Genomic DNA, 57,671 nt, shown 5'->3' with positions numbered 1-57,671 from the left:
CATCACAATATAAATAGGCTGCATCAAGCCCATATTCCATGATGTCATCCTGTAATTTTTGAGCCGCTTCCACAGCTTGCAGAAAATCTTCTAATCTTTGTTCACGGTCAGTTAATTTCTCTTTAACCATGATTAATCACCTTGTTAAAAAATGTTGCTATACAAACCCAGTAAATCAATATTACCGATGACTATAAATTTAATTTTAGATAAATGCCTGTTTGGATATGATCGCTGCTATCTAGTGCTAAATTGACTATCTGATTTACATAATCAGTCGTACCAGGATTGTAACTTAAAAATAATCCTCTTTCCATTCCCCAAAAAAGCAGCGTATTTTCCCACTTAATAGATTTTTCTAAATAAATTTCTTGAGAAAGGCTAGTGAGTTGAACGCAAAGCGGCTGCTCTTGAGTACTACTGACAATTATATCAGTTGCCATAGACAGGTCAACAATATAGCGTTGCACAACAGTACCGCCACTTTGTTTAATAATATTGATAATAGAGTTAATTAGCGTTGCATCTTCCTGGTTGAACTCCCCCGCCATTAATTCTCGTCTCCAAATATAAAATTTGGGGTCGTTTTCACTCCACCATTTGGGGAATAAGTAACCATACCAATATTTTAACGCTGGTTTCAGTGCGTCTAAAGCTGATTGTTGCTCTTCTTCAGAAGCTAGAGACTTGAGTTTTAGCCAAACGTCAGCATCGCTGATTACTTGGCGCAAAAACAACATTAGATAAGGTTTAGCTTTTAGAGAACCAGGCTTTACACCTTTAACCCAGCGGCGTATGTCGTCTAACCTTTTCGCTAAATTGGGGTCTATAGTAACAGCTTTATCAATCAGTGATTTTATTGTTGATTCAATATTCTCTGCTTGCAAAAAATAATTCCTGAAAAATTTAGTTTATCTCAGGTATTTTACGATTAATTACTAGCTTTTTTAAGTAAAATATTGTGAATAAATTTAGCTTTTAAAGCATTTATGCTAAAACAGCGTAACCATTTGTTTCTTTGTAAACCTACAATAATTTATATGTATTTAGTCCGCGCAGGCGGACTTTGTTTTTGTAGCCGCGACTTCCAGTCGTTAGGGCAAAGAGAATTATATATCCCTGCCTTAATGAATCACAAATCGAGATGAAACTGCTTTCAATTTCAAGTTAGTAAATTGCATGATTGATTTTATCAAATCTCGCTGCTCTGGTTTTAAATCCAGTGCTTCCAAAGCTTGATAATAGTTTTTACCCGCCTTCAAATTATGGGCAAAATTACTACGTTGCAATGATGTTAAAACCGCCTGAATTTCTTTGTCTCTTCTGTGACGTACAGCCTGGAGTTGTTGGCGATGTTGAGGAGTTAAATTAAGCTCAGAAGCTGAAGCAGATTTGTTGGTAGATTGGGCAATAATCATCCCAGCGTTAGCATGGATTTGGACTGGTGCAGCTAAAGCAATTCCTGGTAACAAGATAAAAAAAGCCAGAATACTCAGTAACACAGAGAAGCACTTTGTCAAGTTAATTTTCATTTTTAATAAATCCCTAAATTTAGATGCAAGGCTGAGATATAGTCAAGCAATTCTTGATTTCAGAAAGTGCTAACCCACCTAAGAGAATGTCTGATTCGTATCAACATTGATCGAGATCCCCCTAAATCCCCCTTTCCAAGGGGGACTTTGAGAAGTTTTTGCCCCCTTTTTAAGGGGGGTTGGGGGGATCTACGAGTGTTTGATTTATCACAAATAACTTTTCAAACATCCTCTAAAAAGTATTATCCAGGCTGAGGTAATACTAAAAAGTAAATTATGCACTGTTTTCTGCCTGGTAACACAAAAAAATTCCCTCTCGTTTGCAAAGAGAGGTTGGGTGTGAGATCAACATGATTGGGTTGTCTCTATGGTTACCTTAAGTTATTGATAATAAAGAAAAATATATAACTCCTATTAGAATTACAATCTTTTATATTTCTGGACTCACAGCTATCATCAAAATCATTACTAGCGGTGATGAACATGAGTACTCAAGAATTGGAAACCGTAGTTATTGAAACTGGATCAGAAGATGCCGTAATTGATTTAGAGGCGGCTTTTCAGGAATCCCATGTACAGGAAATTTTGGATCAGTTAGACCAAGAGTTAGTCGGCTTGAAGTCAGTTAAAAACAAGATTAAAGAAATGGCTGCCTTGTTGTTGGTTGACCGCATCCGCAAAAGTCTTGGTTTGACTGCGGGGCCCCCTAGCTTGCACATGACATTTTTAGGCAACCCTGGCATGGGTAAAACTACGGTGGCGATGCGGATGGCAGAAATTCTCTATCGTCTGGAATATATCCGCAAAGAAAACGTCATGTTAGTGACGCGAGATGATTTAGTTGGGCAAGGGATTGGTCAAACAGCACCCAAAACTAGGGAAGTATTAAAAAATGCGATGGGTGGCGTGTTGTTGGTTGATGAGGCTTATACGTTGTTTCGCCCAGATAATCCAGGGGATTTTGGTCTGGAGGCGATAGAAATTTTAATGCAGCTGATGGAAAACCAGCGCGATGATTTAGTTGTGATTCTGGCAGGTTACAAAGACCAGATGGAGCGTTTTTTCCACAGTAATCCTGGCATGAATTCCCGCATCGGTTTACACATTGAATTTAACGATTATTCTGTGGAAAATTTGATGATTATCGCCCAAGGGATATTAAAGGCGCAGCATTATAGTTTTAGCCCCAATGCAGAAAAAGCCTTCGGTGAGTATCTAATTAGACGGAAGACTATGCCCCATTTTGCTAATGCTCGCAGTGTTCGTAATGCGATAGATAGGGCGCGATTGCGTCAGGCTAATCGGTTATTAGGCAGTGGTAAACGTTTAACAAAGCAAGATTTAATTACGATTGAGGCTGAAGATATTCTCGCTAGTCGAGTTTTCCAAGAAGGTGTTCCCGATTGCGAAACGGAAAGTTGAAAGAACCTCACCCTGGTTCTGCTATCGCTTTACTTTTCCCTCTCCTTGGTAAGGAGAGGGATGTTTGTTAGGACAGGGTGAGGTTGTGGAGGAATTTGGGTAATCGTATAACTTGTGTGTACACGGTAACGTCGTTTACGAGGAGGTTTGGGGGATTTACCCTGATCTTTTCATTCTGTTAATTTCTTGTTGCAATTCTTCAACTTGACGGCGCAAATTCTCTGCTTCACTGGCGGCGGTTTCAACTGATACATTTACTGATCCGGAAGCAGGCGATCGCTGATAATTTCCCCGGCGAATTTGCTGATACTCTTCTGATACTGCCCATTCTCGTAGATAATGCAAGCGCTCTACAGGGAAAGGATGACTGAGCATCATGCCTTGAGCGCCGTTGTACATCAGGAATTTATATACTTGATTGAGTCCATCTTCATCCAGTGCCTGATAATTCTCTGACTGGCGGATAAATTCCTGTAAACTGCATTCGTTGGCATATTTGATACTACCGCCAGAGAGTTTCATCATTGTTAACATCACTGGGTTTAAGTCATCCATTACCAGTAATGCGGCGCGATCTGCGGTTAACTCGGCTTTTCGTCGCCATTCAAAAAAGGCATATATCAGGGCTTGACTAACAAAATTGCCGATACCAAAGGTCAATTCTCCTAGGGCGGAAGCAGCACTCATGGCCCACATCGCCATTTGAATTAAAATAGTATGACCACATTTAATATGCCCCAGTTCATGGGCTAGCACAGTCCGAATCTCGGCTTCGTCTAGTAAGTCTATTAACCCTGTATTGATGACTATGTAAGGATTCTCTTGGCCCAGTGCATAGCTGTTCGCTTGGGGATTTTGTGAGACAAACAGCGCAGGTTCTGGGTAAATGTCCAAATCCCGCATACATTCCCGAAATATCTGGTAAATAGTGGAGTATTGGCGCGGCCCGACTTGGATGGTGTTGCCCATTAGATAGACTAACTGAGGGCGTTCGTAGACAAATTCCACGAATTTACGGGCGATTAAATCAAATCCTGGTAAGTTTCGTAAAGCTTGCTCGGCTTGGCGATCCAGTGGATGCCTGAAGGCTTCGCTGGAAATTCCTGTGTAAGTTGGCATAATTTAGGGTAATTGGTTAGTGGCCAGTGATTAGGGGTTAGCGGTCGTCAGTAGTCAGCAAAAAATAACTGGCAACTAACAACTAGCAACAGACAACATAATAGAAATGGGGCTTTGTACGTAAAAATCACTTTGTATGGGATTAAAAGCGTGTGATTGAGGCAGAAGTTCATTTGTCGTTACATAACTTTTTGCGATCGCAGGCGGGGTTCCCTTCCTGGCCCCATCATTTGACGATGGCACGGTTGGTAGCACGCGCTTTGCGGCTAGGACGTAGCGCCTTAATTCAAGTGGGGGCGGTTTGTGGCTATCAAGGTCGGTATCGTACTAGTTTTGTCGCATCAGCGTTAATGTGGCACGGCCCTGTAACTATTGTGGCCCCAGAAGCGGTGCAGCAACGCTTGCTGCGAGTGGAAATTCCTCGGCTACAGCAGTGGTTACCAGCCAACAAACCGATCAGAACAGGTGACGCTTGGCCCGGTTCTGAGTTCCGAGGATTACTGTTGACCTCTCCGGAAGCTTGGTTAAAAGGGCTACTGGCTGGCAACGATAGTTTTCCCCAAGGCATTCCGACAATTATTGATGGGGTCGATGATTTGGAAGATTGGGTGCGTGATCAGCTTACCCAAGAGATTCGACCCTATGATTGGGAGCAACTGATGCTAGCTTGTCCCCACCAAGCTGAGGTTATTCGCGAAGCACGGGTGCAACTGACACGGGAAATGTTTCAGCATCCGGCGAATCCCTACGAGTGCTATTTGATTACCCAGCCGGAAACGGAGATTTTAAACCGTCTGTATTTGGATTTAGATCAAACTGGCCTCCCAGATTCCTGGAAGCAGTTTTGGCAGCAATTCCATCACAGCTATGAAAATTCTGCTCCCCATAGACCCATTCCTACCTCCCCTCCTCTCTTTTGGGCGACTATTGACCGTCGTCAAGGTTTATTTTCTTTGCACTACGCTCCTATTGAATTAGGGAAAATTCTCTCCCCGATCTGGCAGCGCCAACCGGTGGTGTTAATTGGTAGTGCTTTAGAACCGGAAACAGAGGCTTCCCTATTCCGTCAGCGTCTGGGTGTGGAGGACGTAACTTGTCTGAGGTTCTCTGCTGATAGTCAAGGGGAAGCTATTCAACTTTACTTGCCTCATAAGTTACCTCTACCGAATACGCCAGAATTTCAAGCGGCATTTATTCACAAAGTCCGCACTCTGCTGTGTCTGAGTGCTACCGCATCAGGATTGACGGTGGTGTTGGTGGGGGATGTACCACTTAAGTCTCGAGTAGGGGCAATTCTGGCCTCGGAGTTTGGTTCGCGGGTGCAGGTAGAAAAAACTTGTTTGGATGAAAATGGTATTTTGATTAGCGGTTGGGAATATTGGCGAGATCATCAAACAGTCTTGCCGGCGCCCCAGTTGTTAATCATTGCCACCCTGCCTCTGCCATCTCTGGAAAATCCGCTGGTGGCTGGTAGGGTAGCTCACTATAAGCGATCGCATCAAGATTGGTTTCGTTTATATTTATTGCCAGCAGCTTTGAATGAATTACAACGTGCGATCGCACCCGTGCGCGAAAGTCAAGGAATCGTCGCTTTGCTCGATAGTCGTGTGGTTAACCGCAGCTACGGCGCTCAAATTCTCGCAGCTCTGAGTCCTCTAGCACGCATTAACTATCTCGATCCCAGTCTATTTTCTCAAACTAATCAGGAAGATGCTGCTAATGACTAATGACTAATGACTAATGACTAATGACTAATGACTAATGACTAATGACTAATGACTAATGACTAATGACTAATGACTAATGACTAATGACTAATGACTAATGACTAATGACTAATGACTAATGACTAATGACTAATGACTGTAGCCATGATGTCTGTCAATATAAAATGAGAGCCTAAATTAAATTTTGAATTTCTGATTATGGGTGAAGCAAAGCGTCGTCAAACCACACTAGGACAAGAACAAGGTCAAGATACCCGGATCTTATCCTGGGTTCCGATCACCAAAACTCAAGCTGAACAATTTGTCGACTGGACTACGCGCGGTGCTTGGATAGGCATTGGCATAATGGTTGCAGTGTGGATAACCATCCGGTTTATCGGCCCAGCTTTCGGTTGGTGGCAAGTAGTAGCTTGACCGACTCCCACCGCAAAAGGTCTTACCTTGACTGCGGGGGGTTAAAAATCTCACTCTTTGGGTATTCTCTTTCCACGGCTCAACTTGTTTGGAACAGTTCCTCCACCCAAATTGAGAACGATTTCTTCAGAGACGTCAGTACCGACATGCCACGTCGCTATGCATCCGCACTTTTTTACCTTTCCCTCAAATTCAGATTTTTTCTATCCGATGCAACTGGTTCTGACAAATAAGCAGTAAATTTTTTGGATCTTAACAAAACTTTTTCTAGTTAATTCGGGAAAAGTCAAAAATGTTGCCAATTCGGCAACACCACAGTCCCGCGTTTAGTTATTCTCAGTATGAAGTTTCCTGCTTTTTGGTTTTACATTGTCCCTGGTTGATCAAGTACATATACTGTTTAAGCAGTCACAATCTACCCAGTTATCAGTTCTTCTTGGCTCTTTTGATCTGCCAAAACCCGGATATCCTGGAGAATTTCGCCTAGTGTACCCTCTGCTTGGGCGATCGCGAATCTATCTTAGATCAGGCAAAATTTAACTAAAGTTGCAGGAGACTCTAAAACCTCATGAAGTCGCGTTAGCGTCTCTAAACACAATGGTTTCGGCTGCACATTACCAATAATGGTTCAGTATGTAGCTTTTCTGTATTTGACTAGTGCTAAATTTGAGTTACGCTGAAAGCTAATCGCTGCCAGCCAGAACCTACCCTGACAGAAATGTCTAAAGACAATGTTAAATTTAGTAATTCTGTCTGATATTTTGAATTTGTAAATTGAATACTTTGATACGGCAAATAAATCCGTTATCTACTACCCTAAGCAAGGTAGTCAATGAATGACTCCATGACCGTCTGACAATTGTAATGAATAGTTTACAATACCAGTGGATGCAAAAATCTAAAGAAAATATAAAAGAGACTAAAATGACTGTGGTGTCTGGAGGACAAAAGTGTTTCTGCGACTAGCACATCAACATCGGCAATTTGTCCAAGACTTGGTGATGAACCTGCAAGCCTTGGCAGTTGTATTAGAGCGGCGTGGTTATCCTGCTTCCTGTTATACCTGTGGCGACCAAATGAATAGTGCTTCGTTTATGGTTAGCTTGGGAGACAATCACCTGATTCGGTTTTTAGTATCCGATTATGGAATTACTTGGACCGAGATGCGGGATGACCGCGAATTAATGAAGTTAGAGGGAGCGGAGGCAATTAATCAGTTACAGGAACTGGCTAATCTGATCAAGCAATCTATGCAACCCTCTACAGGTAATAAAACCCTTGCCAAGAAATACTAAGGTTTAAAGGTCGATGGCTAAGAGGCAAGTGATGGTCGGTAATTGGTCATGGGCAATAGTAGCTTGATTTTTGCTAGCTCTTTGCCTATTCACCATTACCGTTATTAGCTCTTACCGCGCTGTCACGGATTTTTCAGACCCAGCCAAAACCTGATGGCAAGGAATAAAATTAATTGCCCATAAAAATCGAGTGTGTTTATAGCGATTAATGTTGCTATTAACAAGTTTTCTGCTACTAGCTCAAGCTTGTCGCTCAGATTAAAATGCTTGTGAAAATTAGAAATTTTACAACGTACCTAGATTTTGTGGTATTCCAGATATAGAAAATTCATAGCTGCTGCTAAGAAAATTTAAGATGTCTGAAGAAAAACCAAGCCAACCAAAACTACCATCAACCAGCGCCTTAGACAGTCCGTCAAATCGTTTGTTTGAGAACTGGTTTGAATATCCTATCAGAGTGCAACCCCACCACACCGACTATGCAGGAATTGTTTGGCATGGTTCCTATATAGCTTGGATGGAAGAAGCACGGGTAGAATGCTTGAGATCAATAGGTATTGAATTTGCTGATTTAGTAGCCTTAGGCTGTGATTTACCAGTTGTAGAATTATCAGTACGCTATCATCGGTCAATTCAATTAGGTAAGGCAGTGGTGGTAAGAACACGCATGACTGAGGCGACTGGTGTCCGCATTAATTGGGACTATACGATTGTCTCAAATGATGGACAAGAATTATATGTTACCGCCCTGGTGACTTTAGTTGCAGTAGATCGGGAAAGAGGCAAGATTATGCGCCAGCTACCTGCGAGTTTTCAGGATGCATTGGCAAAGATTTCAGCATCAATCACCTAATAGATGAAGCGGTGAAATTTTTGCCACTTCACATTTGAGTTTTCTCAGTTGCTCACACGTATCTGCGACAATGTTTGAGCAAACTGAGTTATCTTCTGCACAATATCTTGTGGTGTAATTCCAAAACCAACATTTAATAAAATTAGAATAGCGGCAACAGTCAATGCATTGCTTATGGTCGTTTTCAGCACTTTCCACATTATTGTGAAAACGATCCAAGCTACAATCAAGGTAATAATCATATATCAATTACTTGAGAATCGCTCTTGAAAAAAAGTAACCTTTTATTTTGGTAACAATTACTGCTGCAAAAGCTATGCACCCAATTGATCTTTACTACTACTGTTGAGATTTTTCAATAGAAGCTTTTTTTGTAATCGCCCTCCCCCATTATAACTAATAATTCACGATAATTCGTTATATTGATAACTTTTTCAGAAATAACTGATTTACTTAATGTATAATTATTGACTTTTTTATTTACTCGCACTTGCTATTAAGGAAAATTAATCATTGTATGCAGTTCCATCTCCCTCTTGTAATAATTTGTTTTGACATTAAGCTGAAACAGTATTACATAAGTAGGTAGACAGAATTAAATATTAAATAAAAATCCTGTTTGTAGTGAGTGATTTATCGCTCAAATAAGCATTTTAAGGACTGAAGTCCTTACTACAAACTTTATTTTAATTTAATTCTCCAACATATTCCTACACTGTATCCGATGGGATAAGTGTAGGGATATATCACTATTGTCCTGTTCTGCAATTACGCTGATTTTTAGTGCAAAGAGATGAGTTGTGAGGAAGTTGCTAACTTTTCAGTTGCTGTCAAAACTTCTTGTCTTGCCCATATATCTGCTGCCAAAATGTCATCTAAAGAGGGATTGGTGCGGTTATCATTTTGATGGCGATCGCATACCCATTCGATACAGCGAGGAATATCTAAAAATTGAATTTTCTCTTCTAAAAATAATGCCACAGCTTGTTCATTAGCGGCATTTAACACGGCTGGCATCGAACCACCAGCCCTACCCACAGCATAAGCCAACTGCATACAAGGATATTTTTGGTGATCTGGTTCGCGGAAGGTTAAATTTCCAGCTTTTACCAAATCTAATCGTTCCCAGTTGGTGTAGATGCGATCAGGCCAAGACATCGCATAAAGTAGGGGTAAGCGCATATCTGGCCAACCGAGTTGGGCTAAAACGGAGGTATCTTGCAACTCAATCAGCGAGTGAATAATGCTTTGGGGATGAATGACAATATCGATATTGTCATAATCTAAGCCAAACAGGTAGTGAGCCTCAATCACTTCCAGTCCTTTATTCATTAAAGTTGCAGAGTCTACTGTGATTTTCCGCCCCATTGACCAATTAGGATGTTTGATAGCGTCGGCAACTGTCACTTCTGCTAATTTTTCTACATCCCAATCTCGGAAAGCGCCACCGGAGGCAGTGAGCAAAATCCGCCGTAAGCCGCCTTTAGGAACACCTTGGAGACATTGAAATATAGCAGAATGCTCGGAATCAGCAGGTAATAGTTTGACTCCATGTTTGGCGACTAGGGGTAGAACCACTGGACCCCCAGCGATCAGGGTTTCTTTGTTCGCTAAGGCAATATCTTTACCAGCTTCAATAGCGGCGATTGTGGGTAGCAACCCAGCACAACCAACGATACCCGTAACAACGGTTTCCGCATCGCCGTAGCGGGCAACTTCTATGACTCCAGTAACACCAGCCAATAAAATTGGTTGGGGGTCGAGGTCAATGATTGCTTCTTTGAGTGCTGGTAATTTATCTGCGGCAAAAATCGCGGCTATTTGCGGTCGAAACTGCCGAATTTGAGATGCGAACATCTCCACATTGCTCCCAGCTGCCAATCCGACTATCCGAAACTGATCTGGGTAGTGAGCGACAATATCTAAAGTCTGAGTACCGATTGAGCCAGTGGAACCAACAAGAGTAATAGCTTTCACAATTTCTTAAGGATTTACAGATAATTCCAACTATAAATTGCTTGGGACTCATTCATCACAGCAATCACCATAATCACTACGGTCTTATAAGCGGTAAACAGCTATTATCCAAGAAATATTGCATCTTGTGATCCATCAAGTGCAAATCGCCGGGTGCTAGAAACCAGATTTCTCAGACTCATCAAATTCACTCGCTACGACTACCAGGCATGATGTAATTGCGTTGGTCTATTTGCTTGGAGTACAGAGAAAAATGTATATATGTACTATGTTTTTAGTTATAAATGCTTAAATATTTAGCGATAAAGGCGGAGGAATGACTACTAAATAGTTATTTTTAACTAGATTATGAGTGCTTCATCTGCTTACTCATTTTAGTATATTTGCCGTAAAATTGGATTTGCGGGATATTACTGACACACCCTTGTGGCGTAAGAATAAGTAAGAGGATGCATAAAGGCGTAACTGGAAACGCTCAAGCCTATGGCTAAAACTCAGATAGTTATAACAAAATTTTTATGGAAAAGTGATTTTTTCTTTCCCGCAGTCATGTGGCTTTTCAGCCGAATAATCATCTGGTCTAGCATGTTGTTGATTGCAACAAAGCTACCGTCACCTGTGGCGGGAATTGCGCCCCATTTTGGCTGGAGTATTTTTGATGCCTGGGATAGTGTACATTATCGAGCGATCGCAACGAACGGTTATGAATTCATTGATGACGGCAAACAACATAACCTGGCTTTTTTCCCGCTGTTCCCTTTAAGCATCTGGGTTTTGATGCGTCTGGGTTTGCCATTTGAAGCGGCTGGCATCCTGGTGAACAACCTGGCATTTTTGGCGGCGCTTTACTGTTTGTACTTTTGGGTTAAAGAACGTTATGACATCAGTACAGCGCAGTGGGCGATTGCTGTGGTGTCTTGGTGTCCAATGTCGATGTTTACAGGCGTAATTTACACAGAGGGGCTGTATTTATTTTTGAGTACAGCAGCTTTGCGGGCTTTTGATCAAGAACAATATGGCTGGACTACTCTGTGGGGGGCGATGGCCACGGCGACACGTCCCACGGGAATGGCGCTAATTCCGGCATTTGCGATCGCATCTTGGAAAGAACGCAGACCGCCCATTGCCTACATTGCAGGTTTAGCAACTGCTCTCGGACTCATACTATTCAGTTTGTATTGTGCAATTAATTTTCACAACCCTTTCGCTTTTATCGCCGCACAGCGCGGATGGCGACCCTCTCTAGGCTTTGATTGGCAGGGTTGGTTGAATATGCTGATGCAAATTCCCTTTGGTAGCAATTGGTATTATGGTTGGGTTCACAGCCCCAATGGTGGGATTAAAGATTTCACCCAGCCCCTGTTGTTTAGCATCATTGTCGCCATTGCTTATGCTTCATGGCACTTCCGTCAACGTTTGCGTTCTGCGAAAGTAATATATGGCTTTTATGCTTTAGTCTTATTTTTGTTGATCCTGGCAAATGCAGAGTTGATCAATAACTTGCTCAACGTTTTTATGGTGTTGGGTGGTGGCTACATTTTATGGAACTTTCGCTCCCATCTGACCCCAGTAACTGTAATCTATGGCTTTTGTGGTATCGGTTTGCTGCTAGCCTCTGGCAATCCAATATCTTTGAGTCGTCTCGCTTACGGTATTGTGCCTCTAAGTGTAGCCATCGGCGTGTTGCTATCTCGTCATCCGCGTCAGGGATATTTAGCCCTGGGCTTGTTTGTGACATTACTTGTCAAGCTAGCTATCGGATTTGCCCAAGAACTTTGGGTAGGTTAACAAAAACATGCAAAATTTCCAAAATTTTTGGAAATTTTGTGATTTTGCCGCCTCGATTTCTCCCAAAATATCCTGATTCCCATGCTTATCTGATAAGATACCTGATTGCAACTTGCTCTGATTCGGCATGGGAAAAAAACTGCATCAGGTTGATTTTGTTGGTTGGATGATTGGCGTTAGTTCCTTAATTTTATTCATTTCCAGCATTTGGCGACACGAGTTGTTTAATTCCGGTGCTTGGGATTTAGGCATTTTTGACCAGGCGGTTTACTTAATTAGTCAGGGACTACCGCCAATTTCTTCTTTTCTCAATTTCCATATTCTTGCTGACCATGCGGCGGGGATTTTATATCCTTTGGCTTTGCTATATAAAATCTATCCCAGCGTTTATTGGTTATTTGCTGTGCAATCTGGTGCTTTGGCCTTAGGTGCTTTGCCTACATGGTATCTCGCCCGTCAAGCGGGGTTGAAGGCAGGCCAAGCAGTGGCAATGGTGGCTGTGTACCTACTTTACCCATTGGTATATAATGCCAATCTGTTTGATTTCCACCCAGATGCGATCGCAGTTCCAGCAATTTTGACGGCAGTTTTAGCAGCACGGTTAGGTCGGTTGGGGTGGTTTTGTGCCAGCATTCTCCTCGTATTGGGGTGCAAAGCCGTCTTATCCCTAACAGTTGCCGCAATGGGGGTTTGGTTACTTTTTTTTGAAAAGCGACGTTTGTACGGTGCGATCGCTCTTTTTAGTGGTATTTCCTGGTATTTAATCGCTAACAACGGCATCATTCCCTTTTTTGGCAGCGAAGCAGCATTACTAGAACGTCATCTTTATCGCTATAGCTATCTGGGAAAATCTTTTTCCGAAATGACTCAAATTTTGCTGTTCCAACCAGGAATTATTTTGGCAAAGGTTTTTTCATCAGCCAACTTTGAATATTTACTTTGGTTGTTAATACCTGTAATTTGGGGACTGAAACCTAAATACATCACACCTTTAATCGGTGCTATTCCTTGTATAGCGCTCAATCTTCTCGCTGACCACCCATCTCAAAAAAATCTGGTTTTCCATTACTCTTTACCAGCGATACCATTCTTGATATTGGCAGTAATTGCCAGCCTAGCAGCAGGTAGAGCATGGCTACAACAAAAACAAGCAATTATTTTGTGGTCGTTAGTCTGGTTCTTGGCATTAGCTAAATTTGGTTTTTTTGGCTCACGACATCTCAAATATTTAGATACTTGGCAAGCTACAAAACAAGCGATTGCCCTAGTCCAAACTCCAGGTAGTGTTCTGACTACATACAACATTGCTCCCCATTTAACCCATAGACCATTAATTAAATCAACAGATGCCAGTAACCCACCTGCGGATTTAAATGCATTTGATTATATCTTACTAAATACTCGTCATCATTTCAGCACTCCAGAATTTGCTAACAGCTTGGTCAATCAACTTAATCAAGAGCCAGAATTTAAATTAAAATATCAGCGCGACGATGTGTATTTATTTGTTAAAAACTAACTCAAAATAAATAAAAAGTGATATGAAATGGCATGAGCAAAAAACCTGAAATTGCTGCTGTTGTTTGGATGATTGGCATCAGCACCTTAATTTTATTTGTGTGTAGTACCTTCAGGCATGAACTACTTCAATCACTCGCTTGGGACTTAGGAATTTTTGATCAAGCAATTTATTTAATTAGTCAGGGACAACCACCTATTTCTTCTTATATAGGTTTTCACATTCTCGGCGATCATGCCGCTTTTATTTTCTATCCATTGGCTTTACTTTACAAAATTTACCCCAGTGTTTACTGGTTATTTGCCTTGCAGGCAGTTGCTTTATCTATAGGTGCTTTACCTACCTGGTATCTGGCTCGTCAAGCAGGATTAAAAGAAAGCCAAGCAGTAGCAATGGCGGCTGTATATCTACTTTATCCGCTGGTTTTTAATGTCAATTTGTTTGATTTTCACCCAGAAGTGTTAGCTGTACCCGCGCTTTTAACGGCAGTTTTAGCAGCTAGAGGGGGACAGATTTTGTGGTTTTGTGCCAGCATCCTCTTAGTGTTGGGGTGTAAGGCAGTATTGTCTCTAACCGTTGCAGCGTTAGGGTTTTGGCTACTGTGGTTTGAGAAAAAGCGCTTATCTGGAGCGATCGCAATTATTTGTGGTCTGGCTTGGTTTCTCATAGCTACTCAGGTAATTATTCCTTTTTTCAGCGGTGCAGAAGTAGGAGCAATAGGACGTTACAGCTATTTAGGTAATTCAGTTCTCGGCATTGCTAAAAATTTAGTATTTCATCCAGGACTGATCTTAGAAAAACTTTTTTCGACCGATAATTTAGGATATTTACTTTTGCTATTAGCACCTGTGATTTGGGGACTTTCACCTCAAGGTATGACGCCTTTAATCGCTGCTGTTCCTTGTGTGGCACTTAATCTAATGGCTGACTACCAACCGCAAAAAGAATTGCTGCACCAGTACTCTTTACCAGCTTTACCATTTCTGTTATTGGCTGTAATCAAAACCCTCGCCGCAGGTAGGGGATGGCTACAAAATCAACGCGCAATTATTTTATGGTCGTTAGTAGCATTTTTGAGTCTGACAAAGTTTACTTATTTTGGCGGCAAATATCTCAAGTCTATAGATACTTTGCAAGTTACACGGCAAGCAATCGCCCAAATTCAAACTCAAGACAGTCTACTCACTACAGATGAACTTGCCCCACATTTGAGCCATCGACAATATATTTTTTTAATCAATCGTAACTCTTTGCCATATAATTTTAGCAGATTTAAATATATATTACTCAACACCCATAAACCAGGACTTTCAATAAATCAAGAGATAGCTATGAATTTGGTAGATCAACTAAAAAACCAACGAGAATTTAAGCTAGAATATCAAGAAAATCATGTATATTTATTTATAAAAAATAATTTTAAGTGAGTTAAATGGGAGTATAGACGTTGCGTGTAACGTCTTTAGATAATCTTTACAAACATCCTCTAAATCACAATTTGAAATTAAATAGTATGGGAAAAAAACTTGAGATTGGTACTGTTGGTTGGATGATGATCATCAGTGCCTTAATTTTATTCGCCTCCAGCAGCTTACGACACGAGTTGTTTCAATCAACCGCTTTTGACTTAGGAATTTTTGACCAGGCAGTTTACTTAATTAGTCAGGGACAAACACCGATTACTTCTTTCATGGATTTTCACATTCTCGGTGACCATGCCGCTTGGATATTTTATCCCTTAGCTTTGCTCTACAAAATTTACCCCAGTGTTTACTGGTTGTTCGCTGTACAAGCAGTTGCCTTGGCCTTAGGTGCTTTGCCTACATGGCATCTTGCCAATCAAGCGGGACTAAAGGAAAGTCAAGCAGTAGCAGTAGCAGTTGTCTATTTACTCTATCCCTTGGTGTACAACGTCAATTTATTTGATTTTCACCCGGAAGTGATAGCGATACCAGGACTTTTGGCAGCGGTTTTAGCAGCGCGTCTTGGAAAATTAGGGTGGTTTTGTTTAAGTCTCATTCTCGTGTTGGGATGTAAAGCGGTATTGTCTCTAACCGTTGCAGCGATGGGGTTTTGGCTACTATTTTTTGAGAAAAAGCGGTTATCTGGTGCGATCGCAATTTGTGCTGGTGTCGCCTGGTTTCTCATCGCCACTCAAATGATTATCCCTTTTTTCAGCGGTGCAGAAGCAGGAGCCGTAGGACGTTACAGCTATTTAGGTAACTCAGTTTTCGGCATTGCTCAAAATTTATTTTTTCGTCCAGGACTGATTTTAGGAAAGATTTTTTCAGCAGATAATTTAGGGTATTTAATTCTGCTGCTAGTCCCGGTGATTTGGGGGTTGTCTCCTCAAGGGTTAAAGCCTTTAATCGGTGCTATTCCTTGTGTCGCGCTTAACCTAATTGCTGACTACCAACCGCAAAAAGACTTGGTGCATCACTACTCTGTGCCAGCACTACCATTTTTGTTGTTAGCTGTAATTGCCACTCTCGCCGCAGGTAAAGGATGGCTGAAAAATCAACGCGCAATTATTTTGTGGTCATTAGTGACATTCTTGAGTTTGGCAAAATTCACCCATTTTAGTGCTAAATACTTAGATTCTCTGGATAATTGGCAAGCTACAAAGCAAGCGATCGCTCAAATTCCCACTCAAGGGAGTGTTTATACCACAGCACCCATTTCAACACATTTAAGCCACCGACAACTAATTAAATTTACAGATGCTAATCACCCAGTAGCTAATGTAAATACTTTTGATTATGTATTATTAAATGTTCGTCATCCAGGCTGGCTAAGTACTCCAGAATTTGCTAGCAGCCTGGTAAATCAACTGAAAAGCAATCAGGAATTTAAATTGAACTATCAGCAAGAAGATGTATATTTATTTAGCAAAAAATAGATATTTAATCAACTCGTAATCGCGGGAAATACCCCTAAATGACTCAAAAAAAATATATCATTAGCTTGATATTACCTTTAATTATATGCAGTGCATTTATTCTATGTGCTGCTATAGGAATGCTGATTTACCCTGAAGCTTTTCACAAATTCTTTTCCCCAGCACGATTATTTCGTGAAATTCCCCCAATCGCACCCCATAAAAGTTACTATTGGGATGTAGAAGCCTATGCAGAAATGGCAATAAATCCCAGTTGTAAAGCCTTCTATCCCCTCTGGCCTTTAATCATCCGTGAAATATTTCATCCCCAGACCATAGAGCAAGCTGCACACTACTTTTTAGTCGTAGCAACTGCGCTATTTTTTATTTCTAACTTTTTACTTTTTTGGGTTTTAAAAATAGGTTTACAACGTTTATATTTAACCTTCTTATTAGTTCTAGCTTATGCTGTAAATCCAATGGCAATTTTCCGAGTTATAGGTTACACAGAGAGCTTATTCACCACATTTAGTATTATTTTTATCTGGCTTTGCTTACCAAAATTAAAGCTGAATGCACAAATTAAACTTTGTTTATTATTCGCAATCACACTTTTGATGACTTTAACTCGACCAGTATTAGTGCAAATATTTTTTGCAACTACAGCCAGCATATTCACAATCATTAGCTTAGAAATTTTGCAGCAACCAAGATATTCTTTTTGGAGGAATTTATTAGCCAGCATTCAAAAATATAAATATGAGCTAAAAATGACTATAACTATCTGGTTAGCAGCATTATTAGGCTACTCTATTTATGGAAGCTTTTGTCTGAGAACTAGAGGTGACTTTTTTGCGCCTTTCCATGATCAAAGTCAGTGGGGAAAGACTTTGGGACTACATTTAGAACTATTATTATTTCCCAAATCAATGCTATTTGACCTTTTCGGACTTTATTTTCCCTTAATTATTCTATTTTTATCACTAACTTTTGTTTATTTAAAAGTTATTAAACAACAACAAAATCTATTTATTCCTCAATATAAATTTTGGTGGAATATATTATATATATATCCACCTTTGCTAATATGTGTATATGTTTTTAACTTGATTAGATTTAAAAAAATAAAACTCCAAACAGATTTAAACAGATTTGTTCTATCTAACTACAGTAAAAACCTATCTAAAAACTACATTTTTTGGTTTTCGATTTACTTTACTAGCGCTCACTCAATCATTATATTTTTGACACAAGACCGTCTACATAGCTTGTCCAGATATGTATTTGCACTTCCCTTCTTTTATGTAGCTTTAGGATATTTATATCGTTGCCTTCCCGGAAAAATAAAATATCAAACCTTGTTTTGCTTTATTTCATTTTCTGCAATTGCTCTAGTTCAACAATGGATTAACTATGGTCAAGATAAATGGCTTGGTTAAAACCTGATTTACAACTAAGTAAGTTGGTAGTGAGGATTTCAGCCCTTACTAAAATTCACCCTTAATTTTTCACACTGGAATTACTGCTTCTGCTGAAAGCTACGCTTACGGGATTGTGTCGCTATCCATAGCTTTTGGGTTATTACTTGACCGTTATCCTCAAGATATCCAGTTATCAGCTTTTTTGCCATCTTATTAGCAAGCTTGTCTGTGGGATTTGCCCAAAATCTTTGGGTAGTCTAGAGGCTTAATCTAAATTAATTTGTGGTGATATCAGCGTCAACCCCTCAGCCGTACCTAAAGCTTTACTACCAGGTAAATTTATTTGCTGTAAAGTTGCATTGTCTAATAACAAATAAGATTTATTTGCCCACATTTGTTGTAAAACTGGGGTGGTTGTGGAGATAACTTGGCAATCACAGTAAAAGTCTAAGCTAGGACGACCATAACGAAAAGAAGTGTAAATTTGTGTTCCTGGTGAGACGTATGTTTTAATTAAAGCGGCAACTGGCTTGACTGGAAAGGCTTCATTTAACTCCCAAATCCAGGACTGGGAACTCATAAACATGACTAAAATTAAATACATTCCCGAAAATAAAACAGGAATAAACTGGCGATCGCGTTTTTTCACCAACCAGGCCGCGATCCCCATACTGATTGCCAAAACAATACTCATCGCAATTAATACAGGCTGAGGCTCCACAGTTACAAAGTAAACGCAACCGCCTAAACTAGCGATCGCGATCGCCGCCAAACATACCGCCCAAATTCGCGCCCTAAAATGGCGTTGCTGCCAAATTTCACTCAGATTTGCCCCAATTGCCAGAGCTAAAAACGGATACACAGGCATGATATACCACGGCAGTTTTGTTTTCATTAAAGAGATCGTCCCTAAGTAAACAATTGTGCCGCTCAGAATGAGACTACCCCAAGTAGTCTGACGTTTTTTCCAAGCTAGATATAACCCTCCTGGCAAAAATAATAGCCAGGGAAAAGCATATTTGAGCAACTCGATTAAATAGTACCAGGGGGGGCCACTATGTCCTTCCACAGATTGCACCAGACGGTTAAAGGTTTGGGCTTGAAAATTTACTTGTAAAAAATTACCCCCGTAATGTTGCCATTGGGCGATATACCAAGCCAGGGGTGCAGCCGTTCCGAAAAACATTCCCACCCATAAATAGGGATTTTTCCACAAAGCTAATTGTCGATTTGCAAGCAGGAATAAAAATGCGATCGCACCCAGCAACAAAACGATCATCCCCTTGGTGAGAGTAATTAGCCCTAGACAAATTCCCACACCTAAGGCCCACCTTTGGTTTTGACGTGCTTTCACTCCACAAAATAACAACAGCAAGAAAAAAGTAGTGATCGTACCATCTAGCATCGCCAGTCTGCCATGACGCACCACAGGCAACATTGTCAAGTAAACCAAAGCCGCAAATAAAGCTGGTAAACTTTGGTTAAAAAGTAACCGCCCCACTAAGTAAAGCAAAGGCACTCCCAAGGCAGTTAACAATGCACTAGGTAAGCGTGTTGTCAACTCATTCACGCCGCCAATCGAGTAAGAAAGAGCAATGAGTAAGTGTATCAGGGGTGGCTTATTATGATATGGTGCGCCGGACAAGGTAGGGTAAAGCCAACGCATTTCCCCGAATGGCGATCGCCAAATGGAACGGGCAACCAGGGCCACCGTACCTTCATCCCAGTCTCGCAAGGGAGAATTTCCCAAAAATATCAGCCATAGAACCAAAGATGCCACAAGCAAGCTCAATAGCCATTCTTTTTCTTTGAATGGGCGCATATCTGAAATCAAGATAATCCTTCAACAACTAGTTAATTTCCCTAACTGTATATAATTTTTTCTATTCATTTGCCAAAAAAATATACTTATATTAAAGTTAACAACAATGATTTAATCCTCATATATCTTGAGGAAAAAGACATATAGCTAAAATAGCACCACATATTGGTAACACAAAGCAAGATTTTTCTGAATATCGAAGGTGAGATAACTTAAATAATCACTGTGACTAAGCCAATCTACTCGCTAGTAATCCCAATTTATAACGAAGAAGAAAATATCACCGAAATGTATCGTCGTCTGATTAATGTCATAGAACAGGTAGACGGCGAAGTGGAATTGATTTTGATTGATGATGGTAGTCGCGATCGCTCTTTGAGCATGATCCGCGAACTCCACCATCGTGATAGTCGGGTGCGCTACCTAAGTTTTGCTCGGAATTTTGGTCATCAAATCGCCGTCACAGCCGGTCTGAACTTTGTTCAAGGCCAAAGTATCATCGTAATGGATGCCGATTTGCAAGATCCCCCAGAGCTAATTTTAACGATGATCGAAAAATGGCAACAGGGCTACCAAGTCGTTTATGCTCAACGGTTATCTCGCAAAAAAGAAACCTGGTTAAAACGCTTTACTGCCTATGCCTTTTATCGCATTCTCCGCCGCCTAGCTAAAGTAGATATACCTGCCGATACAGGAGACTTCTGCTTGATGGATCGGCAGGTGGTAGATGTTCTCAATGCCATGCCTGAGCGCAACCGCTACATTCGCGGCTTACGAGCTTGGGTAGGTTTCCGGCAAACAGCCATACCCTTTGAACGTGATCCCCGTTTTGCTGGCAAAGTAAAGTATACCTTCGGTAAATCTTGGGCATTAGCAGTTGATGGCATTATTTCCTTTTCAACAGTTCCCTTAAGGTTGGCAACTTATATAGGAATGCTGTCATCTGGCATAGCGATGTTAATGATCTTATTAGTGCTATATTGGCGCTTAGTTGACCCAATTTCTCCCTTAATAGGCTACACATTAATTACAATTGCTATGTTTTTTTTGGGATCTATCCAATTAATTTGTATTGGAATTTTGGGCGAGTATATTGGGCGAATATATGAAGAAGTTAAGGGTCGTCCTATTTATACTTTAAAGGAAATAGGAGGTTTGGCTCAGTCATCAGAAATACAAGCCAAATAAACCCTCTATTGCTGTTGGCTAATTATCGAACTTCGCATAAATCTATGTCGTCAAAATCCGGCTATGGAACATCAAGGAAATTTCTGTGACTCTGCAAGAATTTAGCTTACTGCTGATGTCAGTCCTCGTCAGTGTAGCAGGGCAGTTTTTTTTAAAATTAGGAGCACTCAAGTTAGGCAGAGTACATACAGGGAATGTGGTTAACCACATTCTGAGCATCATGACAACACCAGAACTTATAGTAGGACTAACCTGCTACGCTCTTGGTGCTGTAGCTTATATCCTCCTGCTCACCAGAGTCAATTTGAGTGTTGCTGCTCCAGCCGTATCCATAGGTTATATTTTCTCTGTCTTGCTGGGTTACTTAATTTTGAAGGAACATATTTCCCTGATCCGTTTAGCTGGCTTGAGTTTGATTGTGGTAGGAGTGATCTTAGTAGTTTGGCGAAAATAAGTCACAAAAAATACTTATTCCTTTTACTGGTAAACCACAGCAGGCTTGCTCACAGTACAAAAGTCAAGGTCATAATTAGTGCACGTATTGGGAAGGTTCCCCGACTTGTAGACATCACTGAGACTTATTTCAAATCAGATAAGTATGCCGTGCCGTCTCGCCTGGTGCAAGTCTGCTTAAGGAAATAGGTGAAGAGTATCTAGGTTAACGGCTAAGTTCCCTTTGGGAATGAGAAACTATATTGAGTTGATTTTCGTCTCATCTGTTTCTAGAGAAGGCAAAAGACAACATCAGCCAGTCAAAAATTTAACTTTTTCTTAAAAAGGAAGCAATGGGCGTAAGCAGTAGAATAAACGCTATTAGTAATAAATCTAATAGTTCACTAAATTCTTTTTGGGTAAATACTCCGCCCTTGTTGAGCAGTTATGTATGAGCATCAAATAATTCACTAGCTCATCTTGTTTACAAATACACAAAACAAAGTAGGCAACTACGTAGTACAGATGAAACTGTTGAGTAGGCAATCTGCTTAGTGGGGAGAAATAAGAGTCAATTGCGGACTCTTAGTAACAGAATTTTTTGAGGTGCAGTTAATTAACCTTGGTTGCTTATGCCTACAGATAGCAGTAAGTAAATAGTTGACATTAAATAGCAATAACTATGAGATTGGCAGTGGCTATTGGTAGCCTGGTAATCCGAAGATTTAGGTAAATCTGTATAATTTATCTGCTTGATTTGGGGATTTCTGTAAATTTGGATTTCAATTTTCAGGATGACCCATATGCAACTGGGTATCTAATATCTAGAAGAAATGTGTTATAACCTACCCTCAGAACCGTAACTGATGGTTCGACCCTTGAAGGAGCTATGCAGTGGAGAAAAATAAGTCGTTTTTTTGGCCGCCGGGAATATTAATTATATTAGTTGGCTTAACTGGTAGTTTGAGCCTGGGACTGATGATGCTGTTAAAGCCAAACGTCTCTGATGCTCAAAGTAACCAGAATGTAAAAGTGAATGATATAGCTGCCAACGGGGGAACTCAGCAGCGGATTGAGGAATTGAAGGCGGTAATGCTCACAAGTTGGCAGCAAGAAGCACAAGCAAAAGGGATTGCCTATGATGTGCCACGACGCTTTCAAGGGGCAACGATTAAGGCAGCAAAACTCTCTGCGGATCAGAAAATAATTGCTCTCACCTTTGATGATGGCCCTTGGCCTGGGACAACCACGCAAGTATTAGATATTCTCAAAAAAAATAATATCAAAGGGACATTTTTCGTCGTTGGGCAGAACGCGAAGAATTATCCAGACCTAGTGAAGCGGGTGGTCACTGATGGTCACACCATTGCTAACCATACTTGGCACCACTGGTATCATTACATGAATCCACAAACGGCTGCCTATGAAATTGAAAACACAACAAACTTGATTTATAAAATAACGGGCGTAAAAACAAGTCTGTTTCGTCCACCGGGAGGAATGATGAACAATGGGGTAGTTGCTTACGCTAGAAACAGCAAGTATGCCATCATTATGTGGTCATCTGACTCCGTAGACTACTCACGTCCTACGGTGCCAAAGTTGATCAATAACGTCTTTAGGGAAGCAAAACCTGGTGGTATTGTGCTGATGCATGATGGTGGCGGTAATCGTTCCCAAACCGTGCAGGCTTTACCAGAAATTATTAGCAGATTTCGGAAGCAAGGTTATAAGTTTGTCACTATCCCAGAACTTTTAGAAATGCAAGATAAAGAGCAAAAATTGATAGCCTCCGGCACATCCAGAACTAACGCTAACAAAAAGTAATTGTTATTAGTCATTGGTTGTTAGTAAGTTGCTAAGGGACTTCCAATTAAAAAAATATCCAATCGCTAGGGACACAGCATTGCTGTGTTCCTACAAGTCTATGATTACTGGATAATTTAATTTTTGGTATTCCCTAATCACTAATGACTATTGTGTAACTAGGTTAATCGACCCAATCCAGGATCGCCTTTGTATAGCAACGGGGAAATTTTGGTAGTTAAGCTTGAGGAAAAATGTAGGGTAGAACCGATATTAGTAGTAATTGAGCGTAGACGCACTAGACGCTACGCTCAGTATCAACCACTTTCATCTAAACCTTCCAGGAGACCCAGACTATATCGGTACTCCGATTAGTGATGGGTGGTTGACTCATATCTGTCAGCCCTGAATTAGTCATTAGTCACTATTAACCTACTAATGACTAATGACTAATGACTAATGACTAATGACTAATGACTAAACTGAACTCAGTAGTTTTGTTTCTGTTTCAGCTTCGGGATTTGCTTCTGGACTCTCAGCTTCAGAAGGCGGCACTAACTGCCAGAACTTCGGCAAGAATTCTTGCCAGTTTTGCAAAATTAGCTTCGCTTTTGGTGAACCAGTGCGATCGCTATGAGTTTTAATTAACTCATACAGTTGTTTGGAACCTGCTTCTGTTATTACCCGCTGGGTTTTGACAATTGATCGGTTGACTAACTCAGGAAATAAGCCATCTTCATCCAAAAAGTATCCCAGTCCACCAGTCATGCCGGCGGCGACGTTGCGTCCTACTTTGCCGAGAACGACAATCACACCGCCAGTCATGTATTCGCAGCAGTGATCTCCAGCACCTTCAATCACAGCTACACCTTTGGAGTTACGCACGGCAAAGCGTTCTCCCGCTAAACCATTGGCAAACAACACGCCACCAGTAGCACCGTAGAGGCAGGTATTGCCAACTATCACATTTTGTGCAGGGTTGTATGTGGCATCTGCTGGGGGCTTGATGATGATTTCACCACCGTGCATCCCTTTACCTACATAATCATTGGCTTCACCTACTAGGGTCAGCGTCAGTCCAGGGAGGTTGAAAGCGCCAAAACTTTGCCCTGCACTGCCGTGGAAGTTGAGGTTAATTTGCCCTTCAAAGCCGCTATCGCCGTAGTGGGATGCGATCGCACCCGCTAATCTGGAGCCGACTGTTCTATCGGTGTTGACAATGGGGAAGGTCTTGCTAACAGTAGACTGGTTGCGAATCGTGGCTTGAATTTCGGCATCAGCCAGTATTTGGTCATCCAAAACTGGGCCGTTGCTGTGGACTGTTTCATGCACCAACCAGCTACGGTTTTCTTGAGAATTTGGTAGCTGAATTAAGCAATCGAGGTTGAGTGATTGCGTTTTGGTGAGGTGTACATCTTGGCGCACTGTTAACAAATCAGCCCGGCCAATCACTTCTGATAGCGAACGGTAGCCAAGTCTCGCTAACAAACTCCGCACTTCTTCAGCAATGAAGTAGAAGAAGTTGACAACGTGTTCTGGCATGCCTGTAAACCGCTTCCGCAGTTCTTCCTTCTGGGAAGCGACACCCACGGGACAGTTATTCGTGTGGCAAATCCGCGCCATAATACAGCCTTCGGCAATCATGGCGATGGAGCCAAAACCGAATTCTTCACCGCCCATCAAGGCAGCGATCAATACGTCCCAGCCACTCTTCAGACCGCCATCTACACGCAAAATTACGCGATCGCGCAAGCTGTTTTCCATCAACACGCGATGCACTTCGCTTAAACCGAGTTCCCACGGAGAACCTGCGTGTTTAATAGAACTGAGCGGTGAGGCTCCCGTGCCGCCGTCATGACCAGAAATCTGGATGATATCGGCGTTAGCTTTAGCTACACCAGCGGCAATTGTGCCAATGCCAATTTCTGCAACTAGCTTTACTGACACCTGTGCTTTGGGGTTAATTTGATGCAAGTCAAAAATCAACTGCGCCAGGTCTTCAATGGAATAGATATCATGGTGCGGCGGCGGTGAAATCAAGGTGACACCAGGCTTAGAGCGCCTTAACATCGCAATGTAAGGGCTAACCTTTGGACCTGGTAGTTGTCCGCCTTCCCCAGGTTTTGCACCCTGGGCGATTTTGATTTCAATTTGTTGGGCGCTGGCTAGATAACCGGGTGTCACGCCAAAGCGTCCTGAGGCGACTTGCTTAATAGCACTGGAGGCGGTGTCACCATTCCGCAACCCTTTTAAGTGGGGTAGGGTGGGTGAGTGACCAAACTCATCTACATCATTCAGGACTTTGTAGCGCACTGGATCTTCGCCACCTTCCCCAGAGTTGGATTTACCGCCAATGCGGTTCATGGCGATCGCTAAAGTTTCATGTGCTTCTCGCGACAGCGCCCCTAAAGACATCCCGCCAGTACAGAAGCGTTTGACAATATCACTTACCGACTCTACCTCTTCTAAAGGAATCGATTGGCGATCGCCCCTAAAATCTAGCAAGTCACGCAACGCCGTTACAGGTCTGCCTTTTAGGTGTTGTTTGTAAACTTCGTAGTGGTCGTACTTCTTACCATCAACAGCCTTATGCAGCGCCTTTGCCAGTTCCGGGCTGTTCATGTGGTACTCACCACCGGGACGATATTGCACAAAACCCAAGTTTTCTAACTTCTTGCTTGTCAGTTCCGGGAAAGCCTTGCTATGGAAAGAAAGCACTTCTTGAGCTAGTTCGCTAACACTCAAACCACCGAGGCGGGAAGTTGTACCTTGGAATCCCAGGGCTAACAAATCTCCACCAATGCCAATAGCTTCAAAGATTTGGGCGGCTTGATAGCTAGAGAGCAGAGAAATTCCCATTTTCGAGAGAATTTTCAGTAATCCTGATTCTACCGCTTGGCGATAATTAGCGATCGCTTGCTCTAGAGTCAGAGCCGTAATTTTCCCCCGCGCCATAAACTGTTGTGTCTTCGGGTCAGACCACCAATCGCGCACCGTCTCTAAAGCCAGATAAGGGCAAACGGCACCAGCGCCATAGCCCAGAAGACAACCAAAGTGATGAGTACTCCAGCACTGGGCGGTTTTGACAATCAGGGATGTTTTCATCCGCAACCCTTCGCGAATCAGGTGATGGTGAACAGCACCCACCGCTAACAAAGGGGGAATATAGGTGTATTCTGTACCAATGCCCTCACCTACCCTATCGCTCAAAATCAAAATTTTCGCACCAGCCCGCACCGATTCTGCCGCTTGGGCTTGTAAAGATTCGACTGCGGCTTTTAATCCCTCAGGCCCGGCGCTAATAGCAAACAAGGTAGACAACTCAGCAGTCGCAAATCCTGACAGCGCAATTGCTGACAACTCTGCCTCAGTGATCACTGGCGACTCTAGCTTCAGTTTCCGGGCATATTCTGGCTTCGGTTCTAATAAGTTACCCCGCTCACCCAGTTCGACTTTCAAAGACATCACTAGCTTTTCCCTTAGCGGGTCAATCGCTGGGTTCGTCACCTGAGCAAAGCGCTGTTTGAAATAGTCATACAGCAAATGCGGCTTTTCTGACAACACTGCTAAAGGAATATCATCGCCCATGCAGAAAGTCGCCTCTGACCCTGTGCTGGCCATCGGCTGAATCACCATTTCTACATCTTCTGTGTTGTAGCCAAAGGCAGTTTGCTGCTGGAGTAAGCTGTGTTTATCGATTTTGTCCGTCGTCAGTTCTACATTGTCAGTTGGAGAATGCCCGTTACCATTACCATTGCCGTTACCATTGCCATTGACAACTGACCCGCCTCTAACCAATTGTTTGAGTTCTTGGCGATGCTGCTGCAACCATTCCCCGTAGGGATGCTTTTTGGCAATGCGCTGCTTAATCTGCCAGTTTTTCAGGACTTCATTGGTTGCTAAATCCACAGCAATCATTTGTCCTGGACCGAGTCTACCTTTCTCCAGAATGTTGGCTTCTGGGAAGTCTACGACACCAGCTTCGGAAGCGACAACGATGTAGTCATCTTTGGTGATCACATAGCGAGCTGGTCTTAAGCCATTGCGGTCTAGGGTAGCCCCGACTTTTTGCCCATCGCTAAATACCAAAAGTGCCGGCCCGTCCCAAGCTTCTTGCAACCCGCTGTAATATTCGTAAAAATCAACTATTTCTGGATAATTAGCCAAAGATGGTTGATTTTGGTATGCTTCTGGCACCATAATCATTAAGGCTTCCAGAGGGCTGCGTCCAGAACGCACCAGTAACTCCAGCACGTTGTCGAGGGTGGCTGAGTCACTATTGTCAATGTGAACCAATGGCTTGAGTTCGTTAATGCGATCGCCCCATACTGGATGATTTAGGCTAGCTTCTCGTGCCATCATCCAGTTGATGTTACCCAACAGCGTATTGATTTCGCCATTGTGACCCAACAACCGCATCGGTTGCGCCAAAGGCCACTTGGGCATAGTATTGGTACTAAAGCGGCGGTGATAAACTGCAAAAGCGCTCTTGTAAGCAGGATTTTTTAAATCCAGGTAAAACTCTCCCAATACAGCCGAACGCACCATCCCTTTGTAGACAATTGTGCGACTCGACAAGGAGCAGACATAAAATTCTTCCGAAATGTTTTTGGCAGCTTTGATAATCCGGCTGCGGGTAATATACAGTTTCCGTTCCAGTTCATCGCCGCTTTGATCAGCAGAAGTCAGAAAAACTTGTTCTATCTGGGGTTGATTTTCCCTGGCTTGTACCCCTAGCAAATCCGGCTGCACTGGCACTACTCGCCAACCCAGTACAGTCAATTTTTCTTCAGCGGCTAACTGCTCAACTGTTGCTTTCGCTTTTTGGGCTGCTTCGGGGTCCTGTGGTAAAAAGATCATCCCCACAGCCAAGCTACTTGTGGAGGAAAAATCAATAGAACTCAGGGCAGAGTTGTGTTGGAACAATTCCCAAGGAATCGCTGTCAATATTCCTGCACCATCACCAGAGTCTTGGTCAGCGCTACAACCCCCCCTGTGTTCTAAGCAGGTCAAAGCGACTAAGGCTTTGTTGACAATGGAGTGGCTAGCATAATTTTGGCGTTGGGCAATAAAACCTACACCACAGGCGTCTCTTTCCTCTGCTAACCACCTTTGTCCTGGGTAGGTATCCCTGGCATGAATATCCGATAATGTGATGTTCTGACCCTGATTCATTGGTTTATTCGTCATACCCTGTTCCTGATGTTGAGTTACGGATTTTGCCGCTACTGCTGAGAAAAAATCTCTAAATTTTAGCAATGGAGAAATCCAAAATTACCAAAATTTAGGGAAAAAAAATTTTAACTTCGAGTTAACTTGTTGTCTCACCCGTGTTAAAATAATCGCGTTATTTTTTGTGTGTTGATGCACTGTTAGAAATACTACCTTTGTCCAGGGCAGTCTGATTGCCCTGACGGTCTTTTATTTATATCGTGAAGCTAAGTATTTTCTCAATTCCCTTTTTCCAGATAAAGGCTAGTTTTCAGGTAGAACCTGCCTTGGCTTACCTGAAACAAAACTCAAACTGAACAGTTAACCGCTTTGAGCACCGCAATTATCCTGATGCAGTAACAAATTCAGCGTAGTACACCAGATGCCCATTTGACAATTCCTAAAATATCTCTGTTGTTGTCTATATTTTTGCTACTTACCGATTGCCCCCTGTCTGACAAAAGCTAGACCTCAGCAGCCAACGGTGAGGAGAGAATATTTTAATCCAACTTTGATAACTAAGACTACTATTATAGTCTGATAGGAAATGGTGTCATTTAGAACGCTTATTTCTATTGGTCTTAGCGGGAAATTGCTTGCTGGTTTCTATAAGAGATAAGAATCCAACATATACATTATCACATTTATTTAACAACAAGGTCATGATTTTTTAAGATTTTCAAATAATTGGTTAGGCTGCACCTAGGGTGATAATTTGCGAAAGTATTTCATACATGAGCGTAAACATGCCAAATTGTTGCCGACAAGCAGACTTCAGTAAGTTTGCCCCCCTTAGCAATAGCAGATTTTTTCAGGTGACTGTGTTGCCAATTCTGGCGATCGCACTCTGCTTAACAGATCCCCACGCGACTAGCGCCCAACAGTCGCCAACAAATGCCAAACCAACACCCAGCTCAACTACCCAGTCATCTGCACCCGCTGGTAATCAAATTTCTCTCAATGGTCGCACTTTGCCAGGGGCTTGGTTGCAGCGTTCAGGAACTGGCCGTAAGGTGACAACTTATCTCAGTGATGGGGTGCTGAGGCAATTGATCGGGGTAGATTTATTAGATAGCAACAATCCTGCTAGACAACCAGTGCAGTGGTTTTCGCCAGTTACAGCACCACTAGCTCTCAACACCAAGTTGCTGGGAGGATATCGCTATCTAGATATTACTAATTTTGCCCAAACAGCAGGATGGCAGCTGCAAGCTAATGGCAATATCTTGGTAATTTCCACGCAGCCAGCGAAAGTGACAGATATTCTTCAGAGTCAACAACCAACTCTTGGAGACGCTACGCGAACAGGCGATCGCGTTGTTGTCAATTTAGATCGCCCCACTCCCTGGCAAGTTAAACAAGGTTTACCGATCAGCAAGCCCGCCGACGCCAACACATCAACCCCCAAACCCGCCGCACCACCAAATAGAGAGTGGACAATTACTCTCGATGGCATAGCAGATCCTACCGTGATCCAACGCTATACTCAAGAGCCACCAGAGCCATTACCAATATCACCGCCAGACCTGCTCAAACAATTATCACCAACACCACCAATCTCTGAGCCACCGATTCAACAAGTAGAGGTGGTCAATAACCAAACTATTATCCGTCTGAGCGTTCCCTTTGGTCAGTCTTTGCAAATTAGCTCCTCCGCTAACCCCAATCGCTTGATCATCGATATTCGACCCGATGCTTTAGTCGCGCGTAGCATTACCTGGGCGCCGGGATTGCGTTGGCGGCAGAGTTTAGTTAATTTAAACGCAGAACGCTTTCCCGTCACCTGGTTAGAAATTAATCCCCGTGCTTTTGGGCTAAAACTGAAACCCATCTGGGCAAACTCCGAAACTCTAGCGGGAACTGCCCCTTTAATCCAAACAGCACAACGTTTCTTAGCAGTAGCGGCGATTAACGGTGGTTATTTTAACCGCAATAACAAATTTCCCTTGGGGGCAATTCGTCGGGATCATCAGTGGGTGTCAGGGCCAATTCTCAACCGGGGTGCGATCGCCTGGAATAACTCAGGTCAATTTTACTTTGGTCGCCTCACCTTAACAGAAAATTTAATTAGCCCCAACAACCAGCCCTTACCAATTCTCTTCCTCAACAGTGGCTACGTCCAGAGCGGCATTGCCCGTTACACTTCTGTTTGGGGTCCGACTTACACCCCCCTGACTGATAACGAAACCCTACTAGTTATCCAGAAAGACAAAATTACCAATCAGTTATCAGGTGGCAAAGCTGGTGAAACCGCCATTTCCATTCCTCAAGATGGCTACCTCCTCACCTTACGCAGCAACGCTGCCACTGCGGCATCACAGTTACCTATTGGCACAGCAGTCACTATTGCCAGCGCCACTACTCCCGCTGATTTTAGCCGCTACCCCTACGTTATGGGAGCAGGGCCATTGTTAGTTCAAAATCGTCAAATTGTCCTAGATGCCAAAGCCGAAAAATTCAGTGATGCCTTTATTGCCGAAAAAGCTATTCGCAGCGGCATTTGCACCACTGCCGCAGGCACCCTGATGATCACCGCTGTACATAATCGCGCTGGCGGTTCTGGTGCTACCTTGGCAGAACACGCCAAATTGATGCAGGTGATGGGGTGTGTGAATGCTCTAAATTTGGACGGCGGTAGTTCTACCAGTCTTTACTTGGGAGGACAATTGCTCGACCGTTCCCCTAGTACTGCGGCTCGTGTTCACAACGGTATTGGTATTTTCTTGGAACCACGGTAATTGGTCATTGGTCATTAGTCATTGGTCATTGGTCATTGGTCATTGGTCATAGAAGCTAGTTACAGCTCTCCCAGTCCCTTTTTGAAGTTGAGAACAAGTCAGCATTTTCGTTGATGAAGACTTGGTGTAAATGCCATATGTTCAGTGGCTATCTTTTACGCCATAAAGGTTGATTTTGCTATCTTTAGCAAGATGGGATTAAATTACTGAATTTTCGCAGTTGCAAGATCGCGCCAATTTTTTTCATCAATTGTTAAAAGTAATTACGGTTTGTTATGTCTCCACATGAGGTAACTATGGCTCAATTTCCGGAAACCGCCCAAACTAGCACTCTGCCTCTACCCCCAGCCATCACTTCCAGAGGCGTTGCTGCAACTGAGTTGCGTCCTTGGGGTTCTTTTACAGTTTTGGAAGAAGGGCGCGGTTACAAAATTAAACGCATCGAAGTGAAGCCCGGACATCGCCTCAGTCTGCAAATGCACCATCATCGCAGCGAACACTGGATTGTTGTCTCTGGTACAGCTAGGGTAGTTTGTGGCACACGAGAAGAGTTGTTAAGCAATAACCAGTCAACTTATGTACCCCAGTGCACAACTCATCGTTTAGAGAATCCTGGAGTAATACCCTTAGTGTTAATTGAAGTGCAAAATGGCGAATACTTGGGAGAGGATGATATTATTCGCTATCAAGATGACTATGCCCGTACAGCAAATTAAACCCAAAAGAGGGCTACTAAAGCTTTAACGATTTTGCTCTCACACTAAGAGTTGATTTTTGTGTAAACCTTCCTTGTGAACTACTGCACGCTGCAAGTTCCTGCTTGGCACTCGGTGGGGGCGACAGCGTAGCAGTGCTATACTAGAGATGGCATCTACTGGCTGCATATGCAGCTGTATGGAAATGCAAATTGCAGATAGAAAGCTAAAAATATACACTTTCTACCAAAGAAAATAAAATTTATCGGGCATTAGCAGGAAACAAAATTTTTTAACAGGGTTTTCACAAAAATATCGCAGGTCGTGTGGAAGCCACTTGACTTAAGGCAGTGGAGGAAACACGCCACGAGTGGTTTTAACCACCGGGAAAAATGATTTAATTAAACTGTGAGTAGGAATAATCATCTACGTGTTGAAGTGTTTTGTCAGGAGTGACCCCTGATTTACCTCGTACCTGCACAAGTTGTAGCCCTGGGTAAACAAGTAACGGGAAAACATGGAGCGTACCGAACTGGCTCGTGATGAACTCCGAAAGCATTAATTGAATCCTAAGTAAGCGCAATTGCAATACCAAAGAGCGCTGGTAGTTGTTTTGAGCGTCTAGGGGGATATTTGACTATCCCTTTTAAGTTAAGTCTTAGAGAATCTGCGTGTCTTCAGACCGCCGAGTGTCAATCAGCACCTAAAATGAGTAGGAGTATTAGCCCCTCTGTAATATTAATCCGGGGTTTTCAATCGCCAAAAAAAATTCCATGATTCATTTGAGTCAAGCAGCGGTAAGTGAGATCGGACGGTTAAAGTCCAAGCAACAACCAAAGGTCTTGTTTCGATTAACAGTAAAACCTGGTGGCTGTTCTGGGTGGTTTTATGATATGTACTTCGATGAAGTAGTGAAAATTGGGGATCAGGTTTTTGAATTGCAGGGGATTCAAGTAGTCATAGACGCCGAAAGCCAAAATTACATCAACGGTTTGACGGTGGATTATTCAGAGGATCTCATGGGTGGTGGTTTTCGTTTCCACAACCCTTTAGCGATCGCCACCTGTGGCTGTGGCAATTCCTTCAGCCTTAGTCAATAGTTAAGTGGTCAGCAGCAAAAAAAAACTGACAATTGATAATTGACAAAAACCCGTCAAAAACGATATAATCAGGATTTGTAAAAACTTAGACCATAAGCAGCTTTACGCGCTGTAACTCATGCCAACAATACAGCAGCTAATACGTAATGAGCGCGAAAAAGCGCGTCAGAAAACCAAGTCCCCAGCTCTGAAACAATGCCCTCAACGCCGGGGTGTCTGTACCAGAGTATACACGACCACACCTAAAAAGCCTAACTCAGCTCTCCGCAAAGTAGCAAGAGTAAGACTTACTTCTGGATTTGAAGTCACCGCTTACATTCCAGGAATCGGTCATAACTTGCAAGAACACTCTGTTGTGATGATCCGTGGTGGTCGGGTGAAGGACTTACCAGGCGTCAGATACCACATTATCCGTGGCACCTTGGATACAGCGGGAGTCAAAGACCGCAAGCAAGGTCGTTCCAAGTATGGAACCAAGCGCCCGAAAGCAGCGAAAAAATAGGACAGGTGATTAATCGCATCAAACACGATTAATCGCCTTCCCCAAAAGCACCGAACCGAATCATAAAAAAACGAGCGGCGCTTAATTTTTCCAGCAATCAAGTTACACCCTACACTTTTGCGAGCAAGTGTAGGATGTTTTAAGTAAAGTCCGGTGAGTGACAGCAGCAGTTTAAGCTAGGTCTTAAGGTCTACAACGTTGCTACCTTGTGTCTAGTATCAGGTAGCAAGTTAATTAAAGACTGCCTTGCTGCAACTGTAGAGCAAAAATCAAGGAAGTCCGAGGGGCGGCTACCACCGCTTTTAGTTTCCAGTGTCTGATAGCATATAATTTCGTTGCCAAATCCGAATTAAGGGTGAAGTATGTCTCGTCGTGGTGTTATTCAAAGGCGCCCAGTTCCGTCTGATTCAGTTTATAACAGTCGCCTTGTGAGCATGATTATCAGGCGGATCATGCGTCATGGCAAGAAATCACTTGCCGCCCGGATTGTTTATGATGCCTTGAAAACTATTGAGGAACGCACTGGTAGCGGTGCCTTGGAAACCTTTGAAAGAGCAGTGCGAAATGCAACGCCTTTAGTAGAAGTAAAAGCTCGCCGAGTCGGCGGAGCAACATACCAAGTACCGATGGAAGTGCGTTCAGAACGGGGTACTACCCTAGCACTGCGTTGGCTGGTGCAATATTCCAGAGCTAGACCAGGCCGCACAATGGCAAGCAAATTGGCAAATGAGTTAATGGATGCTGCCAATGAAACTGGAAGTGCGATTCGCAAGCGGGAAGAAACGCACCGGATGGCGGAAGCAAATAAAGCATTTGCACATTATCGTTATTAAGTAAAGAAACGATATATCGCCGAACCAAACGCGGTATATCGTAGATTTTCCCAAAAGACGGTTTTCCGTAAAAGTATAGAATCTTAACAAAGAGTAATATACAAGATATCATGAGGCAAAAACTATAGGAGGCAGCTGTGGCACGTACGATCCCGCTAGAGAAAGTACGCAATATCGGTATTGCGGCGCATATAGATGCGGGCAAAACAACGACAACAGAGAGAATATTGTTTTACTCTGGGATAATTCATAAGATTGGCGAAGTTCATGAAGGAACTGCCGTCACAGACTGGATGGAGCAGGAGCGGGAACGGGGAATTACCATCACCGCCGCTGCCATTAGTACCAGCTGGAAAGATCATCAAATTAACATTATCGATACCCCAGGTCACGTTGACTTCACGATTGAAGTTGAGCGTTCCATGCGTGTGTTGGATGGTGTAATCGCCGTATTTTGTTCTGTAGGTGGTGTACAACCGCAGTCAGAAACAGTGTGGCGGCAAGCAGACCGCTATAAAGTGCCCCGGATAGCCTTCATCAACAAGATGGATCGCACAGGAGCGAACTTCTATCGGGTTCACGAGCAGATGCGCGATCGCTTGCGGGCTAATGCCATTGCCATTCAACTGCCAATTGGTAGTGAAAATGACTTTCTAGGGATTATTGACCTGGTGCGGATGTGTGCATACATTTACGCCAACGACCAAGGCACCGATATTCAAGAAACGGAAATCCCGCCAGAATTGCTAGAACAAGCAACCGAATACCGCACCAAGTTGGTAGAAGCGGTATCAGAAACCGATGATGCTCTGATGACTAAGTACTTCGACGGTGAAGAACTTACAGAAGCGGAAATCCGGACTGCCCTGCGTAAAGGCACAACTGCGGGCACGATTGTGCCAGTACTTTGTGGTTCGGCATTCAAAAACAAAGGCGTGCAGTTGATGTTGGATGCAGTTGTCGATTACCTACCAGCACCAACTGAAGTGCCGCCAATTCAAGGACTTCTGCCAAATGGCGACACGGTTGAACGACGGGCTGATGACAACGAACCTCTAGCAGCTCTGGCATTTAAGATTATGGCTGACCCTTATGGTCGCCTTACCTTCGTTCGCGTTTATTCTGGTGTGTTGAAAAAGGGTAGCTATGTACTCAACGCCAGTAAAGACAAGAAGGAACGGATTTCTCGCTTAGTTTTGATGAAGGCAGATGACCGCCAAGATGTCGACGAACTGCGGGCGGGTGATTTGGGAGCAGCTTTAGGACTGAAGGACACCTTGACAGGCGACACTTTATGTGATGAAGGATCACCAGTAATTCTGGAATCCCTATTCATTCCTGAGCCTGTAATCTCGGTAGCGGTTGAACCCAAAACCAAGAATGACATGGACAAACTGTCCAAGGCCCTGCAATCCCTCTCAGAAGAAGACCCCACCTTCCGCGTCCGCGTTGATCCGGAAACCAACCAGACCGTGATTGCTGGGATGGGTGAACTGCACCTAGAAATTCTGGTAGACCGGATGTTACGCGAATTTAAAGTGGAAGCGAATGTCGGTGCGCCGCAAGTAGCTTACCGCGAAACGATTCGCAAAGCCGTTAACAAAATCGAAGGTAAATTCATCCGCCAAAGCGGTGGTAAGGGTCAATACGGACACGTTGTCATCAATTTGGAGCCAGGAGAACCAGGCACAGGTTTTGAATTCGTTTCTAAGATTGTTGGTGGTACCGTACCCAAAGAGTACGTTGGCCCAGCAGAACAAGGAATGAAAGAATGTTGTGAATCCGGTGTTGTCGCTGGATATCCACTGATTGATGTCAGAGCTACTTTGATAGATGGTTCTTACCACGATGTAGACTCTTCAGAAATGGCTTTCAAAATTGCTGGCTCAATGGCAATGAAAGAGGCGGTATCGAAAGCTTCTCCAGTACTGTTAGAGCCTATGATGAAAGTTGAAGTGGAAGTTCCCGAAGACTTTATCGGGAACGTGATTGGCGACCTGATCGCCCGCCGGGGGCAGATTGAAAGCCAAAGCACTGAACAGGGACTCGCTAAGGTGACATCCAAAGTTCCACTGGCGACGATGTTTGGCTACGCCACTGATATCCGGTCTAAGACCCAAGGTCGGGGTATCTTCACGATGGAGTTCAGCCACTACGAAGAGGTGCCTCGCAGCGTGGCTGAAACTATCATTGCAAAAAGCAAAGGGAACGCTTAATTAGAATAAGGAAATGAGCATTCATGGCACGCGCAAAGTTTGAAAGAAATAAACCCCACATAAATATCGGTACGGTTGGCCACGTTGACCACGGTAAAACAACGTTAACAGCAGCCATTACTATGACCTTGGCGGCTAATGGTCAGGCTATAGCTAAGGGCTACGACCAAATCGATAACGCACCAGAAGAAAAGGCACGGGGTATTACCATCAATACCGCTCACGTTGAGTATGAAACCGGAGTTCGGCATTATGCTCACGTAGACTGCCCCGGACACGCTGACTATGTGAAAAACATGATCACCGGGGCTGCTCAAATGGACGGAGGCATCCTCGTAGTTGCTGCTACCGATGGACCAATGCCCCAAACCCGCGAACACATCCTGTTGGCAAAACAAGTCGGCGTTCCCAGTCTGGTTGTCTTCTTGAACAAGGAAGACTTGATGGATGACCCAGAACTCTTGGAGCTGGTGGAACTAGAACTGCGAGAACTGCTCTCTAGCTACGACTTCCCCGGCGATGATATCCCCATCATCAAAGGCTCTGGTCTCCAAGCTCTGGAAGCAATGACCAAAAATCCTAAAACCCAACGGGGTGAAAATCCCTGGGTAGACAAAATCTACGAACTAATGGATGCTGTAGATTCCTATATCCCCACTCCTGAGCGGGATATAGATAAGCCCTTCCTGATGGCTGTAGAAGACGTGTTCACCATCACAGGTCGTGGTACTGTGGCTACTGGACGGATCGAACGCGGTAAAGTTAAGGTTGGCGATACCGTTGAGCTAATTGGTCTGAAAGACACTCGTAGTACCGCCGTCACTGGGATCGAGATGTTCAAGAAGAGCCTCGATGAAGGTCTGGCTGGGGATAATGCGGGTGTGCTACTGCGTGGTCTCAAAAAAGAAGACATCGAGCGCGGTATGGTGATAGCCAAACCTGGTTCAATTACACCTCACACTGTATTTGAAGGTGAAGTGTACGTTCTCACAGACAAAGAAGGTGGTCGCAAGACTCCATTCTTTGCTGGCTACCGTCCCCAGTTCTATGTGCGGACAACTGATGTAACAGGCACAATCAAAGCCTTCACCTCCGATGATGGCAAAGATGTAGAAATGGTGATGCCAGGCGATCGCATTAAGGTGACAGTAGAACTGATCAACGCGATCGCTATTGAGCAAGGGATGCGCTTCGCTATTCGTGAAGGTGGTCGCACCATTGGTGCTGGTGTCGTCTCTAAAATCCTGAAATAGCACCTTTTTGCTCTCATAACAAAGGAGCAGAGATGGTATGATGCCTCTCTGCTCCTTTCGCTTCCCTCTAATACCATTTGGGATTTTGGATTGTGAAACTCTGACTATGAGTTAGTCTTAGCCTGGCAAAATTCTTTGGCAATCATCCAAAAAAATGGTAGAAAAATCACAAATATAATGCAGAACCTGGACAATTAAAGATGGCAACTCTACAGCAGCAGAAGATTAGAATTCGCTTACAAGCTTTTGACCGACGCTTATTAGATACATCTTGCGAGAAGATAGTAGACACAGCTAACCGCACTAATGCTACAGCTATAGGACCAATACCTTTACCAACAAAACGGCGGATCTACTGCGTGCTGCGATCGCCCCACGTAGACAAGGATTCACGGGAACACTTTGAAACCCGTACCCATCGCCGGATTATTGACATTTACCAACCTTCTTCTAAAACTATTGATGCTCTAATGAAACTGGATTTACCATCGGGTGTGGACATCGAAGTAAAACTGTAATTAGTCAGTGGTCAGTAGTCAGTTGTTAGTAGTCAAGAAGAAACAACTGACCGTTGACATGAGTATAAATATTAGCCTGGCCCTGAAGAAATTTATCTCAGGGCTTTTTATAGGCTATAAAACAAATGATAGAATGTAAAGAAAGTACGGGAAAAGCAGAGAAGAATAAATTTTTAAAATTAAATTTATACCAAGGTAACAATGACATCCTCTTCTAAAATTGCAGTTCGCGAACTACCTCTGTTCCCGTTACCCGAAGTGGTTCTGTTTCCTACCAGGCCATTACCCCTGCATATCTTTGAATTTCGCTACAGAATCATGATGAATACGATTTTGGAAAGCGATCGCAGGTTTGGGGTGTTGATGGTCGATCCAGTCACAGGCACGATTGCAAACGTTGGCTGCTGTGCAGAAATTATTCATTGTCAGCGGATGCCAGATGATCGGATGAAAATGTTAACCTTGGGACAACAAAGGTTTCGTGTCTTAGAGTATGTCCGCGAAAAACCGTACCGCGTAGGCTTGGTGGAGTGGATTGAAGACCAACCACCGACCAAGGATTTACGACCTTTGGCGAATGAGGTAGAGCAACTGCTGCGGGATGTCGTGCGTCTCTCAGCCAAGTTAACTGAACAAAATATCGAACTGCCAGAAGATTTACCTGATCTGCCCACAGAGCTATCTTATTGGGTGGCAAGTAACCTCTATGGCGTCGCCGCAGAGCAACAGGCGTTACTAGAAATACAGGATACATCCGCTCGTCTGGGACGGGAAGCAGAAATTTTGACTTCTACTCGTAACCATTTGGCAGCTCGTGCTGTTCTCAAAGATACATTTAATCAAAGTTAATGAGTCACCCCCCTAGGGGGGAATTCAAAATTCAAAATTATCAATTCAAAATTAAGAACCTGATAAATAAGTTCAAGTGGCTCTGTATCTTTTTCTTTTTTTTGAATTTTATATCCCTTACGCGAGCAGTCGGCTCCATTTTGAATCAAAGAATTTGAGCGCAGCGTCACCCTTGATGGCTAACTGGCAAGACATTATAGCTGCCGAATATTTTTAAGACTTCTGTGCCGGCTTTTAACTCTGGTAAAGCAGATTGCATTTTTAGTGCAGTTAGGTCTGCTTCTGCGTCAATAAAAAACAAGTATTCTCCTAGGGAGCGCTTCGTCGGACGAGACTCTATCCGACTCAGATTAATATCTAGTTGAGCAAATACTTGCAGTATTTGGAGCAGTGCGCCTGGGACATTGGCAGGAACACTTAAAGCCAGGGAGGTGTGGCTGTTACTTGTGGAAGAAAAATGGTGAGCAGCCTGGGCTTGATTTTGACTTACCACCCAAAAACGGGTCGAGTTTTCTGGATAGTCGTTAATGCCACTCGCTAATATGGGCAAGTTGTAAAGTTGAGCAGCTCTGCTAGATGAAATTGCCGCAGTTGTCAAATCTTGCTCCAGTCCCTGTAGTGCCTCAGTTGTGGAATTACGGGGAATTAACTGTACGGTCGGCAGAAATCGCTCCAACCATCCCTGACATTGTGCCAAAGCTTGCGGGTGAGAATAAACAGTTTTAATACTATCTAAACTAGTGGCGCAGGAAATTAAGGTATGGGTGATGGGCATGACTAAAGCCAACTGAATTTGCAAATTGTCCAACTGCCACAGCGTATCCATTGTCATACTCACACTTCCTTCAATGGAGTTTTCCACTGGCACCACTGCTAACTGAGCTTGACTTTGAGCAACGGCTTGCAGTGACTGGGCGATGGTGGGATAGGGGAATAAGATAGCTTCTACACCCTGACTTTCTTTCAGCCAGTTGACGTAAAAAAAAGCGGCTTGTTCTGCGTAAGTGCCGGGAGGCCCTAAATGTGCAATTGATAGAGTCATACTTTTCGCCTTTAGTTATGAGTTTGATTGATACTCTATCAATCCAATTTATTAAAAAATATTAAAATTATAAAACAGATCATTTAACTCGCTCATGGCTATCCGGTTTATTGCCTCCCAATCGGTTGAAATCGCTGTCCCAAAGCAGCCTATTCCTATTCATCACTACTTGCGCCAGCCTCAACGGCTGGTGAATGCTTTGGTAGACAACAGCCGGATTCAGCAACTTTCTGAGGAAGTATTTCGTTTGAAAATGCGTCCTCTGGCTTTTATGTCACTGAGTATTCAACCAACTGTAGACATGAGAGTCTGGGCAGATGCCAATGGAATGATTTATTTGCGCTCGGTCGGTTGTGAAATTCTTGGTTTCGAGTATATTAACCAACGCTTCGCTCTGAATTTGAAAGGTTATTTGTCTCCCTACCAGCTAAGTACTGGCACTCGCCTACAAGGAAGAGCCGATTTGGAAGTGCAGGTGGATTTACCACTGCCTTTTTCCCTGACTCCCAAGCCGATTTTAGAAGCCACTGGCAATGGCTTGCTCAAGAGCGTGCTCTTGACGGTTAAACAACGATTGCTACATCAGCTTTTAATGGATTATCGCCACTGGGTAATATCACAAACGCCAGACAAAGCACTGGGTGATGGCAGTGCTGAACTGCCAATTCTGAATATAGAGTAATCTTCTATTCATTCACCACTCAGAGAGGAAGGAATACCAGTTGCGACAATTCACGCCATGAGCAACGCACTAGTTCCTCAGCATACTCATTTGACAAGGACGAAAAGACTTGCGATGTAGGGGTGAGGGACCGTATTGTTGCAGAGCCAGCAAATGTTGCTGGCTGCCATAACCTTTGTTCCGCTCCAAGTTGTACAGGGGGTACTTTGATGCCAGACGCATCACCAGATCGTCACGCCAAACTTTAGCGACAATGCTGGCAGAGGCAATATTAAGCGATCGCTCGTCTCCTTTGACTATTGTTTGTTGCGGCACTAGTAAATCTTTTACTGACTGATTGCCATCAACCAAACAGAGTTTAGGCTGTACCTTCAACTTCTGCACAGCCCGCTTCATGGCTAACAACGTTGCCTGCAAAATATTCATCTGGTCAATTTCCGCAGTGGTCGCAAAACCGATTTTCCAGTCTATAGCCAGCGCACCAATTTGCTGCGCTAGCTGAGTTCGCCGAGAACTAGACAACTTTTTACTGTCTTTAATTTCAGATGCTATCAGTTCTGGCCAAGCATGGTTTGGTAGGATCACTGCCGCAGCCACTACAGGACCAAATAGAGCACCTCGCCCCACTTCATCAACACCCGCAACAAACCCTTGTATACCTAAAAAGTTGGACAACTCCAGCCAACTCGTCTCGCCTGGAGATGCTGGAAAGTAAACAGCAGCGGCAGTTGGCTCAGTCTTTAACATAAAGTAAGTTAACTTTCCTCACCGTTGGAGGTGTCTGCATCCAGTGCTGAAGAACGACGACGGCGGCGACGGCTGGCAGTGGAGGTGCTATTTGCTTCGCTTTCATCTGCGAGCGGCATAAATTCCAATGGCTCAATTATTGGTTGGGGAAAGAATTTCTCTTCAATCTCAATTTGTGGTGCAGGTATCTTGACTGGGGCGACTTCAGCGATCGCTTTTTCGACGACAGTTGGTTCTGGAGTCGATTCAGTTGGTGTGGTCGGAAGTTGTCCAGGTTGAACAATGTTAATAATTACAGACTTGGGATTTTTCACCTCCCGCTCTAATTTGACTAAGGGAGAAATTCCCATCAAAGCGAAAACATCTTGTTCCTGTAGGCTCATTTCTACAGTCCTAATCTCCGGTGGTTCTACCACAGGTTTGATCGGTTCTGCCTTGGTAATTTTCGTGCGTTCTGCTCTTTCCGTCCAACCGGGTTTACCAAGGCTGGGTGAGGGAATTTCTGGTGTTGTTACTAGTTCTACTTCGGTATCTAGGTCTAAGTCTGGTTCATTGACAAAAGCCAGTGGATTGGTAACCACCCTGGTAGGTTCATCTTTTACCGTTGCCCCATTGATCCCAATTCGACTCCGCCGGGTGCGGGTACGACGCTTGTTATCGCCCAGTTCTTGATAGCTGGGATGATTGATCAGATTTAGGGCACCTGAGTCTGAGTCACCATCATAAGCTTCCCCAAATCCATCGTAGGTTTCCCGTGATTCTGTGATCCGAGTAGCTGGCAGCCGTGGTTCTCTATGGGGCAAGGATACAAAGCGCTCGCTGTTTTCTGCTGCTGGTGTTGGCATTCGGTTTTCGTTTTCGCCAGGTAACCGTACCGTATGTCCTAAACCGCCACAGGTGGGGCAAGTTTCACCAAACAATTCGTAAATGTTTTGTCCTTGACGCTTGCGGGTCAGTTCTACCAAACCCAGTTCAGTGAGTTGGGCAATCTGAGGACGGGCTTTGTCTGCTTTCAGTGCTTTGTTAAAGTGTTCTAGAACTTGCAGTTGGTCGCGCCGTGATTCCATATCAATGAAATCAACGACGATGACGCCGGCAATATTCCGCAGACGCAGCTGGCGGGCAATTTCTGTCGCTGCTTCGCAGTTCGTCCACAGCACGGTTTCTCTAGCTGTTGCCGATCGCGTAAAAGAACCAGAGTTGACATCGATTACCGTTAATGCTTCAGTCGGCTCGATAATGATGTAACCGCCAGAGGGTAGGTCTACTCTGGGTTTAAGGGCTTCGCGAATAGCGGCATTAATCCGGAAGTATTCTAAAATCGGAGAGCGATCGCGATGATGGTCAATCAATAATCCCTGCGGTGTCTGACCCCCACTCCAGTTCTGCAAATACTGCTTCACCCGCTTCAAACCAGTACTGGAATCGACTACAATCCGATTCACGTCCGCGCCGTACATATCTCGCAACACGCGCTGGATAAAGTCATCGTCTCGGTTGAGCAGTGCTGGCGCACGGGTGGAATGTGCTTCCTGCTGAATAGCTTCCCATTGCTTTTGCAGCACTTCTAAGTCTTCAATAATCGCTTCCTCTGGCTTGCCTTCCGCTTCTGTGCGTACCAGCAAACCCATCCCCGCAGGTTTGATCAAAATCGCTAGCGCCCGCAAGCGGTTGCGCTCGCTTTCACTCTTAATCCGCCGGGACAAATTTACACCCCTGCCATAGGGCATCAGCACAACGTAGCGTCCAGGTAAAGTAATATTACCCGTCAGCCTCGGACCTTTTGTTCCCGTTGGCTCTTTCATTACTTGCACCAACACTTTTTGCTGTGGTGCTAACAATTCTGTAATCGCTGCTGCGGTGCGCTTGAGCTTTAATGGACCCAGGTCAGTTACATGAATAAAACCGTTGCGCTCTGGGTCGCCGATATTGACAAAAGCCGCATCTATCCCAGGTAATACATTTTCAACTACTCCTAAGTAGATATCACCAATTTGGTGATGACCAGTGGCGACAACGAGTTCTTGTATTTGATCTTCAGAAAAGACGGCAGCAATTTGATGCTGCTCCGCGATGATAATTTGTTTTGGCATTCAATTTCCTCAAAAATTGGCAGCACCAACGGGGGTTAGGGGAGAGAGCTTCTCCTGTTATGCCTCTCACCCCTACAGGAGCCACTAAAAGGCGCTATTGGTAATTAAAATTGCAATTCAGTTGCTCTTCTTCGTTATGGAGCCGTTGACACTGGTAAGAGCGTTTATACGCCTGATTTTTCCAGAACGGCTGCATGCATATTGTTTAAGTAGTTAAATCAACCGTCCGTGGTTGATTTTTGGTGCAATACCTTCACTCAAGGAAGTCCTGAGTTGAAAGTCCCCAGGTGCCAGTGGCGTGGTCATGCAGTCCGAGCTTAAGGGTTTCCCCCAGGAAAAACTACCGAAAGGTTTCCCCACTAGGGTGGCTCAAATCCAGGAAGAGCACCGCACTCCCTCAATTTGAGCAATCCGGTACTCCTGAGTAAGCATCCTGATCAGGACACTTGATTTGAAAGCAATCGACTGGAGTCGTGAAGAAAAAGAAACTACTTCTGTTTTCCATTCCCCGGATTGATCCTAAGGGTTATACTCAACACTCAGTAATGCTAGTTGCTACCCTTTGGTTCGCCACCCTCAGGAAGATATTACATTACTCTGAAAACCAGAGAAACGCACTGATCTCACCTTCGCACTGGCTCCTCAGCACTACTGTGGATTAGGCATTCAGCAGTTGTTTTAAAAAGCATAGAGTTAGAGAAGCTGACGGAGCCTGTTGTTAGTGACTGATTCACAAGGTAGCTATAGAGAGAGTGTGTTCTTTAATCTGCCTCAGTTTGTCTGGGATAAAATCCTAGAAGTTGCACTCTAATATCTTTGCTTTCGCCCCCTGAGTACCAGGGTAGTGAACCAGGTCATTCAATGCAGCGCCAGAAAATTTCTCTTCATCCCATTCTAACGCAACCTTGCTAAAAATCAATTCCTATGATGTGCTACATCAGGACAACTACTAGCAAGTTGCCCTTCAGGGATTATATCTCTAAAACTAGTTGATTGCGGTGGATGTACAGGAGATGAAATTCTACTTCAGCCACTATTTCCAGCATAGACAGAATTTGTTCTGGACGCAACAGCGTACCGTCGTGGCGACAGCTACCCAAATAACGCAAGACAGATGTAGAGTCTGCTTCGCTGGCTTGGGTTTCTACTAATTCCAACTCAAATAAGCGATCGCGCAGATTTATTAACTGGCTCTTGCCTGACTTAGTTGTATGCTCCCACCAGATTTCTTCTTTGGCAATAATAGTGTCAATCCAGTCTTGCCATTGTGTCGGCCTCACCTGCCCTACCGTAGCTACAGTCAGCAAATACTCCGCCGCTGCTATCAGTTGACTAGCTGCTGGAGACTTTAAATCTATCTCTACCACATCATATATGGGTATGTCTGTGGGCAGTTCCCGAACCAGTTTTTCCCGGAAACTATTCACGGATACTGGCACAGTTAATTCAAAATCCACAATTTCACCGCTGCTTGAAAGACCCAGCGACAAGGCATTGGCTAGAATTATCCGCGGACTCGGATGAAACCCACCTGTGAAAGCCACTGGCAACCCGGCTCGCCGCATCACTCGGTCAAACAGGCGCATTAAATCTAGGTGACTCACCAAAGTCATATCGCCCTGCTTACCAAACCAGACCCTTAGTCGTTGTGCCTTGGTTGTGTTGGGGACAAATTGACCAGCGAATTCTGGAATAGCTGGCGGTTCAATGACAACATTGTGCCCAAAATCAGTGCCACAGACGCCACAATGGGAACAACCTTCAAAAGAGCAGTCCGGGACAATTGCCGCTTCTAGGGCGCGTTGCAAGTCTTGCTGGAGCCACTTTTTATCAATGCCTGTATCGATATGATCCCAAGGTAAGGGAGTGTCAAGTAACTGCTGAGTGGTTTCTTGGCTATTCTGCCCATCCCCGCTACTCTGCTGCTCTGCTGCATAAAACAGATTCCATTCGCCGTTTTCTACTAGGCGGTATTTCCAGTCTAAACCAGCTTCGGCGATCGCACTGGACCAAGCGCCAAAAGCCTGATCTATATTCTCATACCAGGAATCCATGCCTGCGCCCAATTCCCAAGCACGGCGCACTACCTTACCCAAAGTGCGATCGCCCCGGCCAATAAAGTCCTCCATCGCCGAAATGCGGACATCAGTAAAATTAATCTTCACTCCCCGACTCCGGCGGAATTCTAGCCGCAGTAGCCTTTGCTTGCGCTTAAACTCAGCGGTAGAAACAGAGTGCCATTGAAACGGTGTATGGGGCTTGGGCGTAAAGTTAGAAATCGTCAAGTTAAAGTTGAGCGGTTTTCTGCCTTTTGCCCAACATTCTCGCTGTAACCAGCTTACCGTTTCCGCAATGCCCACCACATCGGCATCGGTTTCACCCGGTAAACCAATCATGAAATACAACTTGATTTTATCCCAGCCTTGTTCCCAAGCGGTTTTCACACCCCGCAGCAATTCTTCGTTTGTCAAACCCTTATTCACAATATCCCGCATCCGCTGGGTGCCGGCTTCTGGGGCAAAAGTCAACCCACCTTGCCGCGTACCCCCCAGGATGTTGGCAATATTTTCATCAAATCTATCTACTCTTTGGCTGGGTAAAGTCAGGGTGATATTTTCATCTTTTAACCGATTTTTTATTTCCATCCCTACTGCTGGTAAGGACAAATAATCGGAACAACTCAGAGATAACAGGGAAAACTCATTGTACCCAGTTGCCCGCATTCCCTCTTCAATTGCTGTTACCACCTTGTCTGGTTCTACATCCCGTGCCGGTCGAGTCAGCATTCCTGGTTGGCAGAAACGGCAACCGCGAGTACAACCGCGCCGAATTTCAATTGTCAGGCGGTCATGGACGGTTTCCACATAGGGTACTAAGCCAATGGAATAAGCGGGAATCGGCGTCGCCACCCGTCGTAGTACTCGTTTGGGGACCTTTGGATCAAGAGGATAAACTGCGCCAAGAGCGTTCATTTCGTAAAACTGGGGGACATAGACGCCTGGGATCTGTGCCAAATCCAGTAATAATTCTTCTCGACTTAATCCAGTTTGTTTACCTTGTGCCAACACCAAGCCAATTTCTGGCAAGAGTTCCTCGCCATCTCCTAGGGCGAAAAAGTCAAAGAAGTCGGCGTAAGGTTCAGGATTCGATGTTGCCGTTTGTCCGCCGGCAAAGATTAAAGGGTAATTCCCCGCTAACCGTTCAAGCCATGTGAGCGGAATTCCAGCTAAATCCAACATTTCTAGGATGTTGGTTGCTCCCAGTTCATAACTCAGGCTAAAGCCTAAAATGTCGAAATCTGTGAGAGGGCGCTTAGACTCTACTGCAAACAATGGTGTATTGGTGGCGCGGAGTTTGTCCGCTAAGTCTGATCCTGGTAGATAAGCGCGATCGCACAACTGGCGCGGTTGGGCATTCAAAATGTTATAGAGGATGATATGCCCTAAATTAGATGCACCAACTTCATATATCTCCGGGTAGGTTAAGACCCAGCGGATCGTCGCCCCATCCCAAGGCTTATGCACTGCTAATCGCTCGTTACCCAGGTAACGGGCAGGTTTTAAAATATCCGATGTGATTAATTGTTCAACTGTAACAGCCACTGTGCTATCTTCTAGCTACCTTAAATTACCGCTATTCACTTCCAACATTAGCATTGATTAGTGCTTTCGACTGAGTTGAGCGTTGCAACTTACAACTCTGTTACACAAATCTCATTTTAGCCCTGGCTGGAAATTGGGCATTTTAGAGATGATCTATTGTCAAGATTTCCCAGTAACCCGTGCAGCGCTATGACCTTATGCTGCTACCAACTCAGCTTCATCTGCAAATTTTTATGACTTTGACTATCTATTTTAGGGTTCTTTGCTGAATCTTTATTGCTTTTGCATCTCTGTTTAAAGATTGTCATAAGTACACCATAAAATGTATTTATATATACATTTTTTTTGTTTGAGTTCAAAAACAATCAACATAGACAAACCTCATGCAGATTAGTCATCTACGACTATGCTCAAAAACCTTTCTGAATCTATAAATCAAGCGGATTTGAGCAAAAGTCAGACCTAGGAAAAAGGCTCTAATTTTTACCTTTCTAAGTAGCAGAAATCAGGGTTGATGAAGAACTAACTAGAGCTAAATTTTGTTGTGACCTAGATCACCATAGTACAAGTGTTTGGATCACCTTTTATACCTAGCTTTATCTTGGATAATGAGTAACAATTACAGTTAGTTTATTCCTTATGAGAACACGATACGTAATTCGTCAATTGGTAGAGAAAGCGCTGGACATCAAAAAATTAACGCCAGAAATAGAAAACGAAATTAACTCAGAACTAACGGAATTGGGTTATATATCTGACGTTGACTACGAAGCCCTGGAATTGTTAATGGCAGAGATGGATGCTGGTCGAGTTAAGTTGGTTCCTACCCTGGGATAATCAGCAAAATTAATTCAGGAAAAGAGACAGCTTCCCGATACGAAGTTAATTTGCTCAAGACTATAGCAATCAAACTTTCAAATAGGTAAAAAAGTAGTCGTTAAGGCAACGCTGATTATAAAGGCAAGATTATCAGAGCGTGTTTTTCTGTGGGGTTGATTATTTAATTCCCTAGGGTGGCGTAAACTGTGCTAATGAGCATCCACATTTGCATTAGTAATAAATCGTCATGCAGTTTGCTAAACGCTTAGACAGAATTCCTCCCTATCTGTTTGCTGAAATTAACCGTAAACAGAATGAACTCGTGACAAAGGGAGTTGACATCATTAATATGGGAGTGGGCGATCCAGATAAACCAACGCCTGCTGATATCGTCCAAGTAATGCATGAAGCGATTGACGACGCTTCTAACCACAACTATCCACCCTACCAAGGTACGCAAGAATTCCGGGAGGCAGTGGCTAAGTGGATGGAACAGCGGTTTGGGGTGACGGGTTTGAACCCAAATACAGAGATTGTTTCCTCTGTTGGTTCCAAAGAAGCAATTCATAATACCTTTTTAGCCTTTGTGGAAGCAGGAGATTATACGCTGATACCAGATCCTGGTTATCCTGTGTATCAAACTTCGACTATTTTCGCTGGTGGTGAGTTTTTTACTATGCCTCTCAAGGCAGAAAATAACTTTTTGCCTGACTTGAGTGCAATTCCTGAAGAAGTGGCCAGGAAAGCAAAACTGTTGTGGATTAACTATCCTAATAATCCTACTGGAGCGATCGCCACTACAGAGTTTTTTACAGAATTGGTAGCTTTCGGCAAAGAGTATAATATTTTACTATGCCATGACAATGCTTACTCGGAAATAGCTTATGATGCTTACAAGCCACCGAGTATACTGCAAGTTCCAGGAGCAAAAGATATTGCGATTGAGTTTCACAGTTTGTCTAAGTCTTATAATATGGCAGGCTGGCGGATTGGTTTTGTGGTTGGTAATGCGATCGGCATTAAAGGCTTAACCCAGGTAAAAAGTAATATTGACTCTGGGGTGTTTAAGGCAATTCAAGCTTGTGCGATCGCCGCTTACTCTAGCACCAGCGAAGCCAAACACCAAGCGGCAATGTCAGTTTACCAAAATCGCCGCGACATCATCATCCAAGGACTACAATCTTTAGGTTGGCCAATTCAGCCTCCGAAAGCCAGCCTTTATATCTGGGTACCTGTACCTCCAGGATATTCTTCAGCAGAATTTGTCACCCTACTCCTTGACAAATGTGGCATTATCGTCGCGCCAGGCAATGGTTACGGTGCAGGGGGAGAAGGCTTTTTCCGAATTGCTCTAACTATCACTGAAGAGCGGTTGCGAGCCGGAATTCAACGCCTGAAAGATGCCGGCATTCGCTATACTGGGTAATAGTTACTCGGTACTGGGAAATCTTCAAAACCCCTAGTCCCTAGTACCTAATCCCTTTTGATATGCTTGCCACAGTTGGTGAATAAACTGATTGAGTTGCTGATTAGCAACTGAGTCAGGTTCAGCTTTTGGTTCCTTTGCCAAAACCTGACTCAATAGGGTAATTACTTCTGTGTCTAGAGCCGGTCGAAATAAATTTACAGGCCAAAACAGGTCAGACGCATCTCGCAAATCAGTGACTAGCGGCGGTTCTTGGGTGAAAGCTACCAGCAGTAACGGACGCACCCAGCACAACTGACGGGAAACTACAACTTGAATAACTTCTGCATAGAGATTCCTGTCGCCATGCTCTAAAGACACAATTTGTCCCGGTTGAAAGTTGAGGCTAATGTCCATAATTATGCAGACGAGGCGTGGGCAAAGATAGTGTTGCAGCTTTCTTAATTTTAAGAGTGAGAATGCGCTATCCTGAAGGGAAATTCCTATAGCCGTCTCAGGGACTTGCAATGTCCTAGTCCTCCGCCTGTGCAATCATCCCCACAGCAGGAAAAACTTTTGCTGCTGTGGAATTTGGACGGAAATGCTATAGAATTAGTGAATAACTGTTAAGCAAATGCTAAACAGAAAACTTGCTGTAGTAAATCAACGATAAAAGAGCAAAGAGCAGTGTCAGTCGAAACCATTGAGAAGCGTTCCACATCCCGCAAGCTCGCGCCTCGGTATCGCGTTTTGCTCCATAACGACGACTACAACCCGATGGAGTATGTAGTTCAAGTACTAATAACCACTGTGCCGAACCTCACCCAGCCCCAGGCTGTTAGTATCATGATGGAAGCCCATACTAACGGGCTAGCCTTAGTCATTACCTGCGAGATGGAACATGCTGAGTTTTATTGCGAAACCTTGAAAAGTCATGGTTTAATCAGCACGATTGAACCTGAGGAATAGTCATTAGTCATTAGTCATTAGTCATTAGCAGAAATATATATGGTGGACTAGTGATTATTGACTTACGTGCTATGAAAATAAACCTACCCCAACTCGCCCAACGCCCTGCCCCCTTCCGGCTGGGTTGTTTTATCTCCTGTTTATTGCTGCTATGGTTGCCCTTGGCTGCACCAATTTACTTACTAGTGAATGATGCCAATTTGGTAAGTATCTTGACAATGGTATTGCTCTATGCAGAGTTTATATTTCTCTTGAGGATATGGGGTAAGAAAGTCTACCAGCAACCCCAGATATTGCAGCATTATGGCTTAGAATTTACACGGCAAAATGGTGTAGATTTGCTACGCGGCTTGGCTATGGGGACAATTACCGTTTTAATATTATTTGGTGTAGAAGGTTATTTGGGTTGGCTAGTGTGGCAACAACCTAAAGTTTTCTTATTCAAAATAATTTTAGAAGGTTTATTAGTCAGTTTAGGCGTGGGGTTTGCTGAAGAATTGTTTTTCCGGGGCTGGTTGCTGGATGAGTTACAGCGAGACTATAGTCCAGGTGTGGCACAGTGGATAGATGCGATTTTATTTGCTGTAGCGCACTTTATTAAACCGTTAGCAGCAATTATTCACACATTACCACAATTCCCGACTTTAGTGTTGCTGGGGTTAACGCAGGTATGGGGTAAACGCTGGCGGCGGGGACGTTTAGGTTTACCAATTGGTTTACATGGTGGTTTAGTTTGGGGTTACTACATAGTTAATGTTGGGGAATTAATCACATATTCTCAACAGGTTCCTGATTGGGTAACTGGTGTGAATAAAAATCCGTTGCAAGGTTTGATAGGGGTGCTGTTTATGAGTGGATTAGCTTTATGGATGCGTGGGCGAACTGTAAAAAATTAAGTATGATCAAATATGTTGCCCTTGTACTGTTACTACTACTTTCTTTATCAGTGACGCTTCCGGCTATGGCCAAATCCTGCCGTAATTATGAAGGGCAGGAGATTTGTATTTTGAGTATTAAACGCAGTGCCAAAAAATATTGGGAATATCGAGCATCTGTGACTGTGGATGCAGTGAAAACACCCGTTGAAGTTTACAATTGTCGGGGTAGGTTTAAGGTGCGAAAAGATGGGAGTGTTTCGCAATTTGAACACAACAGCCCTGGTGAGATGATTTGCAGTTTTTTTAATAAATAATTATTTCTATTTCAAGTTTGCCTAGGGTGCAATCGGCAATTGATTGTCCAAAAACATTGAATAATGAAGGTTCAGAACAGGATATAAATTCGTGGCTGAAAATATTGATCATGATCGCTTGTTCAAAGAATTACTCTCAACGTTTTTTATTGAGTTTATAGAACTCTTTTTTCCAGAGGTAATCAATTATCTTGAACCTAATTCTGTCACCTTAATAGATAAAGAGACGTTTACTGATGTCACCGCAGGAGAAAAGTATGAAACAGATTTGATTGCTCAAGTGAGATTTCGAGGAGAGCCTTCTTATTTTCTGATTCATCTTGAAGCAGAATCCGGTTCACGTCCGAAATTTAATAAAAGAATGTTCCGCTATTTCGCCCGTTTGCATGAAAAATTTGACCTACCCATTTATCCGATTGTTATCTTCTCATATTCCTCACCTAAAAAATTAGCAATTAGTAATTATCAAATTGATTTTCCTGATTTTGAAGTTTTAAGATTTAATTATCGAGTTGTTCAACTCAATCAATTAAATTGGCGAGATTTTTTGAGATTTCCTAATCCAGTCGCTTCGGCTTTAATGTCTAAAATGGATATAGCTCCCTTAGAAAGGCCAAAAGTTAAAGCTGAATGTTTAAGGTTGTTAGTGACGTTAAAATTAAATCCTGCTAAAATGCAATTAATCTCAGGTTTTATTGACACTTATCTGAAGCTTAATCTAGTAGAAGAGCAGGAATTTCAAACAGAATTAGGTTTATTCAGGCAAGAAGAACAGGAGGAAGTTATGCAAATTGTCACCAGTTGGATGAGACAAGGCATTGAGCAAGGCATTGAGCGAGAAAAAGATTTAGTTGTGCGTCAAATCAAGCGCAAATTAGGCGGAATTGATGCTGAATTAGAAGCTCAGATTAGAGAGTTAGATGTTGAACGTCTCGAAGTTTTAGGGGAAGCATTTTTAGATTTTTCAACAGTGGAGACTTTGCGAGATTGGTTAGATACTGTGAATAATTAATAGGGCGGGGAGTATCGAATCAGGACATTATTCTGGCGTATCATGTGTGTCATGTGCGACAGTAGACCGTAGACGGATTTTGCGGTGGGGGATTGGCTTTTGGGAAAGCTTGAAGCTTATCGGAAGAGATGATCTTACAATTGGTGTTGCTTGGGCATCATTTTTGTACCTCAGCTTCTAGCGCGGTATATCCCTTTTCTGTCAAAGTGGGGGTTAAACCTTAATTTTTCGTTGGCTGCAACGTCGAAAAATCGTTAATTTATCCGAAAGTGAGGAAAGAGGGATAACAACCTCGATGCAGCGGATAGAAGCCAATACAGGGGCACAGCAATGCTCATACGTGTCAACTTAACGTTAAAACCTGGTAACGACGGTATAACAACATTTACCCAATTACCAACCAATCCAGAAGAACCCCACCCCGGTTTTGCTGGCGCAAAACCTCCCCTCATGAGGGGAGGGGTCAAACGCCTGTGGGACAACAGTTTGAGCTTAAGTTGACACTCATGAGCATTGCTGTGCCCCTACGATTAAACTAAATTTTGCTCGATTGAAGTTTTTTATGTTTATTTATTCGGTGTCGCAAACACACGCCAAATAATAAAAGCTGTAAACCCTAAATAGGCGAATACAGTCAGCCATTCTTGCCAACGATTTGATATCTCATTCATCGGTAATAGCAGAAAAATAAATAATATTAAACTTCCAATATTGTCCCCACCACACAAGCTCTATCTAAATTAGCACCTTGCAAATTTGCCCCTTCTAATTCAGCGCAGAGCAAATTCGCTCCTGTCAAATTCGCCCCTGCTAAGTTTGCCTTCCGCAAGTCGGCTTCTTCGAGATTAGCTTCACTTAATAAGGCGCCTCGCAAATCGGCGCGACCCAAGTCTGCACCTTTGAGATTTGCCCCTGTCAAATTTGCCCCTCGTAAGTCCGCATCGCGAAAGTCAACATCTTGCAAGTTCACACTCATCAAATTGGCACCACTCAAGAAAGCACCCGCCAAAGTGACATCGCTGAGTGTCGCACCCATCAAGTTAGCACCGCGCAAATTGCTACCCCGCAAGTCAGCACTTGTTAAATCTGCTTGCATCAAGTTTGCTCCCATCAGGTTGGCCCGCAAGTCGGTTTCTTGGAGGTTCGCCCCCATTAAGTTTGCGCCCTCTAGATGCCCGCCTTCGAGTTTAGAACCAGAGAAATTAGTACCCACAAGGCTGGCGCCGGCTAGATTGACGCGGCTTAAATCTAGTTGGGATAGTTCCTCGTCTTCTAAGTCTGCCCCTGGAATTTGTTTGAGTGTTCCTGATCTAATGGCTTCAATATTCATTGGGGGTATGTACCAATCTCTTCACTTGTCTTGCTGTGGCTATCCCAACGGGAATTAAGTAACCAGATACCGCTGCTGACTTTTGGTGTCATCACAGGTAATTCGAGTCCCTGTTGCAAACCCATCACTAATAAAGTTAGGGTATCTACAAGTTTAGGGTCAAAGCGGGTCGATTGTTGTTGTCTGCACTCATCCAAAGCTTGAGTAATTATTTCTTGCCGATTTTTATCAGTGGATTGTTGCTGATTGACTCGCCGCTGAAAGTCTGCCACTAATGCCAAAATTCTCGACTCTAGGGGGATTTCATCTCCAGCTAAACCGGCTGGTTCTCCTGTGCCATCCCACCACTCGGTTTGGTGGGTGATAATTTGGGCAACTGCTCGTAGTCGTGGCATTGTCCGCAATACTTGGGCCCCTGGTACTAGAGGACAAGTTAAGGGACAACTAAGTACATCTTCTTCATAGCGTGTGGATGTACCAGGAGTGAGAACACTTTCTGCCTGCTGTAGGGGATCTATGCGGTGTAGCAAACCGGCAAGGCGCAATCGTTTAGTTTGCCATGCTGGTAAATCTAACAGTTGCCCAATTGTTTCGGAAATTGCGACTACTTCCGCGGCGGCCATGGGGTTGTTAATATCTGCTAGATCCATCAGTTGTGCCATCCGCAAAAATGCCTGGATTTCGTTAGAAACCAGGTTGCGATCTAGGGCTAGTTGGCGCTGCGCTGCGGGGATAGCTAGATTTTCTTGCCCAGTCTGGAGGTAATCTACGACGCGGGAGACAACGGCACTGAGGTTTGCTGGTGGGGCAATCGCAGTTTTAATTGCTTGTTTATGGGCGGTGAGTTTGTTTGCCAGTTCTGGATTGTATGGTTGGATGTGCGCGATCGCTAATTTTGCTGTCTCTTGGACTAACTCTGGCTCAAATGTCCACAAGCCATAAAACTTGCGCTCTAAATCCGATGTCGGTAGTCCAGCCGCCCCATAATCATCTGCTGATAATTCTTGACAAAGTACCATCGCTGTGTAACTGGGCGACAGGATAATCAAATGCCACTCTTGAGCCACTGGATCAGCTGGATCTAAGTCCACTAAGTTGACGTTGGGTAGCTGGCTGGTGGGGTGTTCGCCAAATCCGCCGTCAGGGGCAGCCATGATCGCAATTTCCCGGCTGCGCTGGGCGATATCTGCGTATCGATTTGCTTCTTGCAGATACCATTTGCCCTGTTGAAAGGCGGTGATTACTAAGGGCTGACCATCGTCGGTTAAGATGTGGTCTTCCAGGGCATGGCAGAGGGATACTAGGGTATTTTTGTAGTACACCCCAAAGTGAATCGGCCGGGAGCTATGGCGGTGGGCTGTTTCCAGCTGTTGGATAATTGAACCTTCTAGCATGGGGTTATAGGAGTGCTTCCTTTATGAGTGCTAAGTGATGAGTGCTGAGTTAAGAATAAAAACTAAAAACTAAAAACTAAACAAGTCATAACTAACAACTTACCACTCAAAACTCAAAAAGGAAGCACTGTAGTTTGTCTTCTATGATATGCCTGCTAACTGTTTCGCTTTCGGCTCTATTGGTGCAGTAAGTGCTGTTTCAAGGGAGGCACAACCCAATCTTTCTTCTAAGATTTTCATAACTTCGCGTCCGAAGTCGTTGGGGTTGCGTCGCCAAGCTTGTAAACAAACTTCCCCGAAGAAGGAACCAAGGGGTTCGGGGTTCCACAGGAGTTTTCTGGCATTCCACGGCATGTGGCTCATGGGATTGTATCCTGGTTTCAGGATACCCTCTTTAAAGGCAAATTCTTCTAAGTGGGTATGAGGTTGGAGTCCAATAAAAAAGATGGCAGGTTCGACTTTGTCAGCGCCAAAAATCTTTTCGAGTTCGCGGTGGTAAGCGATGGTTTGGCGAATGGTTTCGGGGCGTTCGTCAATGACGTTAAAGGAGTAGTTGACGGAAACTAAGTCGTTGAAACCAGCTGCTTTTAAATCGCGACAGTTTTGCAAGACAGTTCGCAGGTTGTATCCCATCCGCATTTTCCGCACAAGTTCTTGAGAACCGCTGGTAATACCGATTTCAAAGTAGTTCATCCCGGTTTTCGCCATCAAGTCACACAATTCTGGTGTCAGGTTGTCGGCTCTGATGTATGCTGCCCAGTGGATGTCTGTCATTCCAGAATCAATGATTTTTTGTAAGAGTTCTACAGCATCATCGATGAATTTCCGGGCGGGGATGAATTGGGCATCGGTAAACCAGAAATTGCGAACGCCGCGATCGTATAATTGGCGCATCTCGGCAACGACTTCATCAGCTGGGTTAATGCGTACCTGTTTACCTTCGACAACGGTGTAGACGCAATAACAGCAGTTGTGGGGACAACCGCGCTTGGTTTGCACACCGATGTAAAAATCTTGTTCTTGCAGGTAATAATTAAATTCCGGCCAGATGGTTTCGATATAGTCGTAGTTACAGGCGGTTTTTTCCAGTGGCGTGGGTTGTTCGTGGATGAGACGTTCTCGCGGTTGAGTTTCACCGACTACATAGCAGCGTTCATCCCGAAACTCACTACCATTTAAGATTTTTGTGAGTAGGGTTTCTCCTTCACCCACAGAGATAATTGTCCCTTTGGGCAAGCTTTTACCCAACTGTTCGTAAAACACGCTGACAGCACCACCACCCACAACTAAGCGAGTGTCAGCATTGTATTTCTGGGCGCGTTTAAGTCCGCGTTTGATTAATCCTATATTTTGCCAAAGTTCTCCATAGTAACTTAGGAGTAACTTCAAGCCACCCAAGGCCCCCCTTAGTCTAATCAAGGGATTTTTGGCGTAAAAGACCTCAAAGGAATTTTGCAGGGGGTTACCACCGCGTCCACCGACTGGGGCATATATTTGAATGTCCCGCCAAGAAAAGACTAGCAGTGTTGGTTTAAATTCATCAATACAGCTATCTAGGGCAGCAGCATAATCTAAAGGTGGCACTGTGCCCAAATCAAAAATCCGCTGTTCGATGTTGGGAAATAGCTTGTGGACGTGATCAGAAAGATAGACAACCCCAATGGGAAAGATGGGGTTACAGGGAAGGCGAACGTAGAGAATTCGATTTTCCATCATCGGGAGTTTAACTTCCATCTTGCTGTAATTTAAGGAAAAAGCGAGAGAAACATCCAGTTTTAAAGTGTGTGTTTGTTTTGGTTGCTCGTCTCTATCACAATCTTGCTTGACATTTGGTCTAATTTTTGATAGACGATAGCAACTGGGGAAAAAATTAAAATTCCTCTGGGTAAAAGATGCATGGCATCTAGAAAATAAGCTTTATGAAGAAAGTTTTCATATAGCTTTACCATAACATTGACTTTATTAATTAAGCGATGATTTTCGCCTGTTAGCCCTGGGATAGATGAAATAGAAAAACTCACTCCTCTACCAGGTTAAATGCAAGGGGATCGTCACCGTGTCTATCCTCTAATGATCTGCCTTCAGAAATTTGTCAGTCATTTGTCAGGGAACAAATATCAAAAGTATCTATGATGTAGTGTATAATTATAGAAAAATTTCATACACAAGCAAAGATTCCATAATTTAGACATATCTTTAGATAGAAATGATGCAGAAAAGTGTAGTTGGTAGTCGGAGTTACAGCAACTGGGGATCAGCCAGTGCTAGTTTGGCTG

45 protein-coding genes (1 of these 45 running past the window's edge) are annotated in these 57,671 nt (G+C 43.6%); 29 read left to right on the top strand and 16 right to left on the bottom strand.

The window, feature by feature from the left end:
* The 3 genes from CYLST_RS23875 to CYLST_RS23865 all read right to left on the bottom strand — a co-directional run.
* Positions 1-130, bottom strand: the 5' end (the start) of a protein-coding gene (locus tag CYLST_RS23875; protein WP_015210312.1) for a hypothetical protein. 335 nt of this gene lie to the left of the window's left edge; 130 of the gene's 465 nt are visible here — the first part of the coding sequence; it begins with the start codon at positions 128-130; the stop codon falls past the left edge of the window.
* Positions 131-191: 61 nt separating this feature from the next.
* Positions 192-887, bottom strand: coding sequence for a hypothetical protein (locus CYLST_RS23870; RefSeq protein WP_015210311.1), 696 nt, complete (start codon positions 885-887; stop codon positions 192-194).
* Positions 888-1,124: 237 nt separating this feature from the next.
* Positions 1,125-1,532: a hypothetical protein gene (locus tag CYLST_RS23865; RefSeq protein WP_015210310.1), complete on the bottom strand. Its 408-nt coding sequence runs from the start codon at positions 1,530-1,532 to the stop codon at positions 1,125-1,127.
* A 483-nt stretch (positions 1,533-2,015) separates the two neighbouring features.
* Between CYLST_RS23865 and CYLST_RS23860 the strand changes: the two genes are divergently transcribed.
* Positions 2,016-2,954, top strand: coding sequence for an AAA family ATPase (locus tag CYLST_RS23860; RefSeq protein WP_041233241.1), 939 nt, complete (start codon positions 2,016-2,018; stop codon positions 2,952-2,954).
* A 156-nt stretch (positions 2,955-3,110) separates the two neighbouring features.
* Here CYLST_RS23860 and CYLST_RS23855 read toward each other — a convergent pair whose 3' ends face one another.
* The gene (locus CYLST_RS23855; RefSeq protein WP_015210308.1) at positions 3,111-4,073 is read right to left on the bottom strand and encodes a M48 family metallopeptidase; all 963 of its coding nucleotides are present in this window, start codon (positions 4,071-4,073) and stop codon (positions 3,111-3,113) included.
* Positions 4,074-4,225: 152 nt separating this feature from the next.
* Here CYLST_RS23855 and CYLST_RS23850 point away from each other — a divergent pair, with 152 nt between their 5' ends.
* The 4 genes from CYLST_RS23850 (at position 4,226) to CYLST_RS23835 (ending at position 8,362) form a co-directional block, all read left to right on the top strand.
* Positions 4,226-5,800 carry a helicase C-terminal domain-containing protein gene (locus CYLST_RS23850; RefSeq protein ID WP_015210307.1) on the top strand — a complete coding sequence of 525 codons (1,575 nt, stop codon included), beginning with the start codon at positions 4,226-4,228 and terminating at the stop codon, positions 5,798-5,800.
* 198 nt (positions 5,801-5,998) lie between these two features.
* Positions 5,999-6,214 (top strand): DUF2839 domain-containing protein, encoded by a 216-nt coding sequence (locus CYLST_RS23845; RefSeq protein ID WP_015210306.1) that lies wholly within the window; start codon positions 5,999-6,001, stop codon positions 6,212-6,214.
* 950 nt (positions 6,215-7,164) lie between these two features.
* On the top strand, positions 7,165-7,509 hold the full coding sequence (locus CYLST_RS23840; RefSeq protein WP_015210305.1) for a DUF1815 family protein: 345 nt from the start codon (positions 7,165-7,167) through the stop codon (positions 7,507-7,509).
* Between the two features lie 355 nt (positions 7,510-7,864).
* Positions 7,865-8,362, top strand: a complete 498-nt coding sequence (locus CYLST_RS23835; RefSeq protein WP_015210304.1) for an acyl-CoA thioesterase — start codon at positions 7,865-7,867, stop codon at positions 8,360-8,362.
* A gap of 44 nt (positions 8,363-8,406) precedes the next feature.
* Here the strand turns inward: CYLST_RS23835 and CYLST_RS36100 are convergent, their stop codons facing one another.
* Both CYLST_RS36100 and dxr read right to left on the bottom strand, forming a co-directional pair.
* Entirely contained in the window at positions 8,407-8,604 is a 198-nt protein-coding gene (locus tag CYLST_RS36100) for a hypothetical protein (protein WP_015210303.1), read from the bottom strand.
* A 538-nt stretch (positions 8,605-9,142) separates the two neighbouring features.
* Positions 9,143-10,339: a 1-deoxy-D-xylulose-5-phosphate reductoisomerase gene (dxr, locus tag CYLST_RS23825; protein ID WP_015210302.1), complete on the bottom strand. Its 1,197-nt coding sequence runs from the start codon at positions 10,337-10,339 to the stop codon at positions 9,143-9,145.
* 483 nt (positions 10,340-10,822) lie between these two features.
* On the opposite strand from dxr, the gene CYLST_RS23820 reads away from it, so the two are divergent.
* The 5 genes from CYLST_RS23820 (at position 10,823) to CYLST_RS23800 (ending at position 17,963) form a co-directional block, all read left to right on the top strand.
* A complete protein-coding gene (locus CYLST_RS23820; protein WP_015210301.1) occupies positions 10,823-12,127 on the top strand; it encodes a mannosyltransferase family protein in 1,305 nt (434 codons plus the stop codon).
* 127 nt (positions 12,128-12,254) lie between these two features.
* Complete coding sequence (locus tag CYLST_RS23815; protein ID WP_015210300.1) at positions 12,255-13,646, top strand: DUF2079 domain-containing protein; 1,392 nt, start codon at positions 12,255-12,257, stop codon at positions 13,644-13,646.
* Between the two features lie 32 nt (positions 13,647-13,678).
* Positions 13,679-15,073, top strand: a complete 1,395-nt coding sequence (locus CYLST_RS23810) for a DUF2079 domain-containing protein (protein WP_015210299.1) — start codon at positions 13,679-13,681, stop codon at positions 15,071-15,073.
* Between the two features lie 86 nt (positions 15,074-15,159).
* Positions 15,160-16,545, top strand: a complete 1,386-nt coding sequence (locus CYLST_RS23805; RefSeq protein WP_041233239.1) for a DUF2079 domain-containing protein — start codon at positions 15,160-15,162, stop codon at positions 16,543-16,545.
* A 38-nt stretch (positions 16,546-16,583) separates the two neighbouring features.
* Entirely contained in the window at positions 16,584-17,963 is a 1,380-nt protein-coding gene (locus tag CYLST_RS23800) for a Mannosyltransferase (PIG-V) (protein WP_015210297.1), read from the top strand.
* A gap of 247 nt (positions 17,964-18,210) precedes the next feature.
* Here CYLST_RS23800 and CYLST_RS23795 read toward each other — a convergent pair whose 3' ends face one another.
* Entirely contained in the window at positions 18,211-19,767 is a 1,557-nt protein-coding gene (locus tag CYLST_RS23795; RefSeq protein ID WP_015210296.1) for an ArnT family glycosyltransferase, read from the bottom strand.
* A gap of 225 nt (positions 19,768-19,992) precedes the next feature.
* Here CYLST_RS23795 and CYLST_RS23790 point away from each other — a divergent pair, with 225 nt between their 5' ends.
* From CYLST_RS23790 to CYLST_RS23780, 3 genes are all read left to right on the top strand, one after another.
* Positions 19,993-20,955: a glycosyltransferase family 2 protein gene (locus CYLST_RS23790; RefSeq protein ID WP_015210295.1), complete on the top strand. Its 963-nt coding sequence runs from the start codon at positions 19,993-19,995 to the stop codon at positions 20,953-20,955.
* A gap of 85 nt (positions 20,956-21,040) precedes the next feature.
* On the top strand, positions 21,041-21,409 hold the full coding sequence (locus CYLST_RS23785; protein WP_015210294.1) for an EamA family transporter: 369 nt from the start codon (positions 21,041-21,043) through the stop codon (positions 21,407-21,409).
* Positions 21,410-22,281: 872 nt separating this feature from the next.
* Positions 22,282-23,214: a polysaccharide deacetylase family protein gene (locus tag CYLST_RS23780; RefSeq protein WP_015210293.1), complete on the top strand. Its 933-nt coding sequence runs from the start codon at positions 22,282-22,284 to the stop codon at positions 23,212-23,214.
* Positions 23,215-23,670: 456 nt separating this feature from the next.
* Here CYLST_RS23780 and CYLST_RS23775 read toward each other — a convergent pair whose 3' ends face one another.
* Positions 23,671-28,383, bottom strand: a complete 4,713-nt coding sequence (locus CYLST_RS23775) for a glutamate synthase-related protein (protein ID WP_015210292.1) — start codon at positions 28,381-28,383, stop codon at positions 23,671-23,673.
* Between the two features lie 767 nt (positions 28,384-29,150).
* On the opposite strand from CYLST_RS23775, the gene CYLST_RS23770 reads away from it, so the two are divergent.
* The 9 genes from CYLST_RS23770 to CYLST_RS23730 all read left to right on the top strand — a co-directional run bounded on the left by CYLST_RS23770 (position 29,151) and on the right by CYLST_RS23730 (position 39,108).
* The gene (locus CYLST_RS23770; protein ID WP_015210291.1) at positions 29,151-31,142 is read left to right on the top strand and encodes a phosphodiester glycosidase family protein; all 1,992 of its coding nucleotides are present in this window, start codon (positions 29,151-29,153) and stop codon (positions 31,140-31,142) included.
* A gap of 296 nt (positions 31,143-31,438) precedes the next feature.
* Positions 31,439-31,858 (top strand): phosphomannose isomerase type II C-terminal cupin domain, encoded by a 420-nt coding sequence (locus CYLST_RS23765; RefSeq protein ID WP_015210290.1) that lies wholly within the window; start codon positions 31,439-31,441, stop codon positions 31,856-31,858.
* Between the two features lie 752 nt (positions 31,859-32,610).
* Positions 32,611-32,937 (top strand): HesB/IscA family protein, encoded by a 327-nt coding sequence (locus CYLST_RS23760; RefSeq protein ID WP_015210289.1) that lies wholly within the window; start codon positions 32,611-32,613, stop codon positions 32,935-32,937.
* 118 nt (positions 32,938-33,055) lie between these two features.
* Positions 33,056-33,439: a 30S ribosomal protein S12 gene (gene rpsL / locus CYLST_RS23755; protein WP_015129154.1), complete on the top strand. Its 384-nt coding sequence runs from the start codon at positions 33,056-33,058 to the stop codon at positions 33,437-33,439.
* A gap of 362 nt (positions 33,440-33,801) precedes the next feature.
* Positions 33,802-34,272, top strand: a complete 471-nt coding sequence (gene rpsG, locus CYLST_RS23750; protein WP_015210288.1) for a 30S ribosomal protein S7 — start codon at positions 33,802-33,804, stop codon at positions 34,270-34,272.
* A gap of 137 nt (positions 34,273-34,409) precedes the next feature.
* Positions 34,410-36,488, top strand: a complete 2,079-nt coding sequence (gene fusA, locus CYLST_RS23745; protein ID WP_015210287.1) for an elongation factor G — start codon at positions 34,410-34,412, stop codon at positions 36,486-36,488.
* 23 nt (positions 36,489-36,511) lie between these two features.
* Entirely contained in the window at positions 36,512-37,741 is a 1,230-nt protein-coding gene (gene tuf / locus CYLST_RS23740; protein WP_015210286.1) for an elongation factor Tu, read from the top strand.
* A 200-nt stretch (positions 37,742-37,941) separates the two neighbouring features.
* Complete coding sequence (gene rpsJ, locus CYLST_RS23735) at positions 37,942-38,259, top strand: 30S ribosomal protein S10 (protein ID WP_008232935.1); 318 nt, start codon at positions 37,942-37,944, stop codon at positions 38,257-38,259.
* 201 nt (positions 38,260-38,460) lie between these two features.
* Positions 38,461-39,108, top strand: coding sequence for an LON peptidase substrate-binding domain-containing protein (locus CYLST_RS23730; RefSeq protein ID WP_015210285.1), 648 nt, complete (start codon positions 38,461-38,463; stop codon positions 39,106-39,108).
* Positions 39,109-39,274: 166 nt separating this feature from the next.
* On the opposite strand, the gene pheA is transcribed toward CYLST_RS23730, so the two are convergent.
* Complete coding sequence (gene pheA / locus CYLST_RS23725) at positions 39,275-40,150, bottom strand: prephenate dehydratase (RefSeq protein WP_015210284.1); 876 nt, start codon at positions 40,148-40,150, stop codon at positions 39,275-39,277.
* Positions 40,151-40,244: 94 nt separating this feature from the next.
* Between pheA and CYLST_RS23720 the strand changes: the two genes are divergently transcribed.
* Positions 40,245-40,832, top strand: coding sequence for a DUF1997 domain-containing protein (locus CYLST_RS23720; protein ID WP_015210283.1), 588 nt, complete (start codon positions 40,245-40,247; stop codon positions 40,830-40,832).
* A gap of 69 nt (positions 40,833-40,901) precedes the next feature.
* On the opposite strand, the gene CYLST_RS23715 is transcribed toward CYLST_RS23720, so the two are convergent.
* From CYLST_RS23715 to CYLST_RS23705, 3 genes are all read right to left on the bottom strand, one after another.
* A complete protein-coding gene (locus tag CYLST_RS23715; protein ID WP_015210282.1) occupies positions 40,902-41,579 on the bottom strand; it encodes a ribonuclease HII in 678 nt (225 codons plus the stop codon).
* Positions 41,580-41,587: 8 nt separating this feature from the next.
* On the bottom strand, positions 41,588-43,672 hold the full coding sequence (rne, locus tag CYLST_RS23710; RefSeq protein ID WP_015210281.1) for a ribonuclease E: 2,085 nt from the start codon (positions 43,670-43,672) through the stop codon (positions 41,588-41,590).
* Between the two features lie 971 nt (positions 43,673-44,643).
* Entirely contained in the window at positions 44,644-47,274 is a 2,631-nt protein-coding gene (locus tag CYLST_RS23705) for a TIGR03960 family B12-binding radical SAM protein (RefSeq protein ID WP_015210280.1), read from the bottom strand.
* Positions 47,275-47,913: 639 nt separating this feature from the next.
* Between CYLST_RS23705 and CYLST_RS23700 the strand changes: the two genes are divergently transcribed.
* Both CYLST_RS23700 and CYLST_RS23695 read left to right on the top strand, forming a co-directional pair.
* Complete coding sequence (locus CYLST_RS23700; RefSeq protein ID WP_015210279.1) at positions 47,914-48,111, top strand: hypothetical protein; 198 nt, start codon at positions 47,914-47,916, stop codon at positions 48,109-48,111.
* Between the two features lie 229 nt (positions 48,112-48,340).
* Positions 48,341-49,519, top strand: coding sequence for an LL-diaminopimelate aminotransferase (locus CYLST_RS23695; protein WP_015210278.1), 1,179 nt, complete (start codon positions 48,341-48,343; stop codon positions 49,517-49,519).
* Positions 49,520-49,552: 33 nt separating this feature from the next.
* On the opposite strand, the gene CYLST_RS23690 is transcribed toward CYLST_RS23695, so the two are convergent.
* Positions 49,553-49,915 (bottom strand): hypothetical protein, encoded by a 363-nt coding sequence (locus CYLST_RS23690; RefSeq protein ID WP_015210277.1) that lies wholly within the window; start codon positions 49,913-49,915, stop codon positions 49,553-49,555.
* 270 nt (positions 49,916-50,185) lie between these two features.
* Here CYLST_RS23690 and clpS point away from each other — a divergent pair, with 270 nt between their 5' ends.
* The 4 genes from clpS to CYLST_RS23670 all read left to right on the top strand — a co-directional run bounded on the left by clpS (position 50,186) and on the right by CYLST_RS23670 (position 52,671).
* Positions 50,186-50,467 carry an ATP-dependent Clp protease adapter ClpS gene (gene clpS / locus CYLST_RS23685; protein WP_015210276.1) on the top strand — a complete coding sequence of 94 codons (282 nt, stop codon included), beginning with the start codon at positions 50,186-50,188 and terminating at the stop codon, positions 50,465-50,467.
* Positions 50,468-50,538: 71 nt separating this feature from the next.
* Positions 50,539-51,363, top strand: coding sequence for a CPBP family intramembrane glutamic endopeptidase (locus tag CYLST_RS23680; protein WP_041233856.1), 825 nt, complete (start codon positions 50,539-50,541; stop codon positions 51,361-51,363).
* A 2-nt stretch (positions 51,364-51,365) separates the two neighbouring features.
* Positions 51,366-51,659, top strand: coding sequence for a hypothetical protein (locus CYLST_RS23675; protein ID WP_157162635.1), 294 nt, complete (start codon positions 51,366-51,368; stop codon positions 51,657-51,659).
* Between the two features lie 91 nt (positions 51,660-51,750).
* Positions 51,751-52,671, top strand: a complete 921-nt coding sequence (locus CYLST_RS23670; RefSeq protein WP_015210273.1) for a DUF4351 domain-containing protein — start codon at positions 51,751-51,753, stop codon at positions 52,669-52,671.
* A gap of 697 nt (positions 52,672-53,368) precedes the next feature.
* Here CYLST_RS23670 and CYLST_RS23665 read toward each other — a convergent pair.
* The 3 genes from CYLST_RS23665 to CYLST_RS23655 all read right to left on the bottom strand — a co-directional run bounded on the left by CYLST_RS23665 (position 53,369) and on the right by CYLST_RS23655 (position 57,129).
* Entirely contained in the window at positions 53,369-54,001 is a 633-nt protein-coding gene (locus tag CYLST_RS23665; protein WP_015210271.1) for a pentapeptide repeat-containing protein, read from the bottom strand.
* Positions 53,998-55,395 (bottom strand): DICT sensory domain-containing protein, encoded by a 1,398-nt coding sequence (locus tag CYLST_RS23660; RefSeq protein ID WP_015210270.1) that lies wholly within the window; start codon positions 55,393-55,395, stop codon positions 53,998-54,000. Before CYLST_RS23660 ends, CYLST_RS23665 begins: the two co-directional genes overlap by 4 nt.
* Before the next feature lie 141 nt (positions 55,396-55,536).
* Positions 55,537-57,129, bottom strand: coding sequence for a photosystem II high light acclimation radical SAM protein (locus tag CYLST_RS23655; protein WP_015210269.1), 1,593 nt, complete (start codon positions 57,127-57,129; stop codon positions 55,537-55,539).
* Positions 57,130-57,671 lie beyond the last annotated feature (542 nt).

The sequence above is a fragment of the Cylindrospermum stagnale PCC 7417 genome (genome assembly GCF_000317535.1).
GTDB classification, from domain to species: Bacteria; Cyanobacteriota; Cyanobacteriia; order Cyanobacteriales; family Nostocaceae; genus Cylindrospermum; species Cylindrospermum stagnale.
This window is presented reverse-complemented; position numbering and strand designations above follow the sequence as displayed.

Bases quoted from the DNA above. Each gene is read 5' to 3' on its own strand.
- CYLST_RS23655 (WP_015210269.1), bottom strand. From the start codon at position 57,129: ATGGAAGTTAAACTCCCGATGATGGAAAATCGAATTCTCTACGTTCGC.
- CYLST_RS23835 (WP_015210304.1), top strand. From the start codon at position 7,865: ATGTCTGAAGAAAAACCAAGCCAACCAAAACTACCATCAACCAGCGCC.
- rpsJ (WP_008232935.1), top strand. From the start codon at position 37,942: ATGGCAACTCTACAGCAGCAGAAGATTAGAATTCGCTTACAAGCTTTT.
- CYLST_RS23845 (WP_015210306.1), top strand. From the start codon at position 5,999: ATGGGTGAAGCAAAGCGTCGTCAAACCACACTAGGACAAGAACAAGGT.
- CYLST_RS23805 (WP_041233239.1), top strand. From the start codon at position 15,160: ATGGGAAAAAAACTTGAGATTGGTACTGTTGGTTGGATGATGATCATC.
- rpsL (WP_015129154.1), top strand. From the start codon at position 33,056: ATGCCAACAATACAGCAGCTAATACGTAATGAGCGCGAAAAAGCGCGT.
- CYLST_RS23730 (WP_015210285.1), top strand. From the start codon at position 38,461: ATGACATCCTCTTCTAAAATTGCAGTTCGCGAACTACCTCTGTTCCCG.
- CYLST_RS23815 (WP_015210300.1), top strand. From the start codon at position 12,255: ATGGGAAAAAAACTGCATCAGGTTGATTTTGTTGGTTGGATGATTGGC.
- rpsG (WP_015210288.1), top strand. From the start codon at position 33,802: ATGTCTCGTCGTGGTGTTATTCAAAGGCGCCCAGTTCCGTCTGATTCA.
- CYLST_RS23860 (WP_041233241.1), top strand. From the start codon at position 2,016: ATGAGTACTCAAGAATTGGAAACCGTAGTTATTGAAACTGGATCAGAA.
- CYLST_RS23680 (WP_041233856.1), top strand. From the start codon at position 50,539: ATGAAAATAAACCTACCCCAACTCGCCCAACGCCCTGCCCCCTTCCGG.
- rne (WP_015210281.1), bottom strand. From the start codon at position 43,672: ATGCCAAAACAAATTATCATCGCGGAGCAGCATCAAATTGCTGCCGTC.
- CYLST_RS23665 (WP_015210271.1), bottom strand. From the start codon at position 54,001: ATGAATATTGAAGCCATTAGATCAGGAACACTCAAACAAATTCCAGGG.
- CYLST_RS23820 (WP_015210301.1), top strand. From the start codon at position 10,823: ATGGCTAAAACTCAGATAGTTATAACAAAATTTTTATGGAAAAGTGAT.
- CYLST_RS23660 (WP_015210270.1), bottom strand. From the start codon at position 55,395: ATGCTAGAAGGTTCAATTATCCAACAGCTGGAAACAGCCCACCGCCAT.
- pheA (WP_015210284.1), bottom strand. From the start codon at position 40,150: ATGACTCTATCAATTGCACATTTAGGGCCTCCCGGCACTTACGCAGAA.
- CYLST_RS23865 (WP_015210310.1), bottom strand. From the start codon at position 1,532: ATGAAAATTAACTTGACAAAGTGCTTCTCTGTGTTACTGAGTATTCTG.
- CYLST_RS23800 (WP_015210297.1), top strand. From the start codon at position 16,584: ATGACTCAAAAAAAATATATCATTAGCTTGATATTACCTTTAATTATA.
- CYLST_RS36100 (WP_015210303.1), bottom strand. From the start codon at position 8,604: ATGATTATTACCTTGATTGTAGCTTGGATCGTTTTCACAATAATGTGG.
- CYLST_RS23695 (WP_015210278.1), top strand. From the start codon at position 48,341: ATGCAGTTTGCTAAACGCTTAGACAGAATTCCTCCCTATCTGTTTGCT.
- tuf (WP_015210286.1), top strand. From the start codon at position 36,512: ATGGCACGCGCAAAGTTTGAAAGAAATAAACCCCACATAAATATCGGT.
- CYLST_RS23760 (WP_015210289.1), top strand. From the start codon at position 32,611: ATGATTCATTTGAGTCAAGCAGCGGTAAGTGAGATCGGACGGTTAAAG.
- CYLST_RS23795 (WP_015210296.1), bottom strand. From the start codon at position 19,767: ATGCGCCCATTCAAAGAAAAAGAATGGCTATTGAGCTTGCTTGTGGCA.
- CYLST_RS23855 (WP_015210308.1), bottom strand. From the start codon at position 4,073: ATGCCAACTTACACAGGAATTTCCAGCGAAGCCTTCAGGCATCCACTG.
- CYLST_RS23690 (WP_015210277.1), bottom strand. From the start codon at position 49,915: ATGGACATTAGCCTCAACTTTCAACCGGGACAAATTGTGTCTTTAGAG.
- CYLST_RS23770 (WP_015210291.1), top strand. From the start codon at position 29,151: ATGCCAAATTGTTGCCGACAAGCAGACTTCAGTAAGTTTGCCCCCCTT.
- CYLST_RS23810 (WP_015210299.1), top strand. From the start codon at position 13,679: ATGAGCAAAAAACCTGAAATTGCTGCTGTTGTTTGGATGATTGGCATC.
- CYLST_RS23720 (WP_015210283.1), top strand. From the start codon at position 40,245: ATGGCTATCCGGTTTATTGCCTCCCAATCGGTTGAAATCGCTGTCCCA.
- CYLST_RS23775 (WP_015210292.1), bottom strand. From the start codon at position 28,383: ATGACGAATAAACCAATGAATCAGGGTCAGAACATCACATTATCGGAT.
- CYLST_RS23675 (WP_157162635.1), top strand. From the start codon at position 51,366: ATGATCAAATATGTTGCCCTTGTACTGTTACTACTACTTTCTTTATCA.
- CYLST_RS23715 (WP_015210282.1), bottom strand. From the start codon at position 41,579: ATGTTAAAGACTGAGCCAACTGCCGCTGCTGTTTACTTTCCAGCATCT.
- CYLST_RS23700 (WP_015210279.1), top strand. From the start codon at position 47,914: ATGAGAACACGATACGTAATTCGTCAATTGGTAGAGAAAGCGCTGGAC.
- CYLST_RS23765 (WP_015210290.1), top strand. From the start codon at position 31,439: ATGGCTCAATTTCCGGAAACCGCCCAAACTAGCACTCTGCCTCTACCC.